Annotated in this window: 48 protein-coding genes and 4 tRNA genes (1 of these 52 cut by a window edge); 18 read left to right on the top strand and 34 right to left on the bottom strand. The window is 56.5% G+C overall.

Translation table 11 applies throughout. The features are described 5' to 3' along the window. The first annotated feature begins 224 nt into the window (after positions 1 to 224). The 3 genes from CFT65_RS10045 to glpD all read left to right on the top strand — a co-directional run bounded on the left by CFT65_RS10045 (position 225) and on the right by glpD (position 3,943). Positions 225 to 1,475, top strand: a complete 1,251-nt coding sequence (locus CFT65_RS10045; RefSeq protein ID WP_088827880.1) for a substrate-binding protein — start codon at positions 225 to 227, stop codon at positions 1,473 to 1,475. Between the two features lie 108 nt (positions 1,476 to 1,583). After that, complete coding sequence (locus CFT65_RS10040) at positions 1,584 to 2,348, top strand: DeoR/GlpR family transcriptional regulator (protein WP_088827879.1); 765 nt, start codon at positions 1,584 to 1,586, stop codon at positions 2,346 to 2,348. Between the two features lie 92 nt (positions 2,349 to 2,440). Beyond that, entirely contained in the window at positions 2,441 to 3,943 is a 1,503-nt protein-coding gene (gene glpD, locus CFT65_RS10035; RefSeq protein WP_088827878.1) for a glycerol-3-phosphate dehydrogenase, read from the top strand. 4 nt (positions 3,944 to 3,947) lie between these two features. Here glpD and CFT65_RS10030 read toward each other — a convergent pair whose 3' ends face one another. After that, on the bottom strand, positions 3,948 to 4,568 hold the full coding sequence (locus tag CFT65_RS10030) for a uracil-DNA glycosylase family protein (RefSeq protein WP_088827877.1): 621 nt from the start codon (positions 4,566 to 4,568) through the stop codon (positions 3,948 to 3,950). A gap of 92 nt (positions 4,569 to 4,660) precedes the next feature. Here CFT65_RS10030 and CFT65_RS10025 point away from each other — a divergent pair, with 92 nt between their 5' ends. After that, positions 4,661 to 5,401, top strand: coding sequence for a nitroreductase family protein (locus CFT65_RS10025; RefSeq protein ID WP_088827876.1), 741 nt, complete (start codon positions 4,661 to 4,663; stop codon positions 5,399 to 5,401). 21 nt (positions 5,402 to 5,422) lie between these two features. Here the strand turns inward: CFT65_RS10025 and CFT65_RS10020 are convergent, their stop codons facing one another. Both CFT65_RS10020 and edd read right to left on the bottom strand, forming a co-directional pair. Further along, positions 5,423 to 6,388 carry a glucokinase gene (locus CFT65_RS10020; protein ID WP_088827875.1) on the bottom strand — a complete coding sequence of 322 codons (966 nt, stop codon included), beginning with the start codon at positions 6,386 to 6,388 and terminating at the stop codon, positions 5,423 to 5,425. Next, a complete protein-coding gene (edd, locus tag CFT65_RS10015; RefSeq protein ID WP_088827874.1) occupies positions 6,385 to 8,205 on the bottom strand; it encodes a phosphogluconate dehydratase in 1,821 nt (606 codons plus the stop codon). Before edd ends, CFT65_RS10020 begins: the two co-directional genes overlap by 4 nt. Before the next feature lie 170 nt (positions 8,206 to 8,375). On the opposite strand from edd, the gene gap reads away from it, so the two are divergent. Next, positions 8,376 to 9,380: a type I glyceraldehyde-3-phosphate dehydrogenase gene (gene gap / locus CFT65_RS10010; RefSeq protein ID WP_088827873.1), complete on the top strand. Its 1,005-nt coding sequence runs from the start codon at positions 8,376 to 8,378 to the stop codon at positions 9,378 to 9,380. A gap of 68 nt (positions 9,381 to 9,448) precedes the next feature. Beyond that, positions 9,449 to 10,897: a pyruvate kinase gene (gene pyk / locus CFT65_RS10005; protein ID WP_088827872.1), complete on the top strand. Its 1,449-nt coding sequence runs from the start codon at positions 9,449 to 9,451 to the stop codon at positions 10,895 to 10,897. 274 nt (positions 10,898 to 11,171) lie between these two features. Here the strand turns inward: pyk and CFT65_RS10000 are convergent, their stop codons facing one another. From CFT65_RS10000 to zwf, 3 genes are read right to left on the bottom strand one after another with little or no spacing between them, the layout of a single operon-like run. Beyond that, the gene (locus CFT65_RS10000; RefSeq protein ID WP_172408451.1) at positions 11,172 to 11,837 is read right to left on the bottom strand and encodes a bifunctional 4-hydroxy-2-oxoglutarate aldolase/2-dehydro-3-deoxy-phosphogluconate aldolase; all 666 of its coding nucleotides are present in this window, start codon (positions 11,835 to 11,837) and stop codon (positions 11,172 to 11,174) included. 17 nt (positions 11,838 to 11,854) lie between these two features. Further along, the gene (gene pgl, locus CFT65_RS09995; RefSeq protein WP_088828208.1) at positions 11,855 to 12,568 is read right to left on the bottom strand and encodes a 6-phosphogluconolactonase; all 714 of its coding nucleotides are present in this window, start codon (positions 12,566 to 12,568) and stop codon (positions 11,855 to 11,857) included. Beyond that, positions 12,561 to 14,036: a glucose-6-phosphate dehydrogenase gene (gene zwf / locus CFT65_RS09990; RefSeq protein WP_088827871.1), complete on the bottom strand. Its 1,476-nt coding sequence runs from the start codon at positions 14,034 to 14,036 to the stop codon at positions 12,561 to 12,563. The genes pgl and zwf overlap by 8 nt, the downstream gene beginning before the upstream one ends. Before the next feature lie 211 nt (positions 14,037 to 14,247). Here zwf and CFT65_RS09985 point away from each other — a divergent pair, with 211 nt between their 5' ends. Continuing rightward, positions 14,248 to 15,120 (top strand): MurR/RpiR family transcriptional regulator, encoded by an 873-nt coding sequence (locus tag CFT65_RS09985; protein WP_088827870.1) that lies wholly within the window; start codon positions 14,248 to 14,250, stop codon positions 15,118 to 15,120. 112 nt (positions 15,121 to 15,232) lie between these two features. On the opposite strand, the gene CFT65_RS09980 is transcribed toward CFT65_RS09985, so the two are convergent. The 10 genes from CFT65_RS09980 to CFT65_RS09935 all read right to left on the bottom strand — a co-directional run bounded on the left by CFT65_RS09980 (position 15,233) and on the right by CFT65_RS09935 (position 24,519). Then, complete coding sequence (locus tag CFT65_RS09980) at positions 15,233 to 17,077, bottom strand: SurA N-terminal domain-containing protein (protein WP_088827869.1); 1,845 nt, start codon at positions 17,075 to 17,077, stop codon at positions 15,233 to 15,235. A 156-nt stretch (positions 17,078 to 17,233) separates the two neighbouring features. Then, on the bottom strand, positions 17,234 to 17,506 hold the full coding sequence (locus CFT65_RS09975) for an HU family DNA-binding protein (RefSeq protein ID WP_008174603.1): 273 nt from the start codon (positions 17,504 to 17,506) through the stop codon (positions 17,234 to 17,236). Between the two features lie 238 nt (positions 17,507 to 17,744). Continuing rightward, positions 17,745 to 20,162 carry an endopeptidase La gene (gene lon, locus CFT65_RS09970; RefSeq protein ID WP_088827868.1) on the bottom strand — a complete coding sequence of 806 codons (2,418 nt, stop codon included), beginning with the start codon at positions 20,160 to 20,162 and terminating at the stop codon, positions 17,745 to 17,747. A 161-nt stretch (positions 20,163 to 20,323) separates the two neighbouring features. Continuing rightward, complete coding sequence (gene clpX / locus CFT65_RS09965; RefSeq protein WP_008174598.1) at positions 20,324 to 21,607, bottom strand: ATP-dependent Clp protease ATP-binding subunit ClpX; 1,284 nt, start codon at positions 21,605 to 21,607, stop codon at positions 20,324 to 20,326. A gap of 76 nt (positions 21,608 to 21,683) precedes the next feature. Further along, positions 21,684 to 22,319: an ATP-dependent Clp endopeptidase proteolytic subunit ClpP gene (gene clpP / locus CFT65_RS09960; protein ID WP_088827867.1), complete on the bottom strand. Its 636-nt coding sequence runs from the start codon at positions 22,317 to 22,319 to the stop codon at positions 21,684 to 21,686. Between the two features lie 172 nt (positions 22,320 to 22,491). Further along, on the bottom strand, positions 22,492 to 23,796 hold the full coding sequence (gene tig, locus CFT65_RS09955; protein WP_088827866.1) for a trigger factor: 1,305 nt from the start codon (positions 23,794 to 23,796) through the stop codon (positions 22,492 to 22,494). A 224-nt stretch (positions 23,797 to 24,020) separates the two neighbouring features. Continuing rightward, positions 24,021 to 24,105 (bottom strand) — tRNA-Leu (locus CFT65_RS09950). A 76-nt stretch (positions 24,106 to 24,181) separates the two neighbouring features. Further along, positions 24,182 to 24,257 (bottom strand) — tRNA-His (locus CFT65_RS09945). Positions 24,258 to 24,332: 75 nt separating this feature from the next. After that, positions 24,333 to 24,409 (bottom strand) — tRNA-Arg (locus tag CFT65_RS09940). Between the two features lie 33 nt (positions 24,410 to 24,442). Further along, positions 24,443 to 24,519: transfer RNA gene (locus tag CFT65_RS09935), tRNA-Pro, on the bottom strand. Between the two features lie 234 nt (positions 24,520 to 24,753). Between CFT65_RS09935 and folD the strand changes: the two genes are divergently transcribed. Next, entirely contained in the window at positions 24,754 to 25,611 is an 858-nt protein-coding gene (folD, locus tag CFT65_RS09930; RefSeq protein WP_088827865.1) for a bifunctional methylenetetrahydrofolate dehydrogenase/methenyltetrahydrofolate cyclohydrolase FolD, read from the top strand. Positions 25,612 to 25,824: 213 nt separating this feature from the next. Here folD and CFT65_RS09925 read toward each other — a convergent pair whose 3' ends face one another. The 3 genes from CFT65_RS09925 to CFT65_RS09915 form a co-directional block, all read right to left on the bottom strand. Continuing rightward, positions 25,825 to 28,005, bottom strand: coding sequence for a malate synthase G (locus tag CFT65_RS09925; protein WP_088827864.1), 2,181 nt, complete (start codon positions 28,003 to 28,005; stop codon positions 25,825 to 25,827). A gap of 150 nt (positions 28,006 to 28,155) precedes the next feature. Next, positions 28,156 to 29,544, bottom strand: a complete 1,389-nt coding sequence (gene cysS / locus CFT65_RS09920; protein ID WP_088827863.1) for a cysteine--tRNA ligase — start codon at positions 29,542 to 29,544, stop codon at positions 28,156 to 28,158. Continuing rightward, on the bottom strand, positions 29,541 to 31,220 hold the full coding sequence (locus CFT65_RS09915) for a glutamine--tRNA ligase/YqeY domain fusion protein (RefSeq protein ID WP_088827862.1): 1,680 nt from the start codon (positions 31,218 to 31,220) through the stop codon (positions 29,541 to 29,543). Before CFT65_RS09915 ends, cysS begins: the two co-directional genes overlap by 4 nt. A gap of 138 nt (positions 31,221 to 31,358) precedes the next feature. On the opposite strand from CFT65_RS09915, the gene CFT65_RS09910 reads away from it, so the two are divergent. Together CFT65_RS09910 and CFT65_RS09905 are read left to right on the top strand one after the other, a co-directional pair. Beyond that, positions 31,359 to 31,859, top strand: coding sequence for a peptidylprolyl isomerase (locus CFT65_RS09910; RefSeq protein WP_088827861.1), 501 nt, complete (start codon positions 31,359 to 31,361; stop codon positions 31,857 to 31,859). Beyond that, positions 31,856 to 32,581, top strand: coding sequence for a UDP-2,3-diacylglucosamine diphosphatase (locus tag CFT65_RS09905; protein ID WP_088827860.1), 726 nt, complete (start codon positions 31,856 to 31,858; stop codon positions 32,579 to 32,581). Before CFT65_RS09910 ends, CFT65_RS09905 begins: the two co-directional genes overlap by 4 nt. Positions 32,582 to 32,619: 38 nt before the next feature. Here the strand turns inward: CFT65_RS09905 and CFT65_RS09900 are convergent, their stop codons facing one another. From CFT65_RS09900 to CFT65_RS09880, 5 genes are all read right to left on the bottom strand, one after another. Next, the gene (locus CFT65_RS09900) at positions 32,620 to 33,390 is read right to left on the bottom strand and encodes an amino acid ABC transporter ATP-binding protein (protein WP_088827859.1); all 771 of its coding nucleotides are present in this window, start codon (positions 33,388 to 33,390) and stop codon (positions 32,620 to 32,622) included. Positions 33,391 to 33,428: 38 nt separating this feature from the next. After that, positions 33,429 to 34,514: an amino acid ABC transporter permease gene (locus CFT65_RS09895; RefSeq protein ID WP_088827858.1), complete on the bottom strand. Its 1,086-nt coding sequence runs from the start codon at positions 34,512 to 34,514 to the stop codon at positions 33,429 to 33,431. After that, on the bottom strand, positions 34,514 to 35,701 hold the full coding sequence (locus CFT65_RS09890; protein ID WP_088827857.1) for an amino acid ABC transporter permease: 1,188 nt from the start codon (positions 35,699 to 35,701) through the stop codon (positions 34,514 to 34,516). Before CFT65_RS09890 ends, CFT65_RS09895 begins: the two co-directional genes overlap by 1 nt. Positions 35,702 to 35,792: 91 nt before the next feature. After that, a complete protein-coding gene (locus tag CFT65_RS09885) occupies positions 35,793 to 36,818 on the bottom strand; it encodes an amino acid ABC transporter substrate-binding protein (RefSeq protein WP_088827856.1) in 1,026 nt (341 codons plus the stop codon). Between the two features lie 261 nt (positions 36,819 to 37,079). After that, positions 37,080 to 37,967: a hypothetical protein gene (locus CFT65_RS09880; RefSeq protein WP_088827855.1), complete on the bottom strand. Its 888-nt coding sequence runs from the start codon at positions 37,965 to 37,967 to the stop codon at positions 37,080 to 37,082. Positions 37,968 to 38,165: 198 nt separating this feature from the next. Between CFT65_RS09880 and CFT65_RS09875 the strand changes: the two genes are divergently transcribed. After that, positions 38,166 to 41,144, top strand: a complete 2,979-nt coding sequence (locus CFT65_RS09875; RefSeq protein WP_172408450.1) for a hypothetical protein — start codon at positions 38,166 to 38,168, stop codon at positions 41,142 to 41,144. A gap of 71 nt (positions 41,145 to 41,215) precedes the next feature. On the opposite strand, the gene CFT65_RS09870 is transcribed toward CFT65_RS09875, so the two are convergent. The 4 genes from CFT65_RS09870 to CFT65_RS09855 form a co-directional block, all read right to left on the bottom strand. Next, positions 41,216 to 41,872, bottom strand: a complete 657-nt coding sequence (locus CFT65_RS09870) for an OmpW/AlkL family protein (RefSeq protein WP_088827853.1) — start codon at positions 41,870 to 41,872, stop codon at positions 41,216 to 41,218. Between the two features lie 155 nt (positions 41,873 to 42,027). After that, complete coding sequence (locus CFT65_RS09865; RefSeq protein WP_088827852.1) at positions 42,028 to 42,420, bottom strand: acyl-CoA thioesterase; 393 nt, start codon at positions 42,418 to 42,420, stop codon at positions 42,028 to 42,030. Positions 42,421 to 42,488: 68 nt separating this feature from the next. Continuing rightward, the gene (locus CFT65_RS09860; protein ID WP_088827851.1) at positions 42,489 to 44,066 is read right to left on the bottom strand and encodes a PQQ-dependent sugar dehydrogenase; all 1,578 of its coding nucleotides are present in this window, start codon (positions 44,064 to 44,066) and stop codon (positions 42,489 to 42,491) included. Positions 44,067 to 44,180: 114 nt separating this feature from the next. Then, positions 44,181 to 44,951: a ferredoxin--NADP reductase gene (locus CFT65_RS09855; protein WP_088827850.1), complete on the bottom strand. Its 771-nt coding sequence runs from the start codon at positions 44,949 to 44,951 to the stop codon at positions 44,181 to 44,183. Positions 44,952 to 45,096: 145 nt separating this feature from the next. Here CFT65_RS09855 and CFT65_RS09850 point away from each other — a divergent pair, with 145 nt between their 5' ends. Further along, positions 45,097 to 45,981 carry a LysR substrate-binding domain-containing protein gene (locus CFT65_RS09850; RefSeq protein ID WP_088827849.1) on the top strand — a complete coding sequence of 295 codons (885 nt, stop codon included), beginning with the start codon at positions 45,097 to 45,099 and terminating at the stop codon, positions 45,979 to 45,981. Here CFT65_RS09850 and CFT65_RS09845 read toward each other — a convergent pair. Next, on the bottom strand, positions 45,973 to 46,581 hold the full coding sequence (locus CFT65_RS09845) for a tRNA-(ms[2]io[6]A)-hydroxylase (protein ID WP_088827848.1): 609 nt from the start codon (positions 46,579 to 46,581) through the stop codon (positions 45,973 to 45,975). The genes CFT65_RS09850 and CFT65_RS09845 overlap by 9 nt on opposite strands. Before the next feature lie 257 nt (positions 46,582 to 46,838). On the opposite strand from CFT65_RS09845, the gene CFT65_RS09840 reads away from it, so the two are divergent. Continuing rightward, on the top strand, positions 46,839 to 49,433 hold the full coding sequence (locus tag CFT65_RS09840; protein WP_088828207.1) for a bifunctional aconitate hydratase 2/2-methylisocitrate dehydratase: 2,595 nt from the start codon (positions 46,839 to 46,841) through the stop codon (positions 49,431 to 49,433). Between the two features lie 157 nt (positions 49,434 to 49,590). Here the strand turns inward: CFT65_RS09840 and CFT65_RS09835 are convergent, their stop codons facing one another. The 5 genes from CFT65_RS09835 to CFT65_RS09815 form a co-directional block, all read right to left on the bottom strand. Beyond that, positions 49,591 to 50,085, bottom strand: a complete 495-nt coding sequence (locus CFT65_RS09835) for a universal stress protein (protein ID WP_088827847.1) — start codon at positions 50,083 to 50,085, stop codon at positions 49,591 to 49,593. A gap of 42 nt (positions 50,086 to 50,127) precedes the next feature. Continuing rightward, positions 50,128 to 51,456 (bottom strand): TRAP transporter large permease, encoded by a 1,329-nt coding sequence (locus CFT65_RS09830; protein WP_088827846.1) that lies wholly within the window; start codon positions 51,454 to 51,456, stop codon positions 50,128 to 50,130. 23 nt (positions 51,457 to 51,479) lie between these two features. Then, entirely contained in the window at positions 51,480 to 51,995 is a 516-nt protein-coding gene (locus CFT65_RS09825; RefSeq protein WP_088827845.1) for a TRAP transporter small permease, read from the bottom strand. Between the two features lie 4 nt (positions 51,996 to 51,999). Then, positions 52,000 to 53,037: a TRAP transporter substrate-binding protein gene (locus CFT65_RS09820; RefSeq protein ID WP_088827844.1), complete on the bottom strand. Its 1,038-nt coding sequence runs from the start codon at positions 53,035 to 53,037 to the stop codon at positions 52,000 to 52,002. Positions 53,038 to 53,158: 121 nt separating this feature from the next. Next, a complete protein-coding gene (locus tag CFT65_RS09815) occupies positions 53,159 to 53,545 on the bottom strand; it encodes a 5-carboxymethyl-2-hydroxymuconate Delta-isomerase (RefSeq protein WP_088827843.1) in 387 nt (128 codons plus the stop codon). A gap of 310 nt (positions 53,546 to 53,855) precedes the next feature. Here CFT65_RS09815 and hpaH point away from each other — a divergent pair, with 310 nt between their 5' ends. The 5 genes in view from hpaH to hpaE are tightly spaced (at most 32 nt apart) and all read left to right on the top strand, a layout consistent with a single transcriptional unit that may run on beyond the window. Continuing rightward, positions 53,856 to 54,659 (top strand): 2-oxo-hept-4-ene-1,7-dioate hydratase, encoded by an 804-nt coding sequence (gene hpaH, locus CFT65_RS09810; RefSeq protein WP_088827842.1) that lies wholly within the window; start codon positions 53,856 to 53,858, stop codon positions 54,657 to 54,659. A 24-nt stretch (positions 54,660 to 54,683) separates the two neighbouring features. Further along, positions 54,684 to 55,490: a 4-hydroxy-2-oxoheptanedioate aldolase gene (hpaI, locus tag CFT65_RS09805; protein WP_088827841.1), complete on the top strand. Its 807-nt coding sequence runs from the start codon at positions 54,684 to 54,686 to the stop codon at positions 55,488 to 55,490. Positions 55,491 to 55,522: 32 nt separating this feature from the next. Then, a complete protein-coding gene (locus CFT65_RS09800) occupies positions 55,523 to 56,191 on the top strand; it encodes a fumarylacetoacetate hydrolase family protein (RefSeq protein WP_088827840.1) in 669 nt (222 codons plus the stop codon). 3 nt (positions 56,192 to 56,194) lie between these two features. Continuing rightward, entirely contained in the window at positions 56,195 to 56,977 is a 783-nt protein-coding gene (locus CFT65_RS09795; RefSeq protein ID WP_088827839.1) for a fumarylacetoacetate hydrolase family protein, read from the top strand. A gap of 18 nt (positions 56,978 to 56,995) precedes the next feature. Continuing rightward, positions 56,996 to 57,671 carry the 5' end (the start) of a 5-carboxymethyl-2-hydroxymuconate semialdehyde dehydrogenase gene (gene hpaE, locus CFT65_RS09790; protein WP_088827838.1) on the top strand. The gene runs 860 nt beyond the window's last position, so only the first 676 of its 1,536 coding nucleotides appear in the window; its start codon is at positions 56,996 to 56,998; its stop codon lies beyond the right edge, outside the window.

The raw sequence follows: 57,671 nt of genomic DNA, 5'->3' as shown, positions 1-57,671 counted from the left end.
GGAAGTATATCTATTTCCTTAACTGCAACTGAACCAATTCGTAAAAGGACAAAAACCAGATTAGATGCAGATCACTAACCTACAATTTGTTACCCAAAATTCCACTTTTGTCCCATTGTTGACTCCATAATCAGCGCTGACACTAGCTCTGTTTAACAAATAATCAAAAAAGTATCCGCAGCCCATCCCCCCCAACGGCGCTGCAACTCCGGAGGCCAACCTGAATGAACGTCAGAAAAGTACTCTTTTCTGCTTGCCTGCTGTTGCTGGCGAGCACCACCGTGTATGCCGAAACCCTGAAAATCGGGCTGAATTATCCTCAAACCGGTCGTTACAAGGACCAGGGCCTGCAACAGCGTCTGGGCACCTTCCTGGCAGTTGACGAAATCAACAAGGCCGGCGGCGTCATGGGCCGCCAGCTGGAACTGGTGATCCGGAATACCCGTGGCGAACCGGCCCAAGGCGCGGAAAACACCGCAGAGCTTATTGACCGTGAAGGCGTCCAGATGGTGTTCGGCGGTGTGTCCAGCGCCGTTGCCATTGCCTCTGGCAAAGCCGCCCGGGACCGTAACCGGATTTACTTCGGCACCCTCACCTACTCGAATGCCACCACGGGCGCAGAAGGCCATTCCCACATGTTCCGGGAGCCCTACAACGCCTGGATGACTGCCAAGGCCCTCAGCCAGTACCTGACCACCAATCACGCCGACGACGAATACTTCTACATCACCGCCGACTACACCTGGGGCTGGTCCGTGGAAGAGTCTGTACGCAAGTTTTCGGGAACCGAAGACACCCAGCGCCACCGGGGTGTGAAAACACCGTTCCCCCGGGCGCTGATCACTGATTTCCGGGAAGCGCTTGAGCAGGCGGACGCCAGCAACGCCAAGGTTCTGATGATGGTCCTGTTCGGCGACGACATGGTTCGTGCCCTCAATGTTGCCTACGAAATGGGCCTCACCAAAAAAATGCAGATCGTTGTGCCCAATCTGACCCTCGGTATGGCGCGACAAGTGGGCCCGACCATTATGGAAGGCATTATCGGTGGCTCGCCCTGGGTCTGGAACGTACCCTACGAGCTGAACTACGCCAGAGGAAAAGAATTTGTAGAGGCTTTCTCAGACCGGTATGAAATGCGGCCTTCAACTGCTGCGGCATCTGCCTACAGTATTGTTTACCAGTACAAAGATGCCGTCGAACGTGCAGGAACCACCAACACCGCCAGCCTTATCCGGGCATTGGAAGGCCACAGATACACTTTCCTGAAGGACGAACAGTACTGGCGGGCATTCGACCACCAGAACATACAAACAGTGTATGTGGTCAAGGTGAAACCCCGTAATACCATCGTGGCGGACGAGTACAGCTCCGACTATTTCAGCATTATCGATTCCATGCCCGGCGATCAGGCAGCCCAGACCCGGGAAGAATGGGAAGAGAGGCGCCGGGAGGCTGGCAAGCCTTTGAGCCTCTAGCTCGAACACCTTCCAGAACAGCCCCGCCCAAATTGGCGGGGCTTTTTTTTGAATTTTCCAGCGGCTTGCGTAAACTTTCGATTCCGAACATAACAACAAGGCCACAGGATGTCTCAGAAACACCGTCTTGAACAGATCATGGACTTGATACAAAAATCCGGATTCGTTACGACAGAGCAGCTGGTCGACGAGTTTGGCGTAACGCCACAAACGATCAGAAGGGACCTCAATGAGCTGGCGGGGCAAAATCGACTTCGTCGGCATCATGGCGGCGCGGGCGTGGACTCAAGCACGGCCAATACCGCTTACCACCACCGTAAAATCATGAATCTGGAAGCCAAGGAACGGATTGCAAACACCCTTGTGCGGCACATACCGGACAATGCTTCCATGTTCATCAATATTGGCACCACTACTGAAACCATTGCCAAAGAACTGCTACAAAAGCGCGGCCTGAGCATAGTCACCAACAACCTCCATGTTGCTTCCATCCTCTCTGCAAAGGAGGACTTCCATATCATCGTTGCTGGCGGCGAGGTTCGAAATCGCGATGGCGGCATCGTCGGTGAGGCCGCTGTCGACTTCATTAACCAGTTCAAGATGGATTACGGAATCATTGGCATCAGCGGCATTCACCATGACGGTTCACTGCTGGATTTCGACTACCGGGAAGTTCGGGTTTCCCAATCGATCATTGCCAACTCTACTGAAGTACTGCTGGCCGCAGACCACTCCAAGTTTGGTCGCAATGCCATGGTGCGACTGGGAAGTATTGGGCAGGCACACCACCTTTTTACCGATGCTCCACCGCCAGAGAAGATCCGCAAGCTGCTTGAAACGAATGGAGTAGAACTTCACATTACCGACAAATAGATTCGTTTTTCTTCGCTACTTTTCCTTTACGAACAGACCACCATTCCCCATAATCGATATATCAATCAACACCCGTTCAGGGACTGTGAATAGTGGCAAACGATCAGGATGTCTTCGATGTACTTGTGGTTGGAGGCGGAGTGAATGGTTCTGGAATTGCCCTGGATGCTGCTGGGCGAGGCCTGAAAGTTCTGCTTTGTGAAATGGATGATCTCGCATCTGCAACTTCTTCCAGCAGCAGCAAACTGATTCACGGCGGCCTTCGCTATCTCGAACATTATGAGTTCCGCCTTGTCCGGGAGGCCCTTGCCGAGCGCGAAGCGTTGTTGCGAAACGCCCCTCACATCATGTGGCCTATGCGGTTCAGGCTTCCGCACCGCTCACATCTAAGACCAGCCTGGATGATTCGTACCGGCTTGTTTTTGTACGATCATCTTGCCAAACGGGAAATCCTGCCTGGCTCCCGATCAATTTCCTTTGAAGAGGACTCTCCTCTCAAACCCGAAATAACCAAGGGCTTTGAATACTCCGACGGCTGGGTAGACGACGCCAGACTGGTCGTACTGACTGCGAAAAAAGCAGAACAGAAAGGTGCACAAATTCTGACGCGGACAAAATGCGTCAACGCAGAGCGGGGTCGGGACCGATGGATCGCCACTCTGAAAGACATGCGCTCCGGATCCGAAACAACTGTAGCGGCAAAAGTCATTATCAACGCCACTGGTCCATGGGTGAGCCGCCTGTTCGGCGAAAGTCTCAGCATGAAGGCGCCAAAGCAGATCCGGATGGTTAAAGGCAGTCACATTGTTGTCCCCCGCCTGAATCAGGGCACGGAAGCCTATATCCTGCAAAATGAGGACGACAGGATTGTCTTTGTGATCCCTTACGAAGACAACTTCTCGCTCATCGGCACCACTGATGTTGAATACGAGGGCGACCCAAAAGCCGCCAGCATATCCTCCGAGGAAACCCGCTATCTTCTGAATATTGTGAACGCCTACTTCAGGCGGCAGCTGGACACGTCGGATGTCATCTGGTCCTATTCTGGCGTGCGACCACTCATGGACGATGAAGAGGAGCCGGCCCAGAAAGCTTCACGGGACTATTCTTTCGAGGTCAGCGAGGGCACTGACCGTGCCCCCCTGATTTCAGTTTTCGGAGGCAAAATCACCACCTTCCGCAAGCTTGCCGAAGCCGTTACAAACCGGCTCTGCGATTATTTTCCTGACGCCGGTCAACATTGGACCCGCAGCGCAGTTTTGCCTGGCGGCGACTTCGCGAATCAGGACGAGCTGGCAACGCGGATGCAAACACGATTCCCATGGCTACCCGAAGCAGCGACTTCGCGTTATGTGCGAACCTATGGCACCAGCGCCTTCGATTTTCTTGAAGGGGGCAATTCTATGGAAGACCTTGGAACTGCTTTCACACCGACCCTCTTCCAGAGCGAGGTGGATTATCTGGTTGCCAATGAATGGGCTATTACCACCGACGATGTGCTTTGGAGACGAACCAAGCAAGGTCTCTACATTTCTGAGGCGAAGAAGGAATTATTGCGAGACTATCTTAATGAAACAGTGATAGCCCGGCACTGACCACTCATTCGATTCCAGAACGACCATCTGCATTCAGAGCCGTAATGACCAGTGATTGCAACTCCGGGACTACCTCAGCCTCAAACCAGGAGTTCTTCCGTAGCCAGCCATTATTCCTGGGGCTGGGATGCGGCAAGGGCACCAGATACGGCCAATAATCCCGCCACCGCCTGACATTTTCCGTAACGGATTTGCCTGTACCCGGAAGATGCCAGGCATGGGCATACTGGCCAATAACCAGCGTGAGTCCTATGTGCGGCAGACGATCCAACAGTAAATTGCGCCAGGCTGGCGCGCACTCCGGCCGCGGCGGCAGGTCCCCGGACTTGCCTGTGCCCGGATAGCAAAACCCCATCGGCAGGATCGCGAGCTTCTGCTCGTCATAAAAGGTATCCCGGGTAATCCCCATCCATTGTCGAAGCCGATCGCCGCTGGGATCGTTGAAGGGCAGTCCGGTTTCATGCACGCGCCTGCCCGGAGCCTGCCCGACCACCAGAATGCTGGCGCTTTCCGAAATTTGTATGACCGGCCTCGGCCCGCAGGGAAGAACGTCTGCACAAATCGTACACGCCCGTACTCGTCGAACCAGGTCGTCGAAGGGAAGCTGGGAGGGATCCTCAGTCATGGGCGCTCCGTCATCAAGGTGATTGCATAAACCGACATTTACCGTAACGATAGAGGCACAATTACTGCACAACAAGTCTCGAAGGACACACCATGAATGCCAAAGCAGGCTCTCTCCCGCTGCCGGAAATTGATGTCGAAGAGTTCCGGAAAGTCGTTCGCTCGCGCCGTTCCATCAGGCGTTTTACTGATGAGCCAATTCCCGAGACAGTGCTGGAGGATTGCCTTGAACTGGCGACCCTGGCGCCCAATTCCAGCAACCTTCAGCCGTGGGAATTCTTCGTCGTCAGGACTCCGGAACTCAAGGCAAAGCTTGCCCATGCCTGCCTTGGCCAGAATGCGGCGAAAACCGCTGCCGCGCTGATCGTGGTCGTTGCCCGCCCGGATACCTGGCGCGCTCATGCGCGGCAGGCCCTGGAGGACTGGCCGGAAGAAAAACTGCCGCCGATCGTTGAGAAGTACTACCGTAAAGTCGCCCCCATTCATTACAACCAGGGACCCTTTGGTATTCTGGGGTTAGCGAAAAAAGCCGCAGGCCTTGCGGTGGGAATCACCCGCCCGGTGCCCCGGGGGCCCTACTCGATCTGCGAGATGAAAATCTGGGCTACCAAATCCACAGCCCTGGCAGCCCAGAACCTGATGCTCGCGCTCCGGGCCCACGGCTATGATTCCTGCCCAATGGAGGGTTTTGACGAGCATCGGGTGAAAAAGCTGCTCAACCTGCCCGGGAAAGGACTGGTGACCATGGTAATGGCCGCAGGCCGACGAGCTGAAAACGGTGTTTACAACCGCCAGTACCGTTTTGACCAGAGCCAACTGGTACATTACCTCTGATCCAGCAACGGCAACCCGGCGTCATACCTCCGGATTGCCCAGTGCCTCGGCGGCTCCCAGCAAACCGGTGTAGGGCTCGGTGACCACGTAGACCGGTGTAAACTCCAGCAACGGCCGCATTCTGCCCTTGTCCTCAAAGCCATTACGGAAAGGACTTTCGAGGAAGAACTGAAGAAAGCGTGGCAGGATTCCGCCACACAGGTAGACACCGCCGGTACTCCCGAGAGTGAGAACTCCGTTGCCGGCTACCCGACCGAGGATTTCACAGAAGTTACGAAGCGTGTGCCGAGCCACGCTATCGGAGTTTTCTACCGCAGCCGCGGTGATTTTCTCCGGCGCATCCAGTGGAGCGGCTACACCCTGAATTTCTGCGTGGGCCTGATACAGGTTCAGAAGGCCCTGACCGCACAGAATCCGTTCTACGGAAACCCGGCCAAACCGGGCCTTGAGAATCCGCAGCACAGCCATTTCGGTATCGTCCGTGGGAGCGAAATCCACGTGGCCACCCTCGGTCATCAACGGCACCCAGCCATGCGCAATCGGCACCAGACCTGAAACCCCGAGCCCGGTTCCAGGACCCATAACGAGCCTGGGGCGACGGCTGTCACCCGGGCCGCCGCAAACATGCACCAGATGGTCGTCCGCAACGTGGGGAACGCCGAGGGCCATGGCGGTAAAATCATTGATCACCTTGAACCTGGACCAGCCAAACTGCGCCCGGACTTCTTCGGTATCAAAACGCCAGTGGTTGTTGGTCATCCGAACCTGGGTACCGCGAACCGGTGAGGCAACGGCAAGACAGGCCCCATCCAACTCTGAAACCCCGACCCGGGCAAGGTAATCCCGCACCGCGTCATCGAGATTCGTGAATTCCCCGCAGGGCAGAATCTCGATGGCTCGGGGCTGCACGCTACCCTGCTCTATCAGGGCAAAACGCGCATTGGTGCCGCCAATATCACCGACCAGTGAATAGTGTGTTGCTGTCATGCCTCATGATTCCAGAAAAAGCTGGCCCCTTCCTCGGGATTGCTGGCAGCGCGTCGCATCCAGCCGAACAACTCCCGACCATAGCCGTGATGATACCCGGTCAAGTCCGCTTTTTCAGATTCCCGGTCGGCGAACTCCTGCTCATCCACCCGGACTGCAAGAACACCGTTTTCGGCATCCAGACAGACCCAATCACCATTTTTGACCTTGGCCAGGGGCCCGCCATCCAGTGCCTCCGGGTACACGTGGATCGCTGCGGGCACCTTGCCCGACGCACCGGACATTCGTCCGTCGGTCACCAGGCCCACCTTGAACCCGCGATCCTGCAACACGCCAAGGTAGGGGGTGAGCTTATGCAGCTCTGGCATACCATTACTCTTGGGGCCCTGGAAGCGCACGATCACAATACAATCCCTGTCCAGGTCGCCAGCCTCAAAGGCTGCCTTGAGTTCGTTCTGGTCGTTAAACACCACGGCCGGCGCTTCAACTTTACGGTGTTCCGGGACAACGGCAGATACCTTGATGACGCCTCGACCGAGGTTGCCATCAAGCACCCTCAGCCCACCATCCGGCGCAAACGGTTCCGCTACCGGGCTGAGCACATCCGGGCGGAGGCTTGTTTCCGGCGCCGGCTTCCAGACCAGGTTTTCTTCCTCCAGCGCCGGCATCTCGATGTAGCGCTCAAGGCCGTAGCCAACCACCGTATTGACGTCATTATGCAAGTAGCCGCCACTCAGCAGCTCTCTGATCAGGAACGGCGTTCCGCCGGCCTCGTGGAAGGCATTCACGTCTTCCTGTCCGTTGGGGTAGATCCGGGTCATGGACGGAACCACGGAGGAAAGCTCGGCATAGTCGTTCCAGTCGATGATGATCCCGGCCGCCCGGGCTATGGCAATCCAGTGGATCGTGTGATTGGTGGAACCGCCGGTAACCAGCAGCGCCACCAGGGCATTGACGATGCTCTTTTCATCCACCATGTCGCCCAGACCCAGCTCGCCACCGTGAGGCTTCGACAGCCTGATCACCTGCTCGGTCGCCGCCCGGGTGAGCTCATCGCGCAGCGGCGTATTGGGGTTCACAAACGCCGATCCTGGGAGGTGCAGCCCCATCACTTCCACCAACAGCTGGTTGCTGTTGGCAGTGCCGTAAAACGTACAGGTACCAGGGCTGTGATAGGACTTGCTCTCGGCTTCCAGCAATTCATGCTTACCAACCTTGCCCTCGGCGTAAAGCTGGCGAATCCGCTGTTTTTCCTTGTTCGGCAGCCCTGATGGCATGGGGCCTGCCGGAAGCAGAATAGTGGGCAGATAGCCGAAGCTCAGCGAGCCAATCAGAAGGCCGGGCACAATCTTGTCGCAGATCCCCAGTAGCAGCGTGGCATCGAACATGTTGTGACTCAGGGCCACGGCGGTGCTCATGGCGATGGTGTCCCGGGAAAACAGGCTCAGCTCCATCCCCGGCTGGCCCTGGGTAACGCCATCGCACATGGCGGGCGTACCACCGGCCACCTGGGCCACGGACCCCATTCCACGGGCCGCCTCCCGAATAAGATCCGGGAACTTTTCGTAGGGTTGGTGGGCCGAAAGCATATCGTTGTAGGCCGTTACCATGGCTACGTTGGCCTTGTTCATGAACTTCAGGGTGTCTTTATCGCCCTGATCACAGGCCGCAAAACCATGGGCCAGGTTGCCACAGGAGAGAGAACTCCGGTGCGGGGATTGGGCTTTGAGAGCATTCATGCGATTCAGATAGTCCTGACGCGTTGAACGACTGCGTTCGATGATTCTCTGGGTAACCTTGTCTACGGTCGGGTGCATGGTGGGCTCCATTGCAAAAATCTATGAGAGTAATCGCGCTTAAACGTAATCTTACTTTCTTTTTTTGGCAAATCCACCGCTTAATCGTTCATTAGCTCTGCATTAATTGTTATATTTACTACATTACAAAGGTCAAACGAACGGAAAACGACCACCCAAGGAGTCTGACGATGACAGTCGGTATCGCAATCAACGGTTTTGGCCGCATCGGTCGCAATGTTCTCAGAGCATTGTATGAAAATAACTACCGGAGCCAGATTCAGGTTGTTGCCATAAACGATCTTGGCGATGCCGAAACCAACGCCCATTTGCTCAAGTATGACAGCGTTCATGGTCGCTTTGATGCCGATGTCAGCCACGACACAAAATCACTGACGGTGAACGGCGACCGCATTGCCATCACAGCACTGCGCAACCCCGAAAAACTGCCCTGGAAAGATCACCGGGTTGATGTTGTTCTTGAGTGTACAGGCCTTTTTACCAAACGGGACAAGGCGGCAGCACACCTGCAAGCCGGCGCCCGCAAGGTCATCATCTCTGCACCCAGCCCCGATGCGGATGCCATGATTGTCTACGGCGTAAATCACGAGACGCTCAGAGCCGACCATGACATCATCTCCAACGCATCCTGCACCACGAACTGCCTCGCGCCGGTTGTTGAAGCACTTCACAAGACCATCGGCATAGAGAGTGGCCTGATGACCACCATCCACTCCTACACCAACGATCAGAAGCTGAGCGATGTGTACCATTCCGATCTCTACCGGGCACGTTCTGCTACCCAGTCAATGATTCCAACCAGGACCGGCGCCGCTGCCGCCATTGGCAAGGTTATTCCGGAACTTGAAGGCAAACTCAATGGCCTGGCGGTTCGGGTACCCACCATCAATGTATCACTGGTGGATTTCGGCTTTATCGCCAGTCGGGAGACGACCGTTGACGAAGTAAACAAGGCAGTAAAGACAGCCGCCGAGAAAAGCCCGGTTCTTGGCTATAATGTCGAGAAACTGGTCAGCGTCGACTTCAATCACAATGCGCTTTCCAGCATCTATGACGCCAACCACACACGGGTTCTGGGTCGTCACGTAAAAGTCATGGCCTGGTACGACAATGAATGGGGTTTCTCGAACCGCATGCTGGATAATACCCTCGCCCTGATCAAGGCTAGCCAATAGATCTGGCCGTTCCGACATATTCCGCTACTCTGTTCGAGATCATTTTAAAGAACCAAAGGACACCAAACATGCTCAGGCGTACCAAGATTGTCGCTACCCTCGGCCCCGCCACTGATTCGCCGGAATCCCTTGCTGCCATCATCAGCGCTGGCGTGGACGTTACACGACTGAACTTTTCCCACGGCAGCGCTGAAGAACATATTGGCCGGGCCCGCCGTGTTCGCGAAGCGGCAGCGGCCCAGGCCCGGTTCGTCGCACTGCTGGCCGATCTCCAGGGGCCCAAGCTCCGCATCGCCCGCTTTTCGGAAAACAAGGTCACCCTTAAAGCCGGTCAGACGTTCATTCTTGATGCTGCCATGGACAAGGAAGCGGGCACCGAAGAACGGGTTGGCATTGACTACGAGCAACTGATACAGGACGTGGAACCGGGCGACATTCTGGTTCTGGACGATGGCCGGATCGAGATGGAAGTGCAGTCGGTCAGCGACCACAGCATCACCTCCACCGTTCTGATCGGCGGCCCGCTTTCGAACAACAAGGGCCTTAACAAGCGCGGCGGGGGCCTGTCCGCTGAGGCACTTACGGAAAAGGACAAGCAGGACATCGTGACTGCCGCCAAACTGGGCGCGGATTACGTAGCGGTCTCTTTTGTCCGCACCGCCGAGGATATGCACATTGCCAGGCGTCTGCTTAAAGAAGCAGGCTCTGACGCGGGTCTAGTCGCAAAAATTGAACGCGCAGAACTGGCCGATGATGTGGAAGCACTGGATGCGGTAATTGAAGCATCCGATGCCGTCATGGTTGCCCGTGGCGACCTAGCTGTTGAAATTGGTGACGCCCAGCTGGTAGGCGTACAGAAGCACATCATCTCCCGCGCCCGCGTTCTTAACCGTGCGGTGATCACGGCAACGCAGATGATGGAGTCGATGATCACCAGCCCGATGCCAACGCGAGCCGAAGTCTCAGACGTTGCCAACGCGGTGATGGACTACACCGATGCGGTCATGCTCTCCGCCGAGACGGCTGTGGGTGATTACCCGAAGGAAGCAGTCGAAGCCATGGTGCGCATCTGCCTGGGCGCAGAGAAGCATCCGTCGATGCATCAGTCCAAACACCGGATTCACGAGAGCATGGAGGAAGTTGATGAAGCTATCGCTCTTTCCGCCATGTACGCAGCGAACCACCTTGAGGGTGTCTCGGCCATTATCTGCATGACCGAGACGGGTGCCACGCCGAGGTTGATGTCCCGCATCAAATCGAGCCTGCCAATCTTTGCGTTTTCGCGCCATCACTCCACCCAGCATCGGGTCGTTATGTTCCGTGGTGTTCAGACGGTGCCTTTCGATTCAGCCAAGATTCCGAACGAGCGGACCAATGCGTTGGCAGTTTCGGAGCTGGTTAATCGTGGCGAGGTCAAGGATGGTGATCTGGTGGTGATTACCAAGGGTGATTATGTGAATGCCCAGGGTGGGACCAATACCATGAAGATTGTTCGGGTTGGGTCGGATATTCGCTGATTTGTTCTTTTGATCTCGCTGTCTCTGGTGCACGACCTGGTAGCCTGAGGGTCTGTGCCGGGCGGCAGTGAGGCATCCCTTTCCAAAAAACGCTACGAGCACATCCATGTGCGCTTGGCGCTGGCCGTCCCTGGCCAGCGACATTTTTCGAAAGGGACACCCCACTCCCTCTCTCAAAGTTTTCAGTTATCGCTGTGTGACAGCTTTTCTAGCATTGAGAGCGTCATGTAGGTCGAATTAGCCGCGGGCGTAATCCGACAAAGTCCAAGCATTATTACAACGCCAAATCAGCCAGACTCCCCCGCGCAATCTCCGTAATCTGCGCCCAGTCCTTGGCCGCCACCACATCTGCAGGGGTCAACCAGGTGCCACCAACGGCCTGCACGTTGCCCAGTGCCAGGTAGTCTGCCGCGGTGTTGCGGCGGATGCTGCCTGTGGGGCAAAAGGTGACGTCCGGGAATGGCCCGCTGAAGGCTTTGAGGGCCGGGATCCCGCCGGCGACTTCGGCGGGGAAGAATTTGAACTCGCGGTAGCCGAGGTTATAGCCAATCATCATTTCCGAGATGGTGGCAATGCCCGGCAACAGCGGGGCTTCGGAGGTTAGGCCGAATTCCAGGATGGCTTCGGTTACGCCCGGGGTGATTACGAACTGTGCGCCAGCGGCCTCTACCTGGCGGTATTGGGCAATGCTGGTAACGGTGCCCGCCCCGACCCACGCATCCGGGATGGCTTTGCGGACTTCTTCGATGGCTTTTAGGCCGTGTTCAGTGCGCAGGGTTATTTCGAGGACGTTGATGCCGCCATCAACGAGAGCCTGACAAAGGGGCACGGCGTCGTCGAGGTCCTGAATGGCGATGACCGGCACCAGGGGTGAGGATTGCAGCACTGCCCTGACGCGCTCGCGATGGTAATCGGAAAGTTGGCTCACGGTTTTCTCCATAACAAATGTCGGGCGTTTCAGGGACTCCAGAACACCTGGAGGCCTGGTTTCAGGAAAGCTCTGATGGGCATCTCGAGCACCTTGTCCGGTTCAGACATAGCACGACCCAGCGTCTGCAGTTTGTCCTCGCCCTTTAGATGCAACGCGGTGAATCGGGCATCCCTCAGGGGTGGCCAGGTCAAGGTGATGCGTTTCTGCGGCTGCGACGCGGGCGTGGCGGGCGCAACGATTTCCTGGCATTCAGGATTCATCGCACTTTCCAATTCGGGTGCGTCGGGAAACAGTGAGGCGGTATGGCCGTCGTTGCCCATACCAAGAATAAGCACGTCGATGGGCAGGGCCAGGTCCGCCAGCTCGGCCTTCACTCGCTCAAGCCCCTCTGAGGGTGTCGCACCAGGCTGTTTGAGCGACAGGAATCGGGCCGAGGCGGCCCTGTTCTGCAGCAGGTTCTCCCGAACCAGGCGGGTATTGCTGGCGTCATCGTTTTCTTCCACCCAACGCTCATCCGCCAGCAGAACATCTACCCTGCCCCAATCCAGATCCTTGCCTGACAGCGCTCTGAAAAATGGCAGCGGCGTGGAACCGCCGGATACCACCAGGCTCGCCCTGGGCGCTTCTCTCAGGCGGGCAGCCAGAAATCCGGCGACGGTATCGGCAAGATCCAGGGCCACGCCATCAGCCGTTTCACCTGAGCGGTCACTGACACCCTCGGGCAGACGCAGATCAGACATCTTCATACCAGCTCCTCCCATCCCGGGTAATCATGGCGATGGAAGCAACGGGGCCCCAGGTTCCCGCCGCGTAACGCTTTGGCGGCTCGCCGCCATCCTTCCAGTTCCGAATAACCTGATCTACCCAGCGCCAGGCATACTCCACTTCGTCACGGCGCACGAACAGGTACTGGTTACCTTTCATTACCTCCCACAACAAACGCTCGTAGGCATCGGGAATCCGATCGGTGACAAAGGTCTCAGAGAACGTGAGCTCCAGAGGGCCCTGACGAAGGCGCATGCCCTTATCCAGGCCCTGGTCCTTGGTGAGGATCTTCAGAGCCATGCCTTCGTCCGGCTGCAAACGGATAATCAGCTTGTTGTTGGCCAGATGCTTCTGGTCCGGATCAAAAATGTAATGCGGCGCAGGCTTGAAGTGGATGATGATCTGGGACAGCTTTTCGGGGAGGCGTTTGCCGGTGCGAATGTAAAACGGCACCCCCGACCAGCGCCAGTTATCAATCTCTGCTTTCAGGGCAACGAAAGTTTCGGTGGCACTGCCCTTGTTTGCCCCCTCTTCTTCCAGGTAACCGGGTACCGGTTTGCCGTTGCTGGTGCCGGCGGTGTACTGACCACGCACAACATAGCTGTCCATCATGTCCGGCGTTACCTGCTTCAGCGCCTTGAGCACTTTTACCTTTTCATCGCGAATGCTGTCGGCAGACAGGTCCGAAGGCGGGTCCATGGCAATCAGGCACAGCAGTTGCAGCAGGTGGTTCTGGATCATGTCTCGAATCTGGCCGGCCTTGTCGAAATAACCCCACCGGCCCTCAATGCCAACACTTTCAGCAACGGTAATTTCCACGTGTGAGATGTGGTTCTGATCCCACTGGGAGGCAAAGAGGTTGTTGGCAAAACGCAGAGCGATCAGGTTTTGAACGGTTTCCTTGCCCAAGTAATGGTCAATACGGAACAGCTGGTTCTCGTTGTAGACCTCACCCAGCTCATCGTTGATAACCTTCGACGACTCCAGGTCATGACCGATTGGCTTCTCGACCACCACCCGTGTCTTCTCGGTACAGCAACTCGCGGAGCGCAGGTTTCGGGCTATGACGCCATACATGGACGGCGGGGTTGCCATATAAACAATAAGCTCATTATTGGCCTCATCACGCCAATCATTGAGCACACCGAACGCGTCGGGTTCGTTGAAATCGAGGATCAGGTACTCAATCCGCTTCAGAAAGGAGCCGGCCAGTTCGGGATCGAACTCTTCCGGCTTTACATGCTGCTTCAGCTTGTCAAACAACTGCTGGCGCACGGCCTCGGTATCGACCTCCTTACGGGCAATGGCCAGCACCCGGCTGCCGTCGGCCAGCAGGTTGGCGCGTTCGAGCTGGTATAGAGCCGGAAACAGTTTACGCTGGGCAAGGTCACCCAAGGCTCCGAATAGCATCAGATCACAACGGGTATTGATCTTGTTGACCATTGGTTCCTTCTCTCTGGTGGGTAATCCGTCGCAAAACCCCGACGACAAGACTTAATGTAGTAATCTTAAACAAATAATGACATTGAAAAATCTATCTTCCAAGAAATAACTGCATTTCGTGATACTTTTACTACCCCAAAAATAGGAAAAAAGCGGTATAATCACCGCGCTTTTACAACAACGACCGCCCATGATTCAGGGAGTACCATTGATGGCCGCGAACCAGGCGCACCGTGACGACAATCTGCTTGAGGACATCCAGTCCAGGCTGGAAACCCTTAACAAATCCGAGCGAAAAGTGGCCGAAGCCATTCTCCGCGATCCGAGTGCGGCCACACGTTACAGCATAGCGGCCCTGGCCAGAGCCGCTGACGTCAGCGAGCCAACCGTTAACCGCTTCTGCCGTGGCTTCTCCGCCACAGGCTTCCCGGATTTCAAGATCCGCCTCGCCCAGAGCATTGCCACCGGCACCCCCTATATCGGCCAGAACGTGGAGCCGGATGACACCGTCGCCGAATTCGCCGACAAGATCATGCTCAGCACCATTGCCAGCCTGGACAAGGCCCGGCAGGCGCTCGACCCGAAAGCCCTGGCCACCGCGATCGATTACCTGATTCAGGCCAAGCAGATCAACTTCTTTGGTATGGGCGGCTCTGCTGCTGTTGCTATGGACGCCCAGCACAAGTTCTTCCGCTTCAATATTCCGGTCATGTCTTACGACGACGCTTTAATGCAGCGTATGGTTGCGGCCGGCGCCAACGTGGGTGATGTTATCGTGCTCATTTCCTACACAGGCCGTACCCGGGAAACCGTAGATATCGCGCAACTGGCGCGGGCCAACGGCGCCACTGTGATTGGCATCACCAATCCCGACTCTCCCCTGGCAGAAAGCTGCACGGTGGTGCTCGGTGTCACCGCTCCGGAGGACACCGAGGTCTATATGCCAATGTCCTCACGCATCATTCACCTGAGCGTTATCGACATCCTGGCAACAGGCGTAACCCTCAAACGCGGCGCGGACTTCCTCGGGCACCTCAAGAAAATCAAGGAAAGCCTCAAGCCCACCCGCTTTCCGCCGAGCTGATCCTTCGTGTCACAATAGGAAATGTGTACAGATACAAGAAAGCCCGGGCATTCGCACCGGGCTTTCCATCGTTCGCAGGGCGCCATTCGGCGCCTTTTTCATGAGGCGGATATCAGGGCCTCTCGACCTCCGCGCGATTTCGCAGGAACTGCTGGTAAGCGCCGTATTCCCGTTGCCCTTCCAGCGATGCCAGGAATTCGCGAAGTTGGTTCAGCTCCGTGCCATCTTCTGCCACCTGGCCGTCAGTGACCGCGTCCAGCGCGATCACCGCAGCAGAATCGGCCATAACAGCCTTGCCGAACCGGGCGCCATCCGCCGGACGCGGCAAAGAGAACACCTGCTGCATAATGACGGGGCCTGCCTCGGAGGCGTTCCTTGCCAGCCCATCATAGCTGGACCACTCACCAAGACTCTCTGGGCTCTCGCCTGACTCAAGGTCAGCGATAATCGTATCGGCCCTTTCAGAAAGAGCTTCACGTATCTTGCGCTGCTCCAGCGTAGCCCGGATCTGATCGCGAACCTGGTCCAGCGGCAGCTGCTCGGCTTCATGATACTCACGAACCCGGGCAACGACAGACACGTTGTCACCGACATCAATCAACTCGGTATTGTAGCCTGCCTCCAGGACATCTTCGGAAAACAACTGCCGTACCAGACCGGCATGGTCGAACGGGGCCTGACCCCCGTCACGGGTAACGCCATTGGCCTCGCGGACCTCAAGCCCAAGTTCTTCAGCAGGGCCGGCCAGATCATCAGCGGCATACGCAGAGTCGGCAAGCTCGGCACGAACCTCCGCAAAACGCTCCCTGGCCTGTTCACGAGCCAGTTCACGACGCAGTTGCTCCTCCATTTCAGCCAGAGACGGCACTTCTGATTCCCTCACACCTTCCAGGCGGATCAGATGGACACCAAAGGGCGTACGAACCGGTTCGGAAACCTCTCCTTCCTCAAGGGCGAACAGAGCCTCCTCGAAAGCCTCGGCGTAGATACCGCGACCGGCATAACCCAGATCGCCGCCTTCCTCGGCAGAGACGGTATCAATGGAATACTCCCGAGCCAGATCGGCAAAGGACTCACCGGCCGCCAGTCGCTCCTGGATAGTGGCCATGGTCTCGTCCGCCTCACTGCCCTCTTCGATCAGGATATGGGAAGCGCGACGCTCCTCGCTCGCCAGATCAGCCGACCGCTGTTCGTAAAAGGCCTGAAGCTCCGCATCGTCAATTTCAGTACTCTCGGCGAGGGCACCTAACGACAAGGTGATATAGGCCGCATCGACGCGCTCTGGCTGCTGGAATGCCCCCGAGTTCTCCTGGTAGAAATTCTCAATGTCCGCATCAGTGACTGCAACATTGTCGGCCACTTCACTGGCAGCAATATTCAGCACCCGGAAGCTGCGAGTCTGGTTCTGGATCTGGAGAAGTTGCTCGGCGTTTTCATCCGCCACCAGGCCACTCTGGACAATGCCTGCACGGATCTGGTTCACCACATACTGTTTGCGCATGGCTTCGCGAAACTCGCCTACGCCCATGCCCATATTCCGGACTGTGGCCACGAAGCGGTCGCGATTGAACTGGCCATCCACCTGGAACTGCGGCATCTGGGTAATCAACGCATCGATATCGGCATCATTGAGTTCCAGCCCCTGAGCATTTGCATCCTGGATCAGGACCTGCTCCTGGATCAGGGAATCCAGTACGTCTGTGCGAATCTGATCTTCGTCGAGCATGGAAGGGTCGGGGGTTTCCATCCTGGACAGCCGGCGCTGGCTCTCCATCTGGACCACGCGGAGAAACTCCCGCTCTGTAATATCCTCTCCATTGACCGTTGCCACCTCAGGCTCGCCGGAGAAGCCGCCAACAATGGCGTCCATTCCCCAGATGGATAGCGACACAATGAGAAGACCAATGATGACCTTGGCGATCGTGCCCTGGGCATTGTTCCGAATATCTTGAAGCATGTTTCTCCCGGATCCCTGTTCAAGGTGGTGCGGTGTTATTCGTTTCAGCGCGCGGCGACGGGCGGACCTAACGTAAAAAGGCGCACCCAGTGTGGAATGCGCCTTGAATTCTTCTTGGGTGGCTTCCTGCGACAGAAGCCACCGGAGAAAGAACCGTTACTTAACGGCGTCTTTCAGGGCCTTGCCTGCTTTGAACCCAGGCACTTTGGAGGCCGGAATCTTGATCTCGGCACCAGTCTGCGGGTTACGACCGGTACGAGCAGCACGCTCTTTAACGGAGAAGGTACCAAAACCGATCAGAGTTACCTGATCGCCTTTTTTCAGGGCACCGGTGATGGAGTTGGTCATTGCGTCCAGAGCACGGCCAGCGGCGGCTTTGGAGATATCTGCGGACTCTGCAATTGCATCGATAAGTTCGGACTTGTTCACACTAAACCCCTTCGATTTCAGGTTGAAGATGTTATAGGTTGGTTTGTTTTTTCTCGGACGTTCTCGACTATCGCATAAGCGGTCAGAGAATTCCATTCTTCAGTTTTCTTATTCCTTTCGGCTTTATACCGGCATTCGGAATAGGCACTTACTGCGCGGGAGCCCTTGGTATTGGCTGCTTCACGGCGAAACAGTTATACCAATGGGCTCTCAGGCATGTCAACAACTCATCAAGGCTTTAATGTGTATTTATGCGCTCTGACGCGTCACCTTCTTCATCACGCGGCTTGCCCGACCCGGTTTTCGGAGAGGAATCCTCAGCCCTGGGCTCGGGCGGATAAGCCAGCGCAATATCCAGGACTTCGTCAATCCACTTCACCGGGCGGATCTCCAGAGATTCCTTGATGTTTTCCGGTATCTCTTTGAGATCCCTGACATTCTCGTCCGGGATAACCACTGTCTTGATGCCACCGCGATGCGCCGCAAGCAGCTTTTCCTTCAAGCCACCGATGGCCAGTACACGCCCCCGAAGGGTTATCTCACCGGTCATCGCGACGTCGGCGCGAACCGGAATCTTGGTCAGTGAAGACACCAGCGCCGTGCACATGCCGATACCTGCACTCGGGCCGTCTTTCGGGGTTGCGCCCTCCGGTACGTGGACGTGCAGATCGTGTTTCTCGTGGAAATCATCCGCAATACCCAGACCGGGTGCGCGACTGCGCACCACCGTCAAGGCCGTCTGGATAGACTCCTGCATCACATCACCCAAGGAACCGGTCTTGACCACCCGGCCCTTGCCCGGTGTGAGCGCGCATTCAATGTGCAGCAGTTCGCCGCCCACCTGGGTCCACGCCAGACCGGTCACCTGACCGATCTCGTTCTTTTCCTCGGCCAGGCCGTACTTGAACTTTTTGACTCCGGAGTAGTCCTCCAGCATGTCTTGGCCAATGGTCACAGACGCCTTCTCACCACTCTCAACATGGTCGCGGACCACCTTGCGGCAGATCTTCGCGATCTCGCGCTCCAGGCCACGCACACCCGCTTCACGGGTATAGTAGCGGATCAGGTCCCGGAGGGTATCCTCCGGCAGCTTCAATTCATCCTTGCGCAGACCGTTTGCCTTGATCTGCTTGGGCAACAGATACCGCAGGGCAATGTTGACCTTCTCGTCCTCGGTGTAACCCGGAATACGGATGATCTCCATCCGATCCAGCAACGCCGGCGGGATGTCCATGGAGTTGGAGGTGCACACGAACATTACGTCGGAGAGGTCGTAATCCACCTCCAGGTAGTGATCGTTGAACGTGTGATTCTGCTCCGGATCCAGAACCTCAAGCAGGGCTGATGCCGGATCACCACGGTGATCCATACCCATCTTGTCGATTTCATCGAACAGGAACAACGGGTTTTTCACGCCCACCTTGGACAGCTTCTGGAGAAGCTTGCCCGGAAGCGCACCGATGTAGGTTTTCCGGTGACCACGGATCTCGGCTTCATCCCGAACGCCGCCGAGGGCCATGCGGGTGTATTTCCGGTTGGTAGCACGGGCGATGGACTGCCCGAGAGAGGTTTTACCAACACCGGGAGGCCCAACCAGGCAAAGAACCGGGCCTTTGACCTTCTTCACACGGCTCTGAACCGCAAGGTACTCCAGAATACGCTTTTTCACCTCATCCAGGCCGTAATGGTCCCTGTCGAGGATTTCGCGTGCTTTTTCGATGTCGTGACGGACACGGCTGCGCTTCTTCCAGGGAATGGCCAGCATCCAGTCGATGTAACCACGTACCACGGTCGCTTCCGCAGACATCGGCGACATCATCTTGAGCTTGTTCAATTCCGTTTCGGTCTTCTTGCGGGCTTCTTCCGGCAGTCCGGCTTCTTCAAGCTTCTGCTCGAGTTCCTCGAAGTCGTTGTTGCCCTCACCCAGGTTACCCATTTCCTTCTGGATAGCCTTCATCTGTTCATTCAGATAGTACTCGCGCTGGCTACGCTCCATCTGCTTCTTCACGCGGCCACGAATCCGCTTCTCGACCTCGATCAGGTCGATTTCGCCATCAAGCTTACCCAGCAGCAGGTCCACCCGCTTGCGGATATCGAGCGCCTCAAGAAGCTCCTGCTTTTCAGGAATGCGCATTTCGAGATGAGCGGCCATGGTGTCGGCCAGACGCTCCAGCTCCTCAATGCCGGTCAGGGCATTGGAGACTTCCGAAGGCACCTTCTTGGACAGCTTTACGTATTTCTCGAACTCATCCATCAAGGTCTTGACCAGAACTTCCTGTTCGCGCTCTGGCAGCCCCTCTTCATCCATAAGGACAGCGCCACCGGACAGATATTCGCCCTCGGTAATATCGCTGATAGTGGCACGGGCATTACCCTCCACGAGCACCTTGACGGTACCATCTGGCAGGCGAAGCATCTGAAGGACTGTGGCCAGGGTGCCCATCTCGAACACATCCTTGGGGCCCGGTTCATCGGTGGAAGCATCTTTCTGGGCTACCAGGAGGATTTCCTTGCTTCCTTCCATTGCGGCTTCCAGAGCCTGAATGGATTTTTCTCGGCCCACGAAGAGCGGGACCACCATGTGCGGAAACACCACTACGTCACGCAGCGGGAGCAGCGGGTATTCTTGCACGGCATTTTCGGGTATACGGGTCATTGGGAATCCTCTGACGGTATTTACTTCAGCATATCACCCTTCATTGGGGCGCCCGCAAAAATTGCAATATTTTTACCAAACGAAACAGGGCAGGAATATCGGGATACAAAACGCGAAAAGGGGCGTCACCGCCCCTTTTCATTTGAACCACTGAGCAGCCCTTAATCCTCAGGCACAGCCTTGGCGTGATCACTGCTCGCGTAAATCTTGAAGGGCTCGGAATCCCCACTGATTACGCTCTCGTCGATCACAACCTTGGTCACGTCATGCTCAGAGGGAATCTGGTACATGGTGTCCAGCAGCGTCGCTTCCATAATGGAACGCAAACCACGGGCACCAGTCTTCCGCTCCATGGCCTTCCGGGCAACAGCCCGCAACGCGTCTTCCCGGAAATCAAGCTCAACCCCTTCCATGTCAAACAGTTTCTGGTACTGCTTGGTCAGGGAATTCTTGGGCTCGGTCAGGATCTGAACCAGCGCTTCCTCATCCAGCTCATTGAGCGTCGCCACCACTGGCAAACGACCAACAAACTCCGGTATCAGACCATATTTCACCAGGTCTTCGGTCTCCACGTCCTTGATGACATCGCCGGTGTTCTTGGCGTCGTCCTGACTGGCTACCGAAGCGGAGAAGCCGATGCTGTTCTTTTCGGTACGCTCGCGGATGACCTTGTCCAGGCCGGCAAAGGCACCACCGCAGATAAAAAGCATATTGCCGGTATCAACCTGCAGAAACTCCTGCTGCGGATGCTTGCGGCCACCCTGTGGCGGGACCGACGCAACGGTGCCTTCGATCAGCTTCAACAGTGCCTGCTGAACACCCTCACCGGAGACGTCCCGGGTGATTGACGGGTTGTCTGACTTACGGGAAATCTTGTCAATCTCGTCAATGTAAACAATGCCACGCTGGGCCTTGTCGACATCGTAATCGCATTTCTGGAGCAGCTTCTGGATGATGTTCTCTACGTCCTCACCCACGTAACCGGCTTCGGTCAGCGTGGTCGCGTCAGCAATGGTAAAGGGTACATTCAGCATCCGCGCCAGGGTCTCTGCCAGCAGAGTCTTACCGCTACCGGTCGGGCCGATCAGCAGAATGTTACTCTTGCCAAGCTCAACATCACCCTTGCCTTCGCCATAACGAAGGCGCTTGTAGTGGTTGTAGACCGCAACAGACAGCACGACCTTTGCACGATCCTGACCAATCACGTATTCATCGAGGGTATTGCGGATCTCGGCCGGTGTAGGAAGGCGATCGCTCGGCTCTTCCTGTGCATTTTCCTGGATTTCCTCCCGGATAATGTCGTTGCACAGGTCGACGCACTCGTCGCAGATGAACACCGAGGGCCCTGCAATGAGCTTTCGGACTTCATGCTGGCTCTTTCCACAAAACGAGCAGTAGAGCAACTTGCCGTTATCGTCGCCCCTGCCGTTTCTTTCATCTGCCATTGAAATACCTCTGATCTCGTTTTGCCGGCGTCACTGCCTGATACGCCGGCCAAGTATGATGCGATTACTTCCAGTATTATTTATTCGGTACGCGCTTATCAAGTATTGAATCAATCAGCCCATACTCTTTCGCCTGGCCCGGATCCATGAAGTTGTCACGGTCGGTATCCTTGGCGATCGTCTCCAGATCCTGACCGGTGTGGTAGGCGAGGATGGAATTGAGCGTATGCCGGATCTTCAGGATTTCACGGGTATGAATCTCGATATCCGTCGCCTGCCCCTGATAGCCACCCAGCGGCTGGTGAATCATTACGCGGGAGTTGGGCAGACAGGCCCGCTTTCCGGCAGCACCACCGGCGAGCAGGAACGCACCCATGCTGGCCGCCTGGCCTACACACAAGGTCGCAACGTCCGGCTTTATAAACTGCATGGTGTCGTAGATGGACATGCCTGCAGTTACCGAGCCGCCCGGGCTGTTGATGTAGAGGTGGATATCCTTGTCCGGGTTTTCAGACTCAAGGAACAGGAGCTGGGCAACGATCAGGTTCGCCATGTGATCCTCGACCGGACCGACCATGAAGATAACCCGCTCTTTGAGCAGACGGGAATAAATGTCGAACGACCGCTCGCCGCGAGCTGTCTGCTCGATAACAATCGGTACCAGTCCGGAATTGGTAACCATTGCGGGACCATCGATTGGTTTCTGCGTCATGATGCGCCTGAACTCCTTATGGACAATGGGTCGTGGACTCGCGCCACGGCAGTTTCAATAGTGTTGCACTCCATACTTTGCCAGCAGCGGCCGCAGATGAAAACAGCCGGGCATGCCGGCTGTTCTCGGGGTCGGCCTTCGGGACCGGCTTCTACTCCGATCCCGGGCAAAATCAGCGCTGGGGCTGACCGGCCTGAACGGCCTCTTCGTACTTGACCTTTTTCTCTTTGACCTCGGCCTGCTCCAGCACATGGTCAACAACTGCATCTTCCAGAACTGAAGACTCAATCTGGGACTTCTGCTCGGGATTGCTGTTGAAGTGTGCAACAACTTCCTCAGGCTGTTCATACGTAGACGCGATCTCCTGGATCTTTTCGTCTACCTTCGCCGGGGCGGCTTTCAGGTCGTTCTTCTTGACCACTTCCTGGAACAGCAGGCCGGTCTTCACGCGGCGCTCAGCCTGCTCCTGAAAAATTTCCTTCGGCAGCTGCTGGAAATCAACCTGGCCGCCGAACCGCTGAACGGCGTCCTGACGGAGACGATCGATTTCCTGGTCAACCAGAGCAGCCGGAATATCCAGCTCAGTGGTTTCCAACAGTCCGTCAACAACGTCGTTCTTGACCTTGTTGGCGACCGCCTGCTTGAGCTCGCGCTCCATGTTCTTTTTAACTTCTTCACGGAAGGTCGCTTCATCTTCGGCATCGATACCGAACTTCTTGAAGAATTCGGTGTCGAGTTCCGGCAACTGCGGCTCTTCGACCTTGTGAATCTTGATTTCAAACTTCGCCGGCTTACCCGCCAGATCCTCGTTGTGGTAATCCTCCGGGAAAGTAACCTCGATCTCCATATCTTCGCCGGCCTTACCACCAACAATGGCCTTCTCGAAGCCAGGAATCATCTGATCGGAACCCAGGGTCAGACGGTGACCTTCAGCGGCTCCACCCTCAAACTCTTCACCGTCGATGAAGCCCTTGAAGTCAATAGTCAGCACGTCCTTGTTCTTGGACTTGCGCTTGACCTCTTTCATGGTGGCCTGCTGACGACGCAGGTTGTCGATCATGTTATCGACATCTTTGTCGGTGATCTCGGAGGTCAGCTTCTCGACTGAAATCTTGCTCAGATCGCCCAGTTCGATTTCCGGCAACACTTCGAAAATGGCAACGAATTCCAGGTCCTTGCCCTCTTCCATGGTCTTCGGCTCGAACTTCGGCCAACCTGCCGGGTTGATATCCTGTTCCTGCAGTGCCTTGATGTAGTTGTCGCGCATAACCTCGCCAACGATTTCCTGGCGGACGCTGTCACCGAAACGACGCTTGACGACGCTCATGGGCACCTTACCCGGACGGAAACCGTTCAGGCGCACGGTACGCGCGGTTTCCTGCAGGCGTTTCTGAACCGCCTGGTCGATTTCCTGGGCGGGCACACCAATCGTCATGCGACGCTCGATGTTGGAGGTCGTTTCAACAGACACTTGCATGGAAGATCCTCAAATTACAGGTTCGGTATGTGAATGAAATTAAAACTAAAAATCCAGTTCCGGGGAAATTCCCGCAAAAGGACCGAAAATTAAAAGCCGGTAGTTTATCATGCTTTGCACCGCCGAGAGAATCACCCTGCTACGCAGTTTGATATCCCGCGGAAACACGGCGTGAAAATTCTTTGGAACAAGAGATGGGGACGAAACAGAAAAAAGAAAGGGGGTGGTGCGCGAGGAGAGACTCGAACTCTCACGGGTTGCCCCACTGGAACCTAAATCCAGCGCGTCTACCAGTTCCGCCACTCGCGCACAACAGAATGAAGAATGAGCGATGACAGGGCTGCCATCAAGCGATTCATCAAACGCGGAAAAACAGAAAGAAAAGTGGGGTGGACGAAGGGGATCGAACCCTCGACCGCAGGAGTCACAATCCTGAGCTCTACCAACTGAGCTACGTCCACCACATCGGGACATGCCTTTACTTTTCAACTTTGCTGGTTACGGTCGCTCCGGCGCGGACCAAGCCAACGACTTGATGGCGCGCCCGGCAGGACTCGAACCTGCGACCACCCGCTTAGAAGGCGGGTGCTCTATCCAGCTGAGCTACGGGCGCATAACCGTTCGCCCACCTGAACATTCAGAAATTTGGTCGGGGTAGAGAGATTCGAACTCCCGACATCCTGCTCCCAAAGCAGGCGCGCTACCAGACTGCGCTATACCCCGTCTGAACTGAACAACAAGTGCCTCAGCAAAGTTGGCGCGCATATTACCGGCGGCGGAGGGTCCCGTCAACACGTATTTCCAAATTCCCTGAAACAAGAGCCTTTTCAGTAACAAAGCGCCCTCACGAAAGCTCCGGCGCATCCCGCCCAATCAACCGTCCAATTGGAGTTCCGATGGAAGCATGAGACAATGCACAACCTTCAATTTACCGACGCCCAACCGACAAGACGAGACATGACCGCCAAACTGATCAACGGAAAAGAAATTGCCGCCGAAGTAAGACAGCAGGTCGCCGCCGGGGTAGAAGCACGAACACAACAAGGATTGCGCGCTCCCGGACTAGCTGTAGTACTGGTCGGCAACGATCCCGCGTCCCACCTGTATGTAGGCAACAAACGCAAGGCCTGCGACCAGGCAGGAATCCTCTCTCTCTCTTACGATCTGCCGGAGGACACCTCCCAGGAAGCCCTGGAAGCGCTGATTGACGAACTGAATGAAAACCCGACCGTGGACGGAATCCTGGTACAGCTTCCACTGCCCGCTCATCTGGACGCAGATCCGATTCTGGTCAAAATCCGCCCGGACAAGGACGTCGACGGCTTCCACCCCTATAACATCGGCCGCCTGATGCAGCGCAAACCCACCCTGCGCCCCTGCACACCCGCTGGCATTATCACCCTGCTGGACAGCATAGCGACTCCCTACAAAGGCCAGCACGCCGTGATTGTAGGCGCTTCCAACATTGTCGGCCGCCCCATGAGTATGGAACTGCTATTGAAGGGGGCCACCACGACCGTGTGTCATCGCTTCACGCCGGATCTGGAGAAGTTTGTCCGGGAAGCGGACATCCTGGTTGCTGCTGTCGGCAAACCGGGCCTGATCAAGGGCGACTGGGTAAAACCAGGGGCAACCGTGATTGATGTGGGCATCAACCGTATGGACGACGGGAAGCTGCATGGCGATGTGGATTTCGCAGCCGCTTCTGAACGCGCGGCCTACATCACGCCAGTTCCTGGCGGCGTGGGGCCGATGACCATCGCGACCCTGCTGCAGAATACCCTGTACGCCGCTGACGTACTACACAAGGACTGAGTTCGCCCCGGTGCTGGATTACGACTTCTGCTAATCCAACCTACTAATCCGAAGTACTGCACAGAGACTGGACCCGACCCGTGTTGGATTACGGCTTTGCCTAATCCAACCTACAAACGAGTGTAGGTTTTCAGGTAGGTCGAATTAGGCGAAGCCGTAATCCGACAAACCATAAAAAAACCCCGCCGAAGCGGGGTTTTTTATGGGCCGGGCTTACTGCCCGTACTTGGCTTTCGCCTTCAGACGGTACGCGTGCAGAAGCGGCTCGGTGTAGCCGTTCGGCTGCTCACGACCCTTGAGGACCAGATTCAGCGCTGCCTGGAAGGCGACACTGTCATCGAAGTTCCCGGCCATGGGGCGATACGCCGAATCACCGGCGTTCTGCTTGTCGACCACCGCAGCCATGCGCTTCATGGTTTCCATGATCTGCTCTTCGGAGCAGATACCGTGGTGCAGCCAGTTGGCCAGCAGCTGTGACGCGATACGCAGGGTTGCACGGTCCTCCATAAGGCCAACATCGTTAATGTCCGGCACCTTGGAGCAGCCAACACCCTGGTCGATCCAGCGCACAACATAACCGAGGATACCCTGGGCGTTGTTGTCCAGCTCCTGCTGGATCTCTTCGGCGCCCAACGAAGCCGGATCATCCATCACCGGCACTGTCAGGATGTCTTCCAGCGCAGCACGGGTGCGGCTTTCCAGCTGCTTCTGTACGTCAGCCACGCTCACCTGATGGTAGTGAGTGGCATGCAGCGTGGCAGCTGTAGGAGAAGGAACCCATGCAGTGTTGGCGCCAGCCTTCGGATGGCCGATTTTCGCTTCCAGCATGCCGGCCATCAGGTCAGGCATGGCCCACATACCCTTGCCGATCTGGGCAACGCCACGGAAACCGGTTTCCAGACCGATGTCCACGTTCCACTGCTCGTAGGCATTGATCCAGGTCGCCTGCTTCATCGCGCCTTTGCGGATAAACGGACCCAGCTCCATGGAGGTGTGGATCTCGTCGCCGGTGCGATCCAGGAAACCGGTGTTAATAAACACAGCCCGCTCTTTCGCGGCGTGGATACAGGCCTTGAGGTTAACGGTGGTACGACGCTCCTCATCCATGATGCCGACTTTCAAGGTAAAGCGTGGCAGACCAAGCGCATCTTCCACACGACCGAAGAATTCGTTGGTGAACGCCACCTCTTCCGGTCCGTGCATCTTCGGCTTCACGATGTACATGGAGCCTTTGGTGCTGTTCTGGAAGCTGCCCGCACCCTTCATGTCGTGAATGGCGATCAACGACGTGATCAGACCGTCCATCAGACCTTCCGGAACTTCGTTGCCGTCGTTCAGCAGGATGGCCGGGTTCGTCATCAGGTGGCCGACGTTACGGATAAACATCAGGCTGCGGCCTTTCAGGCTGAGCTCGCTGCCGTCTGCTGCCGTATACGTTCGGTCAGCGTTCATCTTGCGGGTCAGTTGCTCGCCACCTTTTTCGAAGGTTTCCTGCAGATCGCCCTTCATCAGGCCCAGCCAGTTGCGGTAAGCCAGTGCCTTGTCGTCAGCGTCTACGGCAGCTACCGAGTCTTCGCAGTCCATGATGGTGGTCAGTGCAGACTCCATCAGCACGTCTTTAACGTTGGCACCGTCGTCTTTGCCGATCGGGTGGCTGGCGTCAATCTGGATCTCGAAGTGCATGCCGTTCTTGACCAACAGCACGCCGGTGGGCGCATCAGCGGCACCGGTGTAGCCAACAAAGCCGGCTTCGTCTTTCAGGCCGGTGGACTCACCGTTCTGCAGCTTGACGACCAGCTTGCCACCGCCAACCAGGTACTTGGCTGCATCCTTGTGGCTGCCAGAGGCCAACGGTGCCGAGCTGTCCAGGAGGTTGCGAGCCCATTCGATAACTTTGGCACCGCGCACCGGGTTGTAGCCACGACCTTTTTCCGCGCCGTCGTCCTCGGAAATCGCGTCGGTGCCGTAAAGGGCATCATACAGGCTACCCCAGCGCGCGTTGGCAGCGTTGAGAGCAAAGCGGGCATTCATGATCGGAACCACCAACTGCGGGCCCGCCATGGTTGCCACTTCCGGATCGACATTGGAGGTGGAGATCTTGAACTCGGAAGGCTCGTCAACGAGGTAACCGATGTCTTTCAGGAAAGACTTGTACTCGGCCATGTCCAGCTTCTGGCCCTTGTGATCGCGGTTCCAGCTGTCCATTTTTTCCTGGATAGCATCACGCTTGGCCAGCAACTCACGGTTGCGTGGCGCCAGCTCGTTCACGATCTTGTCAAATTCTGCCCAGAATTTATCGGCATCGACGCCGGTGCCCGGGATCGCTTCGTTGTTCACGAAATCATACAGATTTTTTGCGACCTGAATGCCGCCGACTTGTACGCGTTCTGTCATCGTTGTCTGCCTCAGTGGGTTACGTTTCCCGACTCCCCCTTCTTCTTGAGGGGGCATTCTAATTTGAGCGCCGCATTGTAAGGGAAAATCCTTACAAGATCATGCCTGCAGGCGCAAAACTGGTCTGACCAACCGCTAATTCCCGGAAATTTAGGCTTTGCGCCAGGTTGTCCCCTCCCGGGAATCATCCAGAATAATTCCTTTATCCAGCAGGTCGTCGCGGATCCGATCCGCCTCGGCAAAGTCCTTCGCCTTTCGTGCATCAGCCCGGGCCTGGATCAGCGCCTCAATGTCTTCGGCGCTGAGCTCACCACCCGTGTCTGCCTGGAAGAACGCCTCGGGATCTTGCTGCAGCAGACCCAGAACACCACCAAGTCGCACCAGAATCGCCGCACTGTGCTTGGCATCGTCTTCACGACCATCGCGACGATGCTGATTGATCTCGTTGGCAACAGCATGCAGGACAGCAATGGCACCCGCGGTGTTGAAGTCATCATCCATCGCCTCGACAAACCGCTCGTCATGCCCGGATTCCGGCACGTCGGCGGCCTTGGCGGGCACGACCCCTCTCAACGCATGGTAGAGCCGGGTGAGCGTGCGGCCAGCCTCGGCCAGGTTTTCCTCGGAGTAGTCCACCTGGCTTCGGTAGTGACTGGAAACCAGGAAGTAACGGACCACCTCCGCCGGGTACTTCTCCATGATTTCGCGGATAGTGAAGAAGTTGCCCAGTGACTTGGACATCTTTTCCTTGTTCACCCGAATGGCGCCGGCGTGCATCCAGGTGTTCACGAAGGTATGGCCAGTGGCACATTCCGACTGGGCAATCTCGTTTTCATGATGAGGGAACAGCAGATCCGGACCACCACCGTGAATATCGAAGGTATCGCCGAGGCAGCAGGTGGACATGGCAGAGCACTCAATGTGCCAGCCGGGACGACCATCCCCCCAGGGCGAGGGCCAGCTGACCTCCCCTACCTTTGCCGCTTTCCACAATGCGAAATCGGCCGGGCTGCGCTTGGCTTCCTGGACATCCACCCGTGCACCCGCCAGAAGATCCTCCAGCTTTTTCTTGCTGAGCTTGCCGTAGTCATCGAAGGAATCAACGGCAAAATAAACATCACCGTTATCCGCCGCGTAGGCGTGTCCGCCGGCAATCAGCTTGTGGATCATCGCGATGATTTCGTCAATATACGCCGTAGCCCGGGGCTCTTCGTCCGGGGACAGCACGCCCAGGCGGGCTTCGTCCTCGTGCATGGCCTTGATCATCCGGTCAGTGAGCTCGTTATAGGGCTCACCATTCTCATCCGCACGGCGCAGGATCTTGTCGTCAATATCGGTGATGTTGCGAACGTAGTTCACTTCGTAACCGCGATGGCGCAGGTAACGGGTAATCACATCAAAGGCCACCAGCACCCGGGCATGGCCCAGATGGCAATAGTCGTAGACTGTCATCCCGCAGACATACATCCGGACCTTGCCCGGCTCAATTGGCCGAAACTCTTCCTTCTGCTGGGTCAGCGTGTTGTAGATGCGGATCACTTGCCCCCCTTACCCCAGGAATCCCTGAGCGTTACCGTGCGGTTGAATACCGGTCGGCCGGCGGCCTCGGTAAGGGCGGAATCACAGAAGAAGTAGCCTTCCCGCTCAAACTGATACGGAAGATCCACACGGGGAGACGCCAGACTCTTCTCGACCCGCGCACCTCTCAGAATCACCAGCGATTCCGGATTCAGGTGATCCATCAAATCACCGTCCTTGTCGCTGTCCGGCGATTCGTGATTGAACAGGCGGTCATACTGATTGATGTCTGCCTCCACGCTGTTACTGGCAGAAACCCAGTGAATCACGCCGTTGGGTTTATAGCCCTCGGGATTGACACCCAGGGTGTTGGGATCATACTCACACTTGAGCTCGACAATTTTGCCACTGTCGTCACGAATCACTTCCCGGCAGGTCATCACATAGCCGCCACGAAGACGTACCGCCTGCTCTGGGGCCAGCCGCTTCCATTTGCGCGGCGGCTCCATTTCGAAATCGTCCCGATCAATATACAGAGTCTGGGTCCAGGGCACTTCCCGCTCGCCCATATCCGGATTTTGCGGGTGCACCGGCAGGGTTAGCGTTTCGCTCTTGTCGGCCGGGTAATTGGTCAGCGTGACTTTCAGCGGGCGCATCACACACATGGCCCGTGGCGCACGAGTGTTGAGGTCTTCCCGAATGGCGTGCTCCAGCATACCCACATCCACGGTACCACCGGCCTTGTTCACGCCAATCATGTCGCAGAAAGTGCGGATGGATTCCGGCGTGTAGCCCCGCCGGCGCATGCCGGAGATGGTTGGCATACGCGGATCGTTCCAGCCATCAACAACACCCTCATCCACCAGGCGCTTGAGCTTACGCTTCGAGGTAATGGTGTAGTTCAGGTTCAGCCGCGCAAACTCGATCTGGCGCGGGTGGCAGGGGCCGGAGATGTTATCCAGCACCCAATCATACAGCGGCCGGTGATCCTCAAATTCCAGCGTGCACAGGGAGTGGGTGATTCCCTCCATGGCGTCGGAAATCGGATGAGTGAAGTCGTACATCGGGTAGATGCACCACTTGTTGCCGGTCTGATGGTGTTCGGCGTAACGGATACGATAAAGGATCGGATCCCGCATGTTGATGTTCGGCGAGGCCATATCAATCTTCGCCCGCAGCACCAGCTCGCCGTTCTGGTACTTGCCGTCCCGCATATCCCGGAACAGTTGCAGACTTTCTTCAACCGGCCGGTCCCGGTAGGGACTGTTCCTGCCTGGCTCTTTAAGACTGCCCCGGTATTCAGCCATTTCATCAGCCGTCAGGGCGCACACGTAGGCCTTGTCCCGGGTGATCAGCTCTTCAGCAAATTCGTAAAGGGCGTCAAAGTAATCAGAAGCGTAACGCACGTCCCCGGCCCACTCGTAGCCGAGCCATTCCACATCCTGCTTGATGGCATCGATGTATTCCTGGTTTTCCTTTTCGGGGTTGGTGTCGTCAAACCGAAGGTTACAGTCGCCGGAAAAGGTCTCGGCGATGCCAAAGTTCAGGCAGATCGATTTGGCATGACCAATATGCAGGTAGCCGTTGGGCTCCGGCGGGAACCGGGTGACCACCTTGCCGGTATGCTCTCCGTTGGCGATGGCTTCTTCGATCAGGCTCTGGATAAAGTTGTGGGCTTTCTTCGACTCGGCGCTCATACAATCTCTGTTAAAAGGGGAGTGAATCTTAAACCGCGTATTATACTCACAAATCCTTGCCGGACTCATGCATAGCGGGAAAGTCTTGAGTACAATGGGGCCTTTAACGTACCTAACCATTCTGAACAGGAAAACCTGATGATTCTGCTGACAACCAACTACGGTGAACTCAAGCTGGAACTGGATTACGACAAGGCACCGGAAACCGCCAAAAACTTTGAACAGTACGTTCGTGACGGTTTTTACGATGGCCTGATTTTTCACCGTGTGATCAGCAACTTCATGATTCAGGGCGGCGGCTTCGAGCCGGGAATGACACCGCGCAAAACCCGGGATTCCATCCAGAATGAAGCCGATAACGGCCTGAGCAACATGCAGGGAACCGTTGCCATGGCTCGCACCATGGACCCGCATTCTGCCACCGCACAGTTCTTTATCAACGTTGAGAACAACGGCTTCCTGGACCACACCGCCAAAAACGCCGAAGGCTGGGGTTACTGCGTGTTCGGCAAGGTGGTCGAAGGCATGGACACAGTGAATGCCATTCGCGCCGTTCGCACCACCATGCGGGCCGGGCACCAGGATGTGCCTGCCGATGACGTGGTTATCGAGAAAGCCGAGGTTCTGGAGGACGCGTGACCACGCTGTTTATTTCAGACCTGCACCTCGAGGAATCACGCCCGGATATCACTGAGGCATTCCTCACGTTTCTTGACGAGAAAGCCAGAGGTGTTGATCAGCTTTATATCCTCGGTGATTTCTTCGAGTCCTGGATCGGCGATGACGAACGCACGCCACTTCAGGAGCAGATTGCGGCTGCCTTGCGCAATCTGCGGGACAGCGGCACCGAGATATTCCTGATGCACGGCAACCGGGATTTCCTGATCGGTCAGGATTTCTGCGACCGGGCCGGCGCAACGCTTCTGGACGACCCGACGGTGATAGATCTGCACGGCACCCCTACCCTGCTGATGCATGGCGACAGCCTGTGTACCGCCGATGTGGAGTACCAGAAGTTCCGGGCCAATATGCGCAACCCTCAGTGGCAGCAGATGATACTCCAGCGTCCTCTTGAAGACCGCCAGCAGATGGCCCGCCAGCTTCGGGAAATCAGCATGGCGAAAAATCAGGGCAAGGAAGAGTTCATCATGGACGTAACGCCGGAGGAAGTTGTTAAGGACATGGAAAGGCACGGCGTTCAGCGACTGATCCATGGCCACACCCATCGCCCAGCAGTGCATGAGTTGACAGCCAACGGCTCGCCGGCGAAGCGCATTGTTCTCGGGGACTGGGACAAGAATGTCTGGTGGCTGGAGGCGGAACCGGGCGAAGCACCCGAACTGAACAAGCAGCCGTTGTAAAAGAGCCGGGCAAATGCCCGGCTTTTTTAGCCTTGGCTTCAGTGCGCCAATATCTGCTTGAGGAACTTCTGAGTCCTGGCTTCCTGGGGGTTTGTGAAGAACTCGTGGGGTGGCGCCTCCTCCACAATTTCACCTCCATCCATAAAGATAACCCGGTCTGCCACCGTCTTGGCGAAACCCATCTCATGGGTCACGCAGAGCATGGTCATACCGCTTCCCGCCAATTCAATCATTACGTCGAGCACTTCCTTGATCATCTCGGGATCCAGCGCTGACGTTGGCTCATCGAACAGCATAATCTTGGGCTTCATGCACAGCGCCCTGGCGATAGCTACACGCTGCTGTTGACCTCCCGAAAGCTGACCCGGGAACTTATTAGCCTGGTCCGGAATCTTGACCCGCTCCAGATACTCCATCGCCGTTGCTTCCGCTTCCTTTCGGGGGATTTTGCGCACCCAGATGGGCGACAGGCAGCAGTTTTCGAGAACCGTCAGGTGCGGGAACAGGTTGAAGTGCTGAAACACCATGCCAACTTCCCGCCGAACCGTGTCGATCTGCCGGACATCGTCGGTCAGTTCCACATCATCGACGATGATCTTGCCCTGCTGATGCTCCTCCAGCCGATTGATGCAACGGATGAAAGTGGATTTTCCCGAGCCGGACGGCCCACAGATAACAATTCTCTCACCCTGATCAACGGCCAGATTGAGATCCTTGAGGACATGAAAATCCCCGTACCACTTGTGCATTCCCTCAACCCGGATAATCCCGGGCTTTTTGTCCGAATGGTCTTTCGGCGGGGTCTGCATTTCAGAAGTTTGAGTTTGGTCTGTCATAGAGTTACCCATCAGGTCTTATGACCGGTATCAAGTTTTCGTTCAAGGTTCTGACTGTATCTGGAAATGCCAAAGCAGAAGACCCAGAAACAGAACGCCACAAATACATAGCCCTCAATGGCAACGTTCTGCCAGGCGGGATCGGTAACCGTTGACTGGACCGTCCCGAGAATGTCGAACAGGCCGATGATCAGCACCAGTGTGGTGTCCTTGAACAGGGAAATGAAGGTGTTAACAATACCCGGAATAACCATCTTCAAAGCCTGCGGCAGGATGACCAGCCCCGTCTTGCGCCAGTACCCCAATCCCAGGGCGTCAGCCGCTTCGTATTGGCCTCGGGGAATGGCCTGCAGGCCACCGCGAATCACTTCCGCCATGTAAGCGGACTGCCAAAGGGTTATACCGATCAGTGCCCGGGCAAGTTTCTCGAAGTTGACACCCTCCGGAAGAAACAGTGGCAGCATCACCGAGGCCATGAACAGAACCGTGATCAACGGAACCGCCCGCCATACCTCGATAAACACCACACAGATTCCCCGGATGATCGGCATCTCGGAGCGCCGGCCCAGCGCCAGCAGTATGCCGATTGGCAACGAGGCTACGATCCCGATGTAAGCCAGGATCAGGGTCAGCATCAAACCGCCCCATTTCGAGCTCTGCACTTCTTCCAGGCCAAAACTGCCGCCGGGAATCAGGAAGTAGCCAACGATGGGCAGACCAAAGATCCCGAAAAGTCCGAGCCACTTGCGGCCAGGGAAACGCTCAATGAACTGGGGTACAAAGGCTACAGCCAACAGCAGGAACATCACGTCGACCCGCCATTGCAGTTCATCCGGGTAGAACCCGTAGATAAAGAAATTCAGACGCTGACTGATAAACAGCCAGCAAGCACCCGCCCCTGTACAGGCACTCGGGTCGCTGCCAACAAAGTTGGCGTCGAGGAAAAACCAGTTGAGCAAGGGTCCGACACTGGTCACCAGCAGATAGGCCACGCCCAGCGTTAATACCGTGTTGAACCAGCCGGAGAACAGGTTCTCACGCATCCACTTGACCGGCCGGAGCGCCTTCTTGGGTGCTTTCATGGTTGACTCGGTCATCATCGCTCCTTAATGGCCACAGCCCGGTTATAGATGTTCATGAACAGCGAGATCAGCAGACTGATGGTCAGATAAACCGCCATGGTAATGGCGACAACCTCTACCGCCTGCCCCGTCTGATTCAGCGTGGTGCCCATGAAGACCGCCACCAGGTCCGGATAACCGATTGCGGTGGCAAGCGACGAGTTCTTCACCAGATTCAAATACTGGCTGGTGAGAGGCGGAATGATGACCCGCATGGCCTGCGGTATAACCACCAACCTGAGGGTAAGGCCGTTCGGCAGCCCCAGAGCCTTCGACGCCTCGGTCTGGCCCTTGCTCACCGAAAGAATACCGGAGCGTACAATTTCAGCGATGAAGCTGGCCGTGTACAGTGACAGGGCAATCCACAGGGCTGCCAACTCCGGAATAATGGTAATCCCCCCACCAAAGTTGAAGCCCCGGAGGGCAGGCAGATCCCACTCCAGAGGCCGCCCGGCCACGAGATAAGACACCACCGGTACAAGCACCAGAATGGCCACGCCAACCTTGAAGGTCGGGAAAATCTGTCCGGTCGCCAACTGGCGTTTTTTGGCCCATATCCGAATCCCAACGACAGCAGCGATGGCAAGCAGAATACCGCCCCAGACAATCCCGAAACCCTCCTGGGTCACTGGATCTGGCAGGTAAAGGCCCCGGTTGTTCAGGAACAGTGCGCCGCCGACATCAACACTCTGGCGTGGTGACGGAAGATTGCTGAGTACGGCAAAGTACCAGAAGAAAATCTGCAGAAGCAGCGGTATGTTACGAATCACCTCGATGTATACCAGCGCCATCTTGGCCACCAGCCAGTTACTCGAGAGTCGAGCAACACCGATGATGAAACCGAGAATGGTGGCGGCAACCACACCCATTGCGGAAACAAGAAGTGTATTGGTCAAACCGACCCAAAAGGTTCGGCCATAAGACATGGTTGCATCGTAAGGCACCAGGTTCATGATGATGCCGAATCCTGCGGTTTCATCCAGGAAACCGAAACCGGTGCTGATGCCACGGCTTTCCATGTTGGAAAGCGTGTTGTCGACGAGAACCCATCCGCCCCAGAACACAAGGGCAATGGCTATCACCTGAAAGAAGAGAGCGCGGACCCGCGGGTCATACCAGGGCTTCGGCCCTGCAGGTCGGGTATCAATGGTTTGTTTTTTCATGGAGTGTCCTGAACAGCTTCCCTGTGGTTCACAGCATCAGAGATAACGGCGAAGTCTCCCTAATGGAGACTTCGCCGTGTGCCTTCAGGTCTTAACGGACCGGCGGCGCATACATGATGCCGCCTTCAGTCCACAGCGCGTTGATACCGCGATCCAGCCCCAGCGGGGTATCCGGACCTACGTTGCGGTCGTACATCTCGCCGTAGTTACCCACCAGTTTCACGGCCTGATATCCGAAGTCATCCGGCAGTCCGAGCTTCGCACCCATGTCGCCATCGGTACCCAGCAGGCGCTGAATGTTCGGGTTGTCGGATTTCAGCATGTCGTCGGCGTTGGCGCTGGTCACACCCAACTCTTCGGCGTTGATCTGCACGGAGAGTACCCACTTGACGATATTGAACCACTGATCGTCACCTTGACGAACAACTGGTCCCAGCGGCTCCTTGGAAATGGTGTTTGGCAGGATCTTGGCTGAACTCGGATCAGACAGCTTGGAACGCAATGCCGCCAGCTGCGACCGGTCTGAGGTCAGAACGTCGCACCGACCAGCTGCGAAACCCTGAACGGTTTGCTCAGAGGTATCGAATACGATCGGCTTGAACTCCATACCTTTGGCGCGGAAATAATCAGAAGCGTTAAGTTCGGTGGTGGTGCCGGCCTGGATACAGATGGTGGCACCGTCCAATTGAGTGGCGTCGTCCACGCCAATACCCTTGTTGATCAGGAAGCCCTGCCCGTCGTAGTAGTTCACACCGGCGAAGTTCAGGCCAAGAGAGGCATCTCGGGTCAGTGTCCAGGTGGTATTACGGGAGAGCATATCGATTTCGCCGGACTGCAGGGCTGTGAAACGCTCCTTCGCGGTCAGCGGCGTAAACTCAACGGCGTTCGCGTCACCGAAGATGGCCGCAGCTACCGCACGGCAGGTGTCCACGTCGATACCGGTCCAATTACCTTTCTCATCAGGCTGAGAGAAACCTGGCAACCCGCTGGTCACGCCACACTGAAGGTGGCCCTTCTCCTTGACGTTCTCCAGAGTTGTGGCCGCCATGGCACCAGTAGCTGAAAAAGTGCCTACCGCCAGAGCAATCCCCAGGGCAATCGATTTCGTCTTTTTCATTGTCTTTTCTCCGAACATCAGTTGGTTTTATCGCGACGAATGTGCTCAGCAATTTGCAAGCCACTCACCGTAAACCGATGATTTATATTGTTTTTATCAATCATCGGCGCGTTTCAGGCGAATCTGGAACGAGGTGGCGCCGTTTCGTGCACCAATACAGCGCCTTCGCCCAAGACCAATGCGCCAAAAAAAGGCAGATCAAGGGCCGCGCCTATTAAAAGTAGAACAAGGTTCGGGAAATGAACTAGTTTTTATGCAAAATTATTGGGAAATTTTAAAGACGGGAGGCTCTTTATAGGTCTTGAGCCGCTTCAGCCATCCTGGCAGCCAGCGCTCTCGTTCGATCGGATCCTTTGCATTTTCAGCCCTGCGTGTGAGAACGGTGCCGGCCGCCTCCCGAAATTGCACAAGGGCGCTCTGGTCTGGTGAACCAGACATTTCCAAAAGCACCTGCAACAGACCCCAACCCTGATCGTTGTAGCGTTCCGTAGGAGAAAGCCCCTCACCCTTGAAATTCACATAGTCAATGATGGCGTAGACGCCGCCCGGTGTCTGACTCAGAGCTTCCAGCCTCGCCACCACTTCTGTCTTTCGATCATCCGGAGCTGCATCAACAATCCTTCCGAGCGACTGCCTGGCTCGCCGGAATATAAATTCAGCCTGGATCCCCTGAGTACCCGCCAGAAACTCTCGCAGCTCTGCTACTCGTGGTGAATCGTCTACGGCCAGAAAGTCTGCTTTTTCACTCCAGGGAGCGTCGAAAGGCTCGAGCGATCGCAACCACTCAGGAATGTTGACCTGACGTTGCTCCATGTATTCCATCAGGGCAGGAAAGCTTTCGACGAATCGCCCTTCAACGCCCTCCGGATACCAGATGAAGTGACCGATACCCAGTGACGGAAACGCCTCGCCGTCGTTCCAGTGGACCAGACACTGAAAACGCCCTGCGCATTCGTTGCGGAAAATCTGCTGGCCTACCCAGTCCAGCTGAGCGGAGCTGAGAACCATAGACACGTCTGCGACCGGGGGGGCTGGAGCATCGGAAATGGCGACTTCGGCGTCGATCGAATCCGTCCGGTTATCAGAACCACAACCAGCCAGAGCAAGAATTCCTGCCGCTAAAAGCACCACACTGGATTTAAACGTCATTAGCTCACCTCCTTAAAGGCCACGAACATATGGCAGGGATTTGAGGTACGTCAATGCAGATACGCGTTCCCTGGATTTACTTTGTATTGATGGGCACTGCATTTTCTGGCAATGAGCCTAACCTAAAAGGTGTTGTGTTTGCCCACGATTAAAACAAGAGCTACTCGCAGCAGCCAGAATGCAATGGAGGATCAGGCTATGAGTGAAAAACTGTCTTATTCGGCTATCTCGGGCGCCCTGATTTTCGGGGCGCTAACAACGCTGGCCGGCTGTACCGGCAGCGACAACGATGCATCTCAGGGCGTCCCCGAGGGTGAAGCCATCGTCGAGGCGTTCCTGAGCGAAAAAGCGATCCAAATCGGCGGCGCTACAACAGCCGTCGCCCGGGCCGAAATGGGCGATACCGACTGGGCCATATACAACATGGCCAACCGTCTGGCCATGACACCCATCCAGAGCGCGGCAGGGGCGGTGAATGAAATCGAGCTGGAAAGCTTTATTCAGGACATTCTCGTCGTTTCCTATAATAGTCGAACCTATGCCCTTGCGGCAGTTCGCGAGTCCGGCATAGCTGTCGTGGACATCACCGATCCGGCTGCCATGGAGGTGTTGCACACCACGCCCGTTAATTACTATCAGGATGGGATCACCTTCGCCGAAGGCGGTGGTGACCTGGTGACGGATGTCGTTATTGAAGGGCACGGCTTTATCAAGTCCCTGGAAACCGATGGCACCGACCTATGGATCGCGGACGAAAGTTACGGCATCCACCGAACGGCCCTTGCCAACGTCATCAGCGCTACGCCGGTAACCGAAGACGATGGCACTCTGCTGATAGATGCCGAAGTCTACACCTTGCAGTACTCCGGAGAGCATCCCTGGGGCGCTCCAGCGGACCTCCAGCTCCATGAAGATGGCAACCTGTATGCCGCAATCGGCTTCCTTGGCCTTGGAGTGTATGATCCGGCAACCCTCGATCGGGTCGGCTACTACAACTTGTACACGGATACGAGTGTTTCGGAAGACTGGTTCCTCAACATGGATGTGTCCAACGAGGTTTTTGATCCCGGCACCCACATAGATCCCGACACCGGTATGCCCAACTACAACCAGGCATCGTTCGAAATCCAGGACGTGTGGCACGGCGATGTGGATGCACCAACCCCCTGGGCGGATTTCGACCGTTATGGCAAATATTACTACAAGGCCAACAAACTGGACGTCGAAACATACGGGGGGAGTGGCGAGACAATTGTCTATCTCGCCTATGGACTGGCCGGATTGGTAGCTGTGGACGCCACTGATCCGGGGAACATCACGTATCAGGGATATGCCCCGGCGGTGCCCGCCCATGGACCGGATGAGCCGATCGGTGAACAGTCAAAGAGCCTGTTCCCCTACTTCGGTGTTGGCATGCTGAAGGAAGCCGGAGTTGTTGATGTAGAGGTGGACACGGCAAATGATCGCGTGCTTTACGCAGACCACTTTGCTGGCCTTGTTGCAATCGAAGGTGCGCAGACCCCCAGCACCAGCTGGCAACAGCAGGGCGCGCCTTTCGACAATGACGACAACCCGCTTCTGCACTGGCCAGACTACGAGTTCGTGACTTCCTATGACATGGGCGCATGGGACCCGGATGACAATGAGTCCCTGCCTATATGGATGTATGAGGCTCCCAGCCTTCTGGTAACGGGTGAGGTCAGTGGCCACGGCAATGCCCTGTTCCTGATGCCCACTGTCAGCGACACGACGGGCGCTATAGACGTAGTGCAGGCCACTGGCGCCGGCGGCCTCAATTTTATGGATCTGGGAGACCTGACCACCGGCGAAACGGATATGAGCACCAAGTTCACTGTTCCGGCGTACTTCGCCAGTACCGAGGAAACCTATGCGGCTTCAGATGGAACACCCACCGCTCCTCTGGCAGTGGGTCATACCCAGGGCGTCGCCGCTACCAGCCAATATCTATACATGGCCGATGGCCCTCATGGCATGAGCGTTTGGCAGGTTGCTGACGAAGACGGAAACCCACTTGACGAGCCTCACGTGGTCGCCAATACCGTTGTCGATGAGTACGAAGTGGACAATCCCGATGGTTCCACCGTTTATCCCACGCCACACGCCTACAATGTGATAATGGGTGGCGGAGACAACATGGCTTATGTCATGTCCCAGAGCCTCGGTTTACGGCGCGTGGATGTAAGCGGCGCAGAGTCAGGCCAGGGTCTGCCGGGCACACCCTTGCTACTGACACCGCAGCCTTCGGATTTCTATGAGCACAACCTGGCGACCGGATCCTACGGGGGTATCAGCCGGCAGGACCATGCCTACGATGTGGACTTTCATGATAACTATGCGGTCGTGGCCGATGGCAGCAATGGGCTGACCGTCTACGACATGACCATGAACCCGAGCGATGGCACCGGCAATCACGTCGTCGCCAATCTGGGCTCTGCCACCGGAAAACCACAGCTCGGCAGGGCCTCTGGCGTGGAACTCTGGACCAACCCCGAGAACGGCAGCGTTTATGCCTTCGTGGCTGCCGGCCATTCCGGTATCGCAGTGGTCGACATGACCGATCTCCTGGTAAATGGCAATGCCCCTGGCATGGAGCTGATCAAGATCTTCCAGCCCATCAAGATTGAAGAGGAACTTGACGGCACCGTGCATATCGGCAAAGCCGACAGCCGAAGTGTGGATGTCGATGTGATAGGCGAACATGCCTACTTCAGCTATGGCGGTTTCGGACTGCTGGCCTACAGCATTGACGACCTCCTGGCGCCCCTGCCCGACGGTGTTGAGCCAGACAGAGTATTCACACCGGGAGGCGGTGGTGCGGACTACCGTCCTGAGGCAGTAGCCCAGTATCGGCTTCAGGAAGAGCCGGGCCTGGAGGATTCCGATCCGGAAGCCCTATACATGACGCCGCAACACTTCCCGGCCGATACTCTGCTTATCGACGGCGACGGACACTGGTACACTCTGGATGAGTCCAAGCTTTTGTTCTACGTGGCCTACGGAGAAGCCGGTGTTGCCAAGCTCGACTGGAGCGATCCGGCCAACCCGGTACTAATGGAGCATCAGCAGACCGTCGGGGAAGCGACAGGCACTGCAATTGCAAACGGCCGGGTCTATGTCGCCGATGGCGGCGGTGGTCTGGTCGTTTTCCGTCAATGACACGTCAATAGCTAAAATGAAAAGGGCCGGGAATTCCCGGCCCTTTTCGTTTTATCTCCACTGAATCCGGCTCAGAACTGATAGCCTACGCCCAACGTAAATACCGCCGGATCGAGATCCATTTCGACAGTCTCATCAATGGCTCCGGAGAATTCGGCGTCTGTCGCCAGGGGCGTATAGCGAACGTCAAAATTGACCAGCACCGGCACCCCAAAATCCAGCTCGACACCAGCGACAACTGTGGGATCGAAGGTGCTGTCCAGGTTGACATCAAGGCCGGACAGGCTGGCGTTTTCATCGTAGAACTTGTTGAAGGCAACCCCTGCTCCCAGGTAGGGAGTTACCGCCGACGTGTCCTGAAAGAAAAAATTCACGGTAAGATAGGTGGGTACATATTTAACATCCCCGATGTTGCCAATCCCAAGCTCTTTCAATCGGTGATTACCCTCCAGTTTTGGCGAGTATGGCAACGAGGAACTGATTTCGAGGGACGCATAGTCCGTGAAGAACCAGCCCAGGGCACCGCTGAGAGCAATATCGCTATCCAATTGGACACCGCTTCGGGGTATGGTTGAGAAGCTCTCACTTCCGGTATCCGGGTCCATGGCACTTATGCCCGCCCGGACATAGAAATCACCGGCTCCAGCAAGAACAGGACCTGCCTGACATATCCCGAACAAGGACAAAACTGCCGCGCTGGCCACACGTGAAACAGAAAATACCTTCATGATGTCTACCTCCCATGAACGTGTTTTGACGGGATGATTCAATGCTCTTGTTTATATTCTGAGCTTTTTAAGCGTAGCTACGATTTTCTCCAGCGGTATTGACCGATATCATTAACGTTGAACTTCTCGGGCGTATCCAGGTTGCCTGCCAATCCTCATTCCGTGAGGTGCTCGGAAAGCTTCGCCCTGATTCCGTCGGGAATCGGCAGTGCCTTCTCCGTTTCGTAATCAAAATGAATTAACACTGCAACACCCCGGGCAATCTGCTTGTCGCCCTGCCAGGCTTCCTGAATGACATGAAATGAGGAATTGCCGATCTTACCGATACCTGTTTTGATCGTTACCGGAATATGCCAGTAGCTCTGTGCCATCAGATCAATCTCCAGCCGTGCGATGATCAACGGCCAGGTCTCGGCTTCAAGGGTCGGGTGAAAAATCCGGAAAACCGGCGTCCTGGCCTGCTCGAACCAGACCGGCAGAGTGGTATTGCTGATATGCCCGAGGGCATCGGTATCGCTGAAACGTGGTTCCAGTTCCAGATGAAACATAGCGGCTTCCCTCTTTCTGAAAACCGCTTACTATACACCGGCCGGACGCAAACACCCCAGAACTGTGACTAAGGCACGATACGCAGCAACCGCCCATTGGCGCTGTCAGTGAGCAGATACACCGCGCCGTCCGGCCCGGTAGCCACATCCCGGACCCGTTCGCCAAGCGCTTCGAACAGTGTCTCCACATCGCTTGCTTGCCGGGCTTCCAGCGTGACGCGATGAACGCTTTTGTCAGCAAGGGCGCCTACCAGGAGGTTTCCCTGCCAGTCCGGAAACAGGTCACCCCGGTAACGTGTCATCCCTGAGGGGGCGATTGAAGGCGTCCAGTGCAACAACGGCTGCTCCATACCCTCCTGCTCAACAAACGGCGTGATCATGGCTCCGGTGTAGTCGATGCCGTGAGTGATCACCGGCCAGCCATAGTTGTGCCCCGGCTCGATAATGTTGATCTCATCCCCACCACGCGGGCCATGCTCATGGGCAATCAGCAGGTCCTCAACGGAATCGTAGACCAGCCCCTGAACATTACGGTGCCCGTAACTGTAGATTTCTGGAAGAGCTTCATCCCGACCTACGAAGGGGTTGTCGTCGGGGGCCGTGCCATCCGGGTTCAGCCGGACAATTTTGCCCAGATGACTGGACAAATCCTGAGCCTGCTCACGGTAGTCGAACCCGTCGCCAAGAGTGACAATCAGCGTACCATCCGGAAGCCATGCCATTCGGCCACCGTAGTGGGCGCTGCCCTGCTTCGCCGGTTTGGCCCGGAATATCTCGACAACCTCCCGCAAGGCCATGCTCTGTAGCTGGCCGCGGGCAACGCAAAGATGATTGGCAGATGCAGCGCCACAGGCGTAGGCGAGAAAAATCTCCTGGTTGGAATCAAACTCTGGCGACAACAGGACATCAAAAAGGCCTGCCTGCGCATCATTGAAAACCGGCGGCACACCGGTTATCGCCTTCGGCTCCAGCTCCCACTCCCCTGAAATGCGCCGCAACTGCCCGGCCCGCTCGGTTACCAGGGCCCCGCCACCTGGAAGAAAGGCCAGAGACCAGGGATGCTCCAATCCGGAGGTCACCGTCTCTACGGTATAGTCGCCGGAAGACTGGGCCTGTGCCGGCCCAGGCAGCGGCCCGAGGCCTGCTGCCAGGCAACAGGCCAGCAGGGTTTTTGAGGTGTGGCCACTGACACCCGCGAACGGTTTGGCGGTCAAGCGGGCGAACAAGGCACCGGCAAACGCCGCCGTTAACAACATGGCCAGCAATCCACCCGCGGACCGGGTCGCTGCAATCAGCGTCGGCATGGGTGCCAGGGCGTTGACAATCATCAGCGCCGTCCAAAGCCCGGCTGCCCCCGCCAGGGCGAACAGTGGTACCCGCAGTCCACGCCCTACGAGCCGGGAAACGGTCGCAGCGACACTCTGGGAAACCAGGAAACTGACGCCAAACAGGATCAGGTAGAGCGGCGCAAAGGAGGCCAGGTCATGCACGGTGGCGGAAACGCGGGCGTCAAGTCCAACCGCCACCCCCATAGCCTGAAGGGCCAACAGGTTTAACTGTGTCTGAACCACTGTGCCAAGAACCACCCCGACCAGCAGTGCCACCAAAAAGCTGATGACGTTTATCTTCAACTGCTTTCCTGCCATTGTTTCCGCCTCCAAAACCCTTTGCCGTTTATACGACCAATTCTGTCAGATACAAACACAAAAAAGCCGGAGCATCACGCTCCGGCTTTTTCGAGGCGGTTTCAGACTGCAAACTCACTGTTCCACAAACGCCCTCTCGATCACGTAATGCCCCATGTCGCCACCGCGGGCTTCCTTGAATCCCATGTTGTTCAGGATGGAGCAGGTGTCCTTGAGCATGCTCGGGCTGCCGCAGATCATGAAACGGTCGGTCTCCGGATCGAAATCCGGCAAGTCCAGATCACGGGTAATCTTGCCGGTTTCCATCGCATCGGTCAGCCTACCCTGATTGCGGAATTCTTCCCGCGTGACGGTCGGATAGTAGACCAGCTTGCCCTTGACCATTTCGCCGAAGTATTCGTTCTCCGGCAGTTCCTCGATTTCCTTCTGATAGGCCAGTTCGGAAACGTAACGAACGCCATGGGTCAGGATAACCTTGTCAAACGCCTCGTAGACCTCAGGGTCCTTGATGATGCTCATGAACGGCGCCAGCCCTGTGCCGGTGCTGATCAGCCACAGATTCTTGCCCGGCAGGAGGTTATCCAGAATCAGGGTTCCCGTCGGTTTGCGGCTCACCAGGATCTCATCGCCCACCTGGATTTTCTGCAGGCGGGATGTCAGTGGGCCGTCTTGCACCTTGATCGAGAAGAACTCAAGCTCCTCCTCGTAGTTGGCACTGGCAATACTGTACGCGCGCATCAGCGGCTTGCCCTCGGTCTCCAGACCGATCATGACAAAATGACCGTTCTTGAAACGAAAGCCCGGATCCCGGCTTGTAGTGAAGCTGAACAGAGTATCGTTCCAGTGATGAACGCTGGTAACTTTCTCTTTGATCAGGTTGCTCATGAAAACCTCTTGCCTGTTCGATACGCTGTTTTACGGCGAATGATTTAACTTTGGATTGCGCTAATTCTAACCCGGCACTAACCTATCGGGAAAATGGGATATTCTCATAACCTTATTCGAGTGGGCCGATTAAGAGCAAAAAGTTATGAAATACAGTTTCCGACAGCTGGAAGTTTTCCTTGCAGCGGCGCACTACCAGAACATTACCCGCGCGGCCGAATCACTGGCCATGTCGCAATCCGCGGCCAGCAGTGCGCTGAAAGAACTGGAAAACCAGTTCGATATCCAGCTGTTTGACCGCGTTGGAAAACGGCTCCAGTTAAACGAACTCGGGCGGCTATACCGTCCGAAGGTGGAAGCCGTCCTGGCCCAGGCCAATGAACTGGAACAGGCCTTCAGCAAGCACACGGAAGTGGGTGCTCTAAAAGTGGGCGCCACGCTTACTATCGGCAACTATCTGGCCGTGGGTGTCATGGCCCAATACATGAATACCCCTACACACCCGAGAGTCTCCCTGGAAGTCGCCAATACCAGCACCATCGCAAGAAGGGTGAAAGATTTCGAACTGGATATTGGCCTTATTGAGGGGGAGCTGCAATCTTCCGAACTGGACGTGCTGCCCTGGCGAGGAGATGAATTGGTGATGTTCTGTTCGCCCAGCCATCCTCTGGCCGGCAAAGCGTCCCTTTCAGATGAGGACCTGCGCAACGCCACCTGGATAATGCGAGAACAGGGCTCAGGCACGCGCCAAAGCTTTGAGCGAGGCATGCACGGCCTGTTACCGGATCTGAACGTACTGCTGGAACTGGAACACACGGAAGCCATCAAGCGCGCGGTAGAAGCAGACCTCGGCATTGGTTGCCTGTCTGAAGTCGTGCTGGCCGACGCCTTCAAGCGTGGCAGTCTGGTGCCGCTGACCGTCCCTGCGCACCGACGGTTTGATCGCCAGTTCTACTTCATCCTGCACAAACAGAAATATCGCAGCGCTGGCATTGATGCCTGGATAGATCTGTGCAGGCAGCTACGCTGAAACCGGCCCACTGTGGAACCGGAACTCCGTATCCGGATTCTCGATCAACGCTTTCTCAAGCGCCAGAAAATCGCCCACGCGCGCCTCGATCGGCCCACCGGCGGCCTGCTCTGCCAGAGTCAGATAATCCTGGTAATGCCGGGCTTCGGATTTCAGCAGACTGATGTAGAAATCCGCCAGCTTTTCATCCAGGAATGGAGCGAGCGCGGCAAACCGTTCACAGGAGCGTGCCTCGATGATGGCGCCTACAATCAACACATCCACCAGACGCCCGGGATCTTCTGACCGGACTTCCTGTCTCAACCCTGCAGCGTAACGAGCCGGTGTGAGGTGGCAATAGTCCACGCCCCGCTTCTTCATGATCAAGAGCACCTGTTCGAAATGCCGGAGCTCCTCCCGGGCCAGCCGGGACATCTTGTTGAGCAGATCGGTATTGTCGACATACCGATACATCAGGCTGAGCGCTGTGGAGGCTGCCTTTTTCTCGCAATGGGCGTGATCGATCAGCATCAGGTCCTGGTTCGCCAGGGCATTGTCGATCCATCGTTGCGGGGTCCGGCACGGAAGGAAGTTATGAATCTCTTGCAGGGCGTTGTTCATGGCTCGGTATGTTGATTGATTTGCGGTTGGCGAGTATAGCGCACTTAACAGATCTCTCCGACCTCTGTCCAACTTAACTTTATAAGGGGTTTCCTATAGAATGCAGCGCCAGATTAAGGAGTCTCTGAATAAACCCTGAAACCCCATCGGTGATTTGAGGCATTATTCAGAGGCTCCTGCGGCCTTTCCGCCAAAAACCTCCCGCCAAGGCATGAAGCCAACGGCGCGGGACATTCCAACTGATGAGGGTCCATATCGTGTTAGAAGCCTATCGTGAACACGTTGCTGAACGTGAAGCCCTGGGTATTCCTCCCAAGCCCCTGAACGCCGAGCAGACCGCTGCTCTGGTCGATCTGCTGAAAAATCCGCCGGCCGGTGAGGAAGATACCCTGGTGTATCTCCTGGAAAACCGCGTACCGCCGGGTGTCGATGAGGCCGCATATGTAAAGGCTGCGTTCCTGACCGCCATCGTAAAAGGCGAAGCCTCTTCTCCGCTGCTGGACAAGCAGACAGCGGTCAAGCTGCTGGGTATGATGCAGGGTGGCTACAACATTGAGACCCTGGTTGACCTTCTGGACGACTCCGAACTGGCCGAACTTGCAGGTGAGCAGCTGAAGCGCACACTGCTGATGTTTGACGCCTTCAACGACGTGAAGGAAAAAATGGACGCAGGCAACCCAGTTGCCAAGGCAGTCGTCGAATCCTGGGCCAACGGCGAGTGGTTCACCAACAAGAAGAAGGTACCCGAGAGCACCAAGATGGTGGTGTTCAAGGTCACTGGCGAAACCAACACCGACGACCTGTCTCCGGCCCCGGATGCGTGGTCCCGCCCGGACATCCCGCTGCACGCCCGTGCTGCCTACAAAATGGAACGTGACGGCCTGAAGCCGGAAGAGCCGGGTGTAACCGGCCCGATGAGCCAGATCGACGAGATCAAGTCCAAAGGCCTGCCTGTTGCCTTCGTGGGTGATGTGGTCGGTACTGGCTCCTCCCGTAAGTCGGCCACCAACTCCGTTCTGTGGTTCTTCGGTGAAGACATCCCGGGCGTGCCGAACAAGCGTGCCGGCGGTGTCTGTATCGGTAACAAGGTTGCCCCCATCTTCTTCAACACCATGGAAGATGCCGGTGCCCTGGTTTTCGAGGCCCCCGTCGACGACATGAACATGGGCGACGTTATCGAGATCCGCCCGTATGAAGGCAAGATCCTGAACGAGGCCGGCGAGACTATCTCCGAGTTCAAGTTCAAGTCCGAGGTAATCCTGGACGAAGTTCAGGCCGGCGGTCGTATCCCACTGATTATCGGCCGTGGCCTGACTGCCAAGGCTCGTACAGCACTGGGCATGGGCGCGACCGACCTGTTCCGCCTGCCGAAAGATCCCGAGGCCGGCACCAAAGGCTTCACCCTGGCCCAGAAGATGGTCGGCAAAGCCTGTGGCCTGGAAGAAGGCAAAGGCGTTCGTCCGAACACGTACTGCGAGCCACACATGACCACCGTAGGCTCCCAGGACACCACCGGCCCGATGACGCGGGACGAGCTGAAAGACCTAGCGTGTCTGGGCTTCCAGGCCGATCTGGTCATGCAGTCTTTCTGCCACACTGCTGCTTACCCGAAGCCGGTTGACGTGGAAATGCAGCACACCATGCCGGACTTTATCCGTACCCGTGGCGGTGTTTCCCTGCGCCCGGGCGACGGTATCATCCACTCCTGGCTGAACCGCATGCTGCTGCCGGACACCGTAGGTACCGGTGGTGACTCCCACACCCGTTTCCCGATGGGCATCTCCTTCCCGGCCGGTTCCGGCTTGGTGGCGTTTGCCGCGGCGACCGGCGTTATGCCTCTGGACATGCCGGAATCCGTTCTGGTTCGCTTCAAGGGCGAAATGCAGCCAGGCATCACCCTGCGTGATCTGGTACACGCCATCCCGCTGTATGGCATCAAGCAGGGCATGCTGACCGTTGAGAAGAAAGGCAAGATCAACGAGTTTTCCGGCCGCATCCTGGAAATCGAAGGTCTAGAGCATCTGACGGTAGAGCAGGCATTCGAGCTGTCCGACGCTTCTGCCGAGCGCTCTGCTGCCGGTTGTACAATCAACCTGTCCGAAGAGTCCGTGGCCGAGTACCTGCGCTCCAACATCACCATGCTGCGCTGGATGATTGCCGAAGGTTACGGCGACCCACGTACCCTGGAGCGTCGCGCCCAGCAGATGGAAGAGTGGCTGGCTGATCCGAAGCTGATGCGTGCCGACAAGGACGCGGAGTACGCCCACGTGGTGGAAATCGATCTGGCCGAAATCAAAGAGCCGATCGTATGCTGCCCGAACGACCCGGACGACGCCCGGACTCTGTCCGAAGTGGCCGGCGACAAGGTAGACGAGGTATTCATCGGTTCCTGTATGACCAACATCGGTCATTTCCGTGCCGCCGGCAAGCTGCTGGCGCAGAACAAGGAACCCCTGAAGACGCGCCTTTGGATGTCACCTCCCACCAAGATGGACCAGGCTCAGCTGATGGAAGAAGGCTACTTCAACATCTACGGCACCGCCGGTGTTCGCACCGAGATGCCGGGCTGCTCCCTGTGCATGGGTAACCAGGCACGTGTCGCGGCCAAGAGCACCGTGCTGTCAACCTCCACCCGTAACTTCCCGAACCGTCTGGGCGATGGTGCCAACGTGTACCTGACCTCCGCGGAACTGGCAGCGGTTGGCGCGGTACTGGGCAAACTCCCCTCCGCCGAGGAATACATGGAGTACGCCAAGGACCTCAACAGCATGTCGAAAGAGATCTACAAGTATCTCAACTTCGACCAGATGGAGAACTACACCAAGAAGGCTGCTGAAGCGAACGTCGCTTAAGGCCTGACCTTCAAGGTCGAGCTCCGTGCAAACGCCAGCCCCCGGGGCTGGCGTTTTTAATTGTCTGCTAGAACAACACCAGCCTTATCAGTATGGCAGCCAACATCGTCAGGGTAATCCACTTCACCCACTTTGCGCCCCAATCAGCGCCTTCGCGTCAGGCCACACCGAGGGGCACGATCAGCACCGGACGTTTCGAGTTGGTCAGTGTTTTGGTCGCGGTAGAGCCAATCAATGCCTGCCCTAACGAGCTGTGCTTGCGAGTTCCCATAACGATCACATCGGCATTCATGTCGTCGCCGACCTCAAGAATTTTACGCCAGGGCGTACCTTCCTCGATGCGCGCCTCAATGTTCTTCAGGCTTAACACTTCGTGCTCTTCCAGTTCTTCCGCACAGAAACGTTCAATTCGCTCGCGGACCTTGACACTCAATGCTTCAACGCCCTTCTGCAGCATCTCGTCGAGCTCGCTTTTTTCCATCATGTTACTCAACAGGCTGCGAGTTGTACCCGACAAAGACTCAATTACATGCAGATAGGTGATCTGAGCCCCTGAGTAATGGCCACACAAGCTGACCGCTGCCCGGAATGCCGGACGGGAACCTTGTTCGAGATCGGAGACATATAATATTTTTTTTACGTCATGAAACATTTTTTCTCCTCTATCCACCAATGAGAGATGAGGCTGTGCCGCTTAATGGTAAAGCAGCTCCGGCAAAAACAGTGCAATCTGAGCAACAAATACAATCAGCGCCAAGCGCACAATATCGGCACACCAGAACGGGGTAACACCCTTGAAGATAGTGCCCGTTTTAACATCCCGCAATACGGCACTGAGCACAAAGACGTTCATGCCGACGGGTGGCGTGATCAGACTGATCTCTGTCACAACAACGACAACTATTCCAAACCACACCAGATCGAAGCCCATACTTTCCACCAGCGGATAGAATACGGGCACCGTCAGCAGGATCATCGACAAGCTCTCAAACACCATCCCAAGCACAATATAAATAGCCAGAATTGCCAGAATCACGAAAATCGGGGCCACATCCAGCCCAGTCACAAACCCCAGCAGCATGTCTGGCAGCCCGGCCCGGTTAATAAAGTCCGAGAAAATCAGCGCCCCGATCACCACGGCGAACAGCATCGCGGAAGTGCGCGCTGTATCCGTCAGTGTTTCGAAGAGCGTTGCAACAGTAAGGCTGCGCCGGGCAAGGGCAATTATGAAAGCGCCACCGGCACCGATGCCCGCCGCTTCCGTCGGCGTGAAGACACCCAGATAGATACCGCCCATGACGACGGTGAACAACAGTAAAACGCCCCAAACGTCTTTCAGGGCGCGCAAACGTTCCGGCCATTCGGCTTTCTCGCCCGCAGGGCCGGCGCTGGGATCCCGCCAGACGACATAACGCACCGCGACCATATACATCAGCATGCCGACGATGCCCGGAATGAAACCGGCGGCGAACAGTTCACGGATAGAGGACTCCGTCAACAGGCCGTAAATAATCAGAATGACGCTCGGCGGAATCAGGATTCCCAGAGTGCCGCCAGCAGCAATAGAGGCGGTAGCCAACGAGTCGGCATAACCGTATTTGCGCATCGGTGGCATGGCGACCTTGCCCATGGTGGCCGAGGTTGCCAGACTGGAGCCACAGATCGCCGAGAAACCGCCACAGGCTACTACCGTTGCCATGGACAATCCGCCCTTTCGATGGCCGAGGAAGGCATTGGAAACCTGATAAAGCTCTTGGGCCAGGCCGGAGCGGGTCACGAGGTTACCCATCAGAACGAACAAAGGAATGACCGAAAGGCCATAATTCTGGACCGTATCGATCACCCGGTTCGACGCCATGGACAGGGCACCCCGCCAGCGGAAATCCATGACGTTGTTCAGGTCCAAGCCCATCAGAAAGGCAAAACCAAAGAAACCGACCAGGCCCATGGCAAAGGCAATCGGCACCCTCAGAACCACGATCATGAAAAGGAGAACGGCAAAGCCGGTCAGCACGACGGTCATAGAATTTCCCGTAACTGAGTGATTTATTTTTCAGGAGTGAACAGGATGCGATAGACGCCGAGCGTTATCATGCACGCGGCGGTAAGCCAGCTCATGATGGCAATGTACTCGGTGATATACCCACTGGGCAGGCCGAGGAATTCCGTCACAACACCACGCCGTATTGATCTCTCGCCAAGCTCAAAGATTCTTACTGCAAGGAAGTACATCGAAGAGGAAATAATCAGGGCGGAAATCAGTCCGAGAGCCTTCAATACCGCCTGCCCTAGCACTTTATCCAGAAGATCCACCACGATATGCCCGCCCCGATAGGTGATAACGGGCATCGCAGCGAATACCATCAGAGCGAGGCCAAGCCGGGTTAGCTCGGTGGCACCGGGGATGGGATTGTTGAAAAGATAACGACCGGCCACATCCAGGCAGGTAGTCAACATGAGCAGGAAGAGAACTGACGCTGCTACAACCTCCAGAAAGAAGACCAGCCACTTGGCTGGCCCTTTCTCGCTGTAGTGCCTGTTGACCCATGTAGCGAGAGACATGAGGTTACTCCTGGTGCTCACGCTCATACTCTCGGGCTACGGTCCGCAGCTCTTTGAGCGCCTGCCCGGCATTCGGGGCACGATCAGACACATTCTGGATCCACTGCTCATCCATACCCTTAATCAGCTTCTGGAACTCCTGTGCCATCGGATCCCCTTCCTTAACGCGAATGATGTTGACGCCCGCTTCCTGCGCGGCCTTCAGGCCCTCGTCATCAATACCATCCCAGGCACGCCCGGCCAGGGCGGAGAGTTTTTCACCCGATACGCTCATGATCGCCTCGCGATCCTTGGGGTCCAGCTGTTCCAGGAAGTACGGGTCGATGAACATGGAAAAGCTACCGAGATACATGCCTCCAGGGAGCATGGTAACGTTGGGCGCAACCTCTTTCAGACGCAGAGTCTTTTGCTCACCAATGGGAAGGAAGGCTCCATCTATCACTCCTTGCTGCATCATTTGATAAACTTTCGGGGCTGGCGCCGAAACCGGAGTCACGCCCATTCGCTCGCCAAGCTCGCTCTGGACGCCGCCGCCAATGCGAATCTTCTTGCCCTTTATCTGTTCGAAAGAAGTGATTGGCTCAATGGAATGGATATAGCCCGGACCATGAGTAAACATGCCCAAGAGGGTCAAACCTTCAAACTCGCCGGAATCCATGAAGTACTTGTTATACACCCGCCAGAGTGCTACCGAGCCTGCCTCAGCGCCTACACCCAGGCCCGGCAACTCCACAATCTGGGGCAATTTAAAACGTCCCGGAACGTAACCGTGGTAACTGAATCCGGCATTGACAACACCGTCCTCCACCAGCTGGAACATGGTTTTCGGGTGGCCCAGATCGTTTTCGATTTCGACCTTAACCCGTCCTTCGGTTGCCTCTTCGACCCATTTGGCCCAGGTCGGCCATACCTCAGCGTTCTGTGGGTTGGTCGGCGGCAGCCAGGTCCCCACGTGCAGCGTCGTGGCAGCGAAAGCGCTGCCGGATATTGCCAGCCCGAGTGAAAGGATAGCGGCTTTGGTGAAGTGCTTTGTTTTTGTCATAACGGCCTATCTCCTGATTGTTTTGTACTTTTTACTTGCTTTGCCGCGGCCCTGAAAGGCCCGCGAATCTTTCTGAAGCAGCGACTACAGGTCCTGCAGCGCCACCGGTATCAAACTCTCGTCAGTTATTTGAGAACAGAGGATGAATATTGTTCTTGTTGAACTTGAGAACAGGATCCAGCTCGGTCATCTCGAATGAGATCTGGCAATAGCTGGTATCGGTGACGGGTTTCATCCAGTCGCAGAGAATGTCGAACACCCGCTTTGCGACTTCCTTTTTCAGCGCCATGTCCCGACCATGGCCAATCTTCAGGGTCAGATTGAGGAACGAGAAGTCCTCCCTGCCATCCGCAACCCGGAAGTCATCACAACGAATAGCCCGACTACGAACGCCACCGATGGGGAAAGCCCCGGTAGAGACAACGTATTCGTGTAGACGTGAGAACAGCGACTGGAATTCCAGACGGTCGTGGAGGTTACCTGAATACTCGACGATGAAATGAGGCATAGGATGAGTCCCGGTTGAAAGGTTCATCGTTGTTATTGGACGTCCCCGGCAACATTCGCAAGACGGGCACATCCCAGAATCTAATTAACATATTAAGTTTTGTCAACTCGGTCCTGAAAATGAAATTGGCCCGGAAATGAGCGTTGAACAGCGCCCAACCGGAGGCTTGACTTAGTTAATATGTTAACTAAAATACCAAATAGACCGGCTCGGCCCATCGCCTGCCCCGGTCTCCAGACTCGGGCCAATGCAGCCCGCGAAAGACCACCATGGGTCATCCACCCGACAACAAAAAAGGTGCATTGCAAGCATGTTGACGAAAGATCAGATCGAAACGGCTGCCGACCGCCTGTACCAGGCTGAGACCAGCCGTAAACAGATCCCGGCCCTGACCCTTGAGCATCCGGACATGACGATGGACGAGGCGTATGCCATCCAGAAAGCCTGGGTGGATCGCAAGGTGGCCGAAGGTCGTAAGGTGATCGGCTACAAGATTGGCCTGACCTCCCGTGCCATGCAGATGTCGTCAAATATCGACGAACCGGACTATGGCGTGCTGCTTGATGACATGCTGCTCGAGGATGGCGCCACCATCAAGGCGTCGGACTTCCTAGATCCGCGCATAGAGGTCGAACTGGCCTTTGTTCTGAAAAAGCCCCTGTTCGGCGACAATGTCACGATTTTCGACGTGATCAACGCAACCGACTACATCATCCCGTCCCTCGAATTGATCGCGGCCCGCTGCCTGCGTACCGATCCCGGAACCGGCTACACCCGCAAAGTCTACGACACCATTTCCGACAATGCCGCCAACGCCGGCATCGTTATGGGAGGTCGACCCATCAAGCCAATGGACATGGACCTGCGCTGGGCCGGTTGCATGCTGTACCTGAACGGCCAGATCGAAGAAACTGGTCTCGCTGGCGGTGTTCTGGGCAATCCGCTCAAGGGCATTTCGTGGGTTTGCAGGCGCTTTGCGCCACACGGCGTTGGCCTCGAACCGGGTCAGGTCGTTCTGTCCGGCTCCTTCACCCGTCCGGTCCCGGTCAAGGCCGGCGATACCGTGCATGCCGATTTCGGTTCCCTGGGTGGCGTCGCCCTGAACTTCGAATAAACAGATTGCACCGAGGAAACGACCATGGAACTGCCCAAGAACCGTTTCAAACAGGGGCTGGCCACAGGTGAAACCCAATATGGGCTCTGGCTGGGCCTGCCGGACAACAGCGCGGCCGAAATTGCTGCTGTGGCCGGCTTCGACTGGTTACTCATCGACGGCGAACATGCGCCGTTTGACCTGCGCACAATCCTTTCTCATCTGCAGGCAATGGCGCCTTACGACGTCGCCCCGATCGTGCGCTGTGTCGAAGGCGATACCGCACTGATCAAACAGCTGCTTGATATCGGTGTGCAGACCCTTCTGGTACCGATGGTCGAGGACGCAGAGCAGGCAAAACAGCTCGTGCGGGCGATTCGCTATCCACCGGACGGTATCCGCGGCCTCGGCACGTCGCTCGCTCGGGCGGCCCGCTGGAATCAGGTACCGGGCTATGTGAAAAAGGCCAATGATGAGATCTGCCTGATTGTCCAGGTGGAAACCGCCAGCGCCATGGACAACCTCGACGAGATCCTGGCAGTTGAGGGGGTGGACGGAGTTTTCATCGGCCCGTCCGACCTGTCCGCGTCCATGGGCTACATCGGCGACGCTGGCAACACGTCGGTCGTCGACACCATCAACATGGGGCTCGGCAAAATACGAGCTGCCGGCAAATACGCTGGCCTGCTCTGTCTCGACCCATCCCTGGCAGAGAGCTATGTCCAGCAAGGCGCCAATTTCGTTGGCGTGGGCGTCGACACCATGATCCTCGCCACGGAAACTCGCAAGCTGGCGCAGCGATTCAAACAGGGCGCTCCGGTTGAAGACGACAAACCCAAGGCCGGCTATTGATAAATGCCCCCCGTAACAGCAAAAGGTTACTCATGACAGCAAACACCCTGGTTAACAGCAAGCTCGTCTGCGTCGCACTGAATGACAAGTCGCAACTGGCAGCTCTGCAAGACACGTTCAACGAGGCGCCCTACAAGAAACCACCGACCCAACCGGTGCTTTACTACAAGCCGCGTAATACCTGGAACGTGGACGGTGCCGAGGTGGAATGGGCAAAGGATTTCGATGGCAACGATGTGCCAGCCATGGTCGTTGGCGCCAGCCTGGGCGTGGTCATCGGCCGGGAGACCTGCCGGGTCAGTCAGGCCGAAGCACTCGATTATATCCGCGGCTACACCATCGTCTGCGATTTTTCCCTTCCCGAGGTGAGCTACTTCCGGCCCGACATCAAAGGCAAGTGCCTGGACACGTCCGCACCGGTCGGGCCGGAGATCGTGCCGGCCGACATCGTTGCCGATCCGGAAGCCCTCACTGTCACCATTCAGATCAATGGTGAACAGAAAAGCGCGTTTCCGTTGGCAAATATGGAGCGCAGTGTTGCCGAACTGATCAGCAAGATCTCCCGGATCATGACCCTGCAACCGGGAGAGGTCATCGCCGTCGGCTTTGCCGGTGACCGGGTCCCCGTGGCGAGGGGCGACAGAGTGGAAGCAACCATCAAGGGTGTCGGCACCCTGACCAACACACTGGGAGACGCCTGATCCATGAGACATGCACGCATCATTTTCGAAGGCCGCGAGCTCGATATCGACATCGACGCCAACGATCGAATCACCACCACCGACGGCCGGGAGCTGGACGTAACCCTGGATTCCGATGACATCACCTGGCTGCCACCGGTCAAGAAGCCTGGCACCATCTTCGCACTGGGCCTGAACTACGCCGACCACGCCACGGAACTGGCGTTCGAGCCGCCCAAGGAACCGTTGGTGTTCATCAAGCATGCCAATAGCCTGACCGGGCACAAGCAAGTGAGCTACCGCCCCGACAATATCGAGTTCCAGCATTACGAGTGCGAGCTCGTGGCGGTAGTCGGCAAAGCGGGCAAGAACATCAAACGTGAAGATGCGATGGATTACGTCGCAGGCTTCACCGTCTGTAACGACTTTGCCATTCGCGACTATCTGGAAAACTACTATCGCCCGAACCTGCGGGTGAAGAGCCGGGACTCCCTGTTGCCGATGGGACCATGGATTGTCGACCGCGATGACATCGCAGACGTCAATAACCTGCGCCTGACGACCGAGGTCAACGGCAAGACCACCCAGGACGGCTCAACGAAAGATATGATCTTCGACATTCCGTTCCTGGTGGAATACCTGAGCAAGATCATGACCCTGAACCCGGGTGACATGATCGCTACCGGCACTCCGCACGGCGTGGTCGATATGCAGCCCGGAGACACTGTGGTCTGCACGATCGAAAACATCTGCTCACTCGAGACACGCATCGTCTCCGAGAAAGAGTACTACGGCGACAAATACTGAGCCTTCAGGAGAACAATCATGAGCGATACCAACGCGACCAACCTGGAACGTGCCCAGCGCTACCTGGAGCGCTTCAGGAACACCACCACCGGCCATTACATCAACGGCGAATTCACCCAGGGTAACGGCGGCAAAGAGTATGACAACATCACGCCGACCGACAACAGCGCCATTGGCAAGATCATGGCCGGCTCCACGGACGATATGGATGCGGCCTGCAAGGCAGCCGAGGATGCCTTTGAAGCCTGGGCGGCCACACCGGGCGCCGAGCGCAAGCGATTACTGAATAAATTTGCCGACCGATTGGTCGAGCGGGCCGACGAAATCGCCCTGGTCGAATCCATGGATTGCGGCCAGGCGATCCGCTTCATGAAAAAAGCAGCCGAACGCGGCGCGGCCAACTTCCGATTCTTCGCCGACAAGGCACCGGAAGCCCAGGACGGCCTTGCCCTTCAGCAACAGGAACACACCAACTTTACCGTCCGCAAGGCGATCGGTCCCGTGGGCATCATCACGCCCTGGAACACACCATTCATGCTGTCGACCTGGAAAATCGCGCCGGCGCTGGCGGCGGGCTGTACCGTTGTCCACAAGCCGGCCGAGTTGACGCCCCTGAGTGCGCATATCCTGGCAGAAATCGCCGATGAAGTGCTGCCCAAGGGAGTCTGGAACATGGTCAATGGCTTCGGCGAGA

This window comes from Marinobacter sp. es.048 (assembly GCF_900188435.1).
In the GTDB taxonomy this organism is placed as follows: domain Bacteria; phylum Pseudomonadota; class Gammaproteobacteria; order Pseudomonadales; family Oleiphilaceae; genus Marinobacter.
The sequence above is the reverse complement of the archived record's forward strand: the minus strand, read 5'-3'. Positions and strand labels throughout refer to the sequence as shown.

Excerpts from the sequence above, each read along its gene's own strand:
- tig (WP_088827866.1), bottom strand. The coding sequence starts at position 23,796 with ATGCAAGTGTCTGTTGAAACGACCTCCAACATCGAGCGTCGCATGACG.
- CFT65_RS09890 (WP_088827857.1), bottom strand. The coding sequence starts at position 35,701 with ATGAAAAAACAAACCATTGATACCCGACCTGCAGGGCCGAAGCCCTGG.
- CFT65_RS10000 (WP_172408451.1), bottom strand. The coding sequence starts at position 11,837 with ATGGAGAAAACCGTGAGCCAACTTTCCGATTACCATCGCGAGCGCGTC.
- CFT65_RS09925 (WP_088827864.1), bottom strand. The coding sequence starts at position 28,005 with ATGACAGAACGCGTACAAGTCGGCGGCATTCAGGTCGCAAAAAATCTG.
- CFT65_RS10025 (WP_088827876.1), top strand. The coding sequence starts at position 4,661 with ATGAATGCCAAAGCAGGCTCTCTCCCGCTGCCGGAAATTGATGTCGAA.
- CFT65_RS09865 (WP_088827852.1), bottom strand. The coding sequence starts at position 42,420 with ATGTTTCATCTGGAACTGGAACCACGTTTCAGCGATACCGATGCCCTC.
- CFT65_RS09870 (WP_088827853.1), bottom strand. The coding sequence starts at position 41,872 with ATGAAGGTATTTTCTGTTTCACGTGTGGCCAGCGCGGCAGTTTTGTCC.
- CFT65_RS09895 (WP_088827858.1), bottom strand. The coding sequence starts at position 34,514 with ATGACCGAGTCAACCATGAAAGCACCCAAGAAGGCGCTCCGGCCGGTC.
- clpP (WP_088827867.1), bottom strand. The coding sequence starts at position 22,319 with ATGACGCAGAAACCAATCGATGGTCCCGCAATGGTTACCAATTCCGGA.
- CFT65_RS09985 (WP_088827870.1), top strand. The coding sequence starts at position 14,248 with ATGGCCGCGAACCAGGCGCACCGTGACGACAATCTGCTTGAGGACATC.
- CFT65_RS09900 (WP_088827859.1), bottom strand. The coding sequence starts at position 33,390 with ATGCAGACCCCGCCGAAAGACCATTCGGACAAAAAGCCCGGGATTATC.
- CFT65_RS10020 (WP_088827875.1), bottom strand. The coding sequence starts at position 6,388 with ATGACAGCAACACACTATTCACTGGTCGGTGATATTGGCGGCACCAAT.
- CFT65_RS09910 (WP_088827861.1), top strand. The coding sequence starts at position 31,359 with ATGATTCTGCTGACAACCAACTACGGTGAACTCAAGCTGGAACTGGAT.
- CFT65_RS10040 (WP_088827879.1), top strand. The coding sequence starts at position 1,584 with ATGTCTCAGAAACACCGTCTTGAACAGATCATGGACTTGATACAAAAA.
- hpaH (WP_088827842.1), top strand. The coding sequence starts at position 53,856 with ATGTTGACGAAAGATCAGATCGAAACGGCTGCCGACCGCCTGTACCAG.
- clpX (WP_008174598.1), bottom strand. The coding sequence starts at position 21,607 with ATGGCAGATGAAAGAAACGGCAGGGGCGACGATAACGGCAAGTTGCTC.
- edd (WP_088827874.1), bottom strand. The coding sequence starts at position 8,205 with ATGCACCCGACCGTAGACAAGGTTACCCAGAGAATCATCGAACGCAGT.
- pyk (WP_088827872.1), top strand. The coding sequence starts at position 9,449 with ATGCTCAGGCGTACCAAGATTGTCGCTACCCTCGGCCCCGCCACTGAT.
- CFT65_RS09855 (WP_088827850.1), bottom strand. The coding sequence starts at position 44,951 with ATGAGCAACCTGATCAAAGAGAAAGTTACCAGCGTTCATCACTGGAAC.
- CFT65_RS09915 (WP_088827862.1), bottom strand. The coding sequence starts at position 31,220 with ATGAGCGCCGAGTCGAAGAAAGCCCACAACTTTATCCAGAGCCTGATC.
- zwf (WP_088827871.1), bottom strand. The coding sequence starts at position 14,036 with ATGGTCAACAAGATCAATACCCGTTGTGATCTGATGCTATTCGGAGCC.
- CFT65_RS09845 (WP_088827848.1), bottom strand. The coding sequence starts at position 46,581 with ATGAACAACGCCCTGCAAGAGATTCATAACTTCCTTCCGTGCCGGACC.
- CFT65_RS09880 (WP_088827855.1), bottom strand. The coding sequence starts at position 37,967 with ATGACGTTTAAATCCAGTGTGGTGCTTTTAGCGGCAGGAATTCTTGCT.
- CFT65_RS09875 (WP_172408450.1), top strand. The coding sequence starts at position 38,166 with ATGAGTGAAAAACTGTCTTATTCGGCTATCTCGGGCGCCCTGATTTTC.
- CFT65_RS09835 (WP_088827847.1), bottom strand. The coding sequence starts at position 50,085 with ATGTTTCATGACGTAAAAAAAATATTATATGTCTCCGATCTCGAACAA.
- CFT65_RS09825 (WP_088827845.1), bottom strand. The coding sequence starts at position 51,995 with ATGTCTCTCGCTACATGGGTCAACAGGCACTACAGCGAGAAAGGGCCA.
- CFT65_RS09795 (WP_088827839.1), top strand. The coding sequence starts at position 56,195 with ATGAGACATGCACGCATCATTTTCGAAGGCCGCGAGCTCGATATCGAC.
- CFT65_RS09800 (WP_088827840.1), top strand. The coding sequence starts at position 55,523 with ATGACAGCAAACACCCTGGTTAACAGCAAGCTCGTCTGCGTCGCACTG.
- CFT65_RS10045 (WP_088827880.1), top strand. The coding sequence starts at position 225 with ATGAACGTCAGAAAAGTACTCTTTTCTGCTTGCCTGCTGTTGCTGGCG.
- hpaI (WP_088827841.1), top strand. The coding sequence starts at position 54,684 with ATGGAACTGCCCAAGAACCGTTTCAAACAGGGGCTGGCCACAGGTGAA.
- CFT65_RS09885 (WP_088827856.1), bottom strand. The coding sequence starts at position 36,818 with ATGAAAAAGACGAAATCGATTGCCCTGGGGATTGCTCTGGCGGTAGGC.
- lon (WP_088827868.1), bottom strand. The coding sequence starts at position 20,162 with ATGACCCGTATACCCGAAAATGCCGTGCAAGAATACCCGCTGCTCCCG.
- CFT65_RS09815 (WP_088827843.1), bottom strand. The coding sequence starts at position 53,545 with ATGCCTCATTTCATCGTCGAGTATTCAGGTAACCTCCACGACCGTCTG.
- folD (WP_088827865.1), top strand. The coding sequence starts at position 24,754 with ATGACCGCCAAACTGATCAACGGAAAAGAAATTGCCGCCGAAGTAAGA.
- CFT65_RS10030 (WP_088827877.1), bottom strand. The coding sequence starts at position 4,568 with ATGACTGAGGATCCCTCCCAGCTTCCCTTCGACGACCTGGTTCGACGA.
- pgl (WP_088828208.1), bottom strand. The coding sequence starts at position 12,568 with ATGTCTGATCTGCGTCTGCCCGAGGGTGTCAGTGACCGCTCAGGTGAA.
- CFT65_RS09860 (WP_088827851.1), bottom strand. The coding sequence starts at position 44,066 with ATGGCAGGAAAGCAGTTGAAGATAAACGTCATCAGCTTTTTGGTGGCA.
- CFT65_RS09820 (WP_088827844.1), bottom strand. The coding sequence starts at position 53,037 with ATGACAAAAACAAAGCACTTCACCAAAGCCGCTATCCTTTCACTCGGG.
- CFT65_RS09830 (WP_088827846.1), bottom strand. The coding sequence starts at position 51,456 with ATGACCGTCGTGCTGACCGGCTTTGCCGTTCTCCTTTTCATGATCGTG.
- gap (WP_088827873.1), top strand. The coding sequence starts at position 8,376 with ATGACAGTCGGTATCGCAATCAACGGTTTTGGCCGCATCGGTCGCAAT.
- CFT65_RS09980 (WP_088827869.1), bottom strand. The coding sequence starts at position 17,077 with ATGCTTCAAGATATTCGGAACAATGCCCAGGGCACGATCGCCAAGGTC.
- CFT65_RS09850 (WP_088827849.1), top strand. The coding sequence starts at position 45,097 with ATGAAATACAGTTTCCGACAGCTGGAAGTTTTCCTTGCAGCGGCGCAC.